General features: G+C 68.3%; 50 protein-coding genes, 1 tRNA gene and 1 pseudogene (2 of these 52 only partly in view). 19 read left to right on the forward strand and 33 right to left on the reverse strand.

The window, feature by feature from the left end; translation table 11 throughout:
* From ACZK4S_RS03205 to pgi, 5 genes are all read right to left on the reverse strand, one after another.
* A protein-coding gene (locus tag ACZK4S_RS03205; protein WP_463643334.1) for a potassium channel family protein crosses the window boundary here: on the reverse strand, window positions 1-431 show its 5' portion. It extends 259 nt beyond the left edge of the window; the window shows 431 of its 690 coding nt (coding positions 1-431); the start codon lies at window positions 429-431; the stop codon falls past the left edge of the window.
* Window positions 424-1761 (reverse strand): TrkH family potassium uptake protein, encoded by a 1338-nt coding sequence (locus ACZK4S_RS03210; protein ID WP_076061146.1) that lies wholly within the window; start codon window positions 1759-1761, stop codon window positions 424-426. The genes ACZK4S_RS03205 and ACZK4S_RS03210 overlap by 8 nt, the downstream gene beginning before the upstream one ends.
* A 45-nt stretch (window positions 1762-1806) precedes the next feature.
* A complete protein-coding gene (locus ACZK4S_RS03215; protein ID WP_463643335.1) occupies window positions 1807-2766 on the reverse strand; it encodes a CAP domain-containing protein in 960 nt (319 codons plus the stop codon).
* Window positions 2767-2862: 96 nt separating this feature from the next.
* Window positions 2863-3498 (reverse strand): SanA/YdcF family protein, encoded by a 636-nt coding sequence (locus ACZK4S_RS03220; RefSeq protein WP_463643417.1) that lies wholly within the window; start codon window positions 3496-3498, stop codon window positions 2863-2865.
* A 40-nt stretch (window positions 3499-3538) separates the two neighbouring features.
* Window positions 3539-5212 (reverse strand): glucose-6-phosphate isomerase, encoded by a 1674-nt coding sequence (gene pgi, locus ACZK4S_RS03225; RefSeq protein ID WP_463643336.1) that lies wholly within the window; start codon window positions 5210-5212, stop codon window positions 3539-3541.
* 104 nt (window positions 5213-5316) lie between these two features.
* Here pgi and ACZK4S_RS03230 point away from each other — a divergent pair, with 104 nt between their 5' ends.
* Complete coding sequence (locus ACZK4S_RS03230) at window positions 5317-6408, forward strand: LCP family protein (protein WP_463643337.1); 1092 nt, start codon at window positions 5317-5319, stop codon at window positions 6406-6408.
* A gap of 37 nt (window positions 6409-6445) precedes the next feature.
* On the opposite strand, the gene ACZK4S_RS03235 is transcribed toward ACZK4S_RS03230, so the two are convergent.
* Window positions 6446-7813 (reverse strand): MFS transporter, encoded by a 1368-nt coding sequence (locus ACZK4S_RS03235; protein WP_463643338.1) that lies wholly within the window; start codon window positions 7811-7813, stop codon window positions 6446-6448.
* Window positions 7814-7896: 83 nt separating this feature from the next.
* Here ACZK4S_RS03235 and ACZK4S_RS03240 point away from each other — a divergent pair, with 83 nt between their 5' ends.
* Both ACZK4S_RS03240 and ACZK4S_RS03245 read left to right on the forward strand, forming a co-directional pair.
* Entirely contained in the window at window positions 7897-8508 is a 612-nt protein-coding gene (locus tag ACZK4S_RS03240; RefSeq protein ID WP_076061159.1) for a beta/alpha barrel domain-containing protein, read from the forward strand.
* 101 nt (window positions 8509-8609) lie between these two features.
* Window positions 8610-9773, forward strand: coding sequence for a VldE C-terminal domain-containing protein (locus ACZK4S_RS03245; protein WP_463643339.1), 1164 nt, complete (start codon window positions 8610-8612; stop codon window positions 9771-9773).
* Window positions 9774-9790: 17 nt separating this feature from the next.
* Here ACZK4S_RS03245 and ACZK4S_RS03250 read toward each other — a convergent pair whose 3' ends face one another.
* The 8 genes from ACZK4S_RS03250 to ACZK4S_RS03285 form a co-directional block, all read right to left on the reverse strand.
* The gene (locus ACZK4S_RS03250; RefSeq protein ID WP_463643340.1) at window positions 9791-10876 is read right to left on the reverse strand and encodes a sialidase family protein; all 1086 of its coding nucleotides are present in this window, start codon (window positions 10874-10876) and stop codon (window positions 9791-9793) included.
* A 372-nt stretch (window positions 10877-11248) separates the two neighbouring features.
* Window positions 11249-11929, reverse strand: a complete 681-nt coding sequence (locus ACZK4S_RS03255) for an N-acetylmannosamine-6-phosphate 2-epimerase (protein ID WP_076061166.1) — start codon at window positions 11927-11929, stop codon at window positions 11249-11251.
* Window positions 11930-12847, reverse strand: coding sequence for an ROK family protein (locus ACZK4S_RS03260; protein WP_463643341.1), 918 nt, complete (start codon window positions 12845-12847; stop codon window positions 11930-11932).
* Window positions 12844-13761, reverse strand: a complete 918-nt coding sequence (locus ACZK4S_RS03265; RefSeq protein ID WP_463643342.1) for a dihydrodipicolinate synthase family protein — start codon at window positions 13759-13761, stop codon at window positions 12844-12846. The genes ACZK4S_RS03260 and ACZK4S_RS03265 overlap by 4 nt, the downstream gene beginning before the upstream one ends.
* A gap of 30 nt (window positions 13762-13791) precedes the next feature.
* Window positions 13792-14580: an ATP-binding cassette domain-containing protein gene (locus ACZK4S_RS03270; protein WP_076061172.1), complete on the reverse strand. Its 789-nt coding sequence runs from the start codon at window positions 14578-14580 to the stop codon at window positions 13792-13794.
* Window positions 14577-16661, reverse strand: a complete 2085-nt coding sequence (locus ACZK4S_RS03275; RefSeq protein ID WP_076061174.1) for a dipeptide/oligopeptide/nickel ABC transporter permease/ATP-binding protein — start codon at window positions 16659-16661, stop codon at window positions 14577-14579. Before ACZK4S_RS03275 ends, ACZK4S_RS03270 begins: the two co-directional genes overlap by 4 nt.
* Complete coding sequence (locus tag ACZK4S_RS03280) at window positions 16661-17623, reverse strand: ABC transporter permease (RefSeq protein WP_076061176.1); 963 nt, start codon at window positions 17621-17623, stop codon at window positions 16661-16663. The genes ACZK4S_RS03275 and ACZK4S_RS03280 overlap by 1 nt, the downstream gene beginning before the upstream one ends.
* Before the next feature lie 156 nt (window positions 17624-17779).
* On the reverse strand, window positions 17780-19438 hold the full coding sequence (locus tag ACZK4S_RS03285) for an ABC transporter substrate-binding protein (protein ID WP_076061178.1): 1659 nt from the start codon (window positions 19436-19438) through the stop codon (window positions 17780-17782).
* A gap of 121 nt (window positions 19439-19559) precedes the next feature.
* Here ACZK4S_RS03285 and ACZK4S_RS03290 point away from each other — a divergent pair, with 121 nt between their 5' ends.
* A complete protein-coding gene (locus tag ACZK4S_RS03290; protein WP_463643343.1) occupies window positions 19560-20282 on the forward strand; it encodes a FadR/GntR family transcriptional regulator in 723 nt (240 codons plus the stop codon).
* Window positions 20283-20361: 79 nt separating this feature from the next.
* Here ACZK4S_RS03290 and ACZK4S_RS03295 read toward each other — a convergent pair whose 3' ends face one another.
* From ACZK4S_RS03295 to iolC, 11 genes and pseudogenes are all read right to left on the reverse strand, one after another.
* Window positions 20362-21648 (reverse strand): alpha-L-fucosidase, encoded by a 1287-nt coding sequence (locus tag ACZK4S_RS03295; protein ID WP_463643344.1) that lies wholly within the window; start codon window positions 21646-21648, stop codon window positions 20362-20364.
* Window positions 21638-22510, reverse strand: a complete 873-nt coding sequence (locus ACZK4S_RS03300) for a carbohydrate ABC transporter permease (protein WP_463643345.1) — start codon at window positions 22508-22510, stop codon at window positions 21638-21640. Before ACZK4S_RS03300 ends, ACZK4S_RS03295 begins: the two co-directional genes overlap by 11 nt.
* A gap of 4 nt (window positions 22511-22514) precedes the next feature.
* Window positions 22515-23408, reverse strand: coding sequence for a carbohydrate ABC transporter permease (locus ACZK4S_RS03305; RefSeq protein WP_233120756.1), 894 nt, complete (start codon window positions 23406-23408; stop codon window positions 22515-22517).
* Window positions 23409-23455: 47 nt separating this feature from the next.
* On the reverse strand, window positions 23456-24709 hold the full coding sequence (locus ACZK4S_RS03310) for an ABC transporter substrate-binding protein (RefSeq protein WP_463643346.1): 1254 nt from the start codon (window positions 24707-24709) through the stop codon (window positions 23456-23458).
* Window positions 24710-24939: 230 nt separating this feature from the next.
* Window positions 24940-25722, reverse strand: a pseudogene (locus tag ACZK4S_RS03315) (Gfo/Idh/MocA family protein); the annotation flags it as partial.
* A gap of 28 nt (window positions 25723-25750) precedes the next feature.
* Entirely contained in the window at window positions 25751-27247 is a 1497-nt protein-coding gene (locus ACZK4S_RS03320) for a CoA-acylating methylmalonate-semialdehyde dehydrogenase (RefSeq protein WP_463643347.1), read from the reverse strand.
* A 56-nt stretch (window positions 27248-27303) separates the two neighbouring features.
* A complete protein-coding gene (locus ACZK4S_RS03325) occupies window positions 27304-28164 on the reverse strand; it encodes a sugar phosphate isomerase/epimerase family protein (protein ID WP_463643348.1) in 861 nt (286 codons plus the stop codon).
* Window positions 28165-28182: 18 nt separating this feature from the next.
* Window positions 28183-30075, reverse strand: coding sequence for a 3D-(3,5/4)-trihydroxycyclohexane-1,2-dione acylhydrolase (decyclizing) (gene iolD, locus ACZK4S_RS03330; RefSeq protein WP_463643349.1), 1893 nt, complete (start codon window positions 30073-30075; stop codon window positions 28183-28185).
* Window positions 30072-30959 carry a 5-deoxy-glucuronate isomerase gene (iolB, locus tag ACZK4S_RS03335; RefSeq protein ID WP_463643350.1) on the reverse strand — a complete coding sequence of 296 codons (888 nt, stop codon included), beginning with the start codon at window positions 30957-30959 and terminating at the stop codon, window positions 30072-30074. Before iolB ends, iolD begins: the two co-directional genes overlap by 4 nt.
* On the reverse strand, window positions 30956-31822 hold the full coding sequence (locus tag ACZK4S_RS03340) for a Cgl0159 family (beta/alpha)8-fold protein (protein WP_463643351.1): 867 nt from the start codon (window positions 31820-31822) through the stop codon (window positions 30956-30958). The genes iolB and ACZK4S_RS03340 overlap by 4 nt, the downstream gene beginning before the upstream one ends.
* Window positions 31819-32775, reverse strand: coding sequence for a 5-dehydro-2-deoxygluconokinase (gene iolC, locus ACZK4S_RS03345; RefSeq protein WP_463643352.1), 957 nt, complete (start codon window positions 32773-32775; stop codon window positions 31819-31821). Before iolC ends, ACZK4S_RS03340 begins: the two co-directional genes overlap by 4 nt.
* A gap of 176 nt (window positions 32776-32951) precedes the next feature.
* Between iolC and ACZK4S_RS03350 the strand changes: the two genes are divergently transcribed.
* The 4 genes from ACZK4S_RS03350 to ACZK4S_RS03365 all read left to right on the forward strand — a co-directional run bounded on the left by ACZK4S_RS03350 (window position 32952) and on the right by ACZK4S_RS03365 (window position 36817).
* Entirely contained in the window at window positions 32952-33695 is a 744-nt protein-coding gene (locus ACZK4S_RS03350) for a GntR family transcriptional regulator (RefSeq protein WP_076061206.1), read from the forward strand.
* 98 nt (window positions 33696-33793) lie between these two features.
* Window positions 33794-34867, forward strand: coding sequence for a transaldolase family protein (locus tag ACZK4S_RS03355; RefSeq protein ID WP_076061209.1), 1074 nt, complete (start codon window positions 33794-33796; stop codon window positions 34865-34867).
* Between the two features lie 23 nt (window positions 34868-34890).
* Window positions 34891-35883, forward strand: coding sequence for an inositol 2-dehydrogenase (iolG, locus tag ACZK4S_RS03360; protein ID WP_076061328.1), 993 nt, complete (start codon window positions 34891-34893; stop codon window positions 35881-35883).
* 241 nt (window positions 35884-36124) lie between these two features.
* Window positions 36125-36817, forward strand: a complete 693-nt coding sequence (locus ACZK4S_RS03365; protein WP_076061211.1) for a cytochrome b5 domain-containing protein — start codon at window positions 36125-36127, stop codon at window positions 36815-36817.
* A gap of 17 nt (window positions 36818-36834) precedes the next feature.
* On the opposite strand, the gene ACZK4S_RS03370 is transcribed toward ACZK4S_RS03365, so the two are convergent.
* Window positions 36835-36984, reverse strand: a complete 150-nt coding sequence (locus ACZK4S_RS03370) for a hypothetical protein (RefSeq protein WP_463643353.1) — start codon at window positions 36982-36984, stop codon at window positions 36835-36837.
* Window positions 36985-37180: 196 nt separating this feature from the next.
* Here ACZK4S_RS03370 and ACZK4S_RS03375 point away from each other — a divergent pair, with 196 nt between their 5' ends.
* Entirely contained in the window at window positions 37181-37663 is a 483-nt protein-coding gene (locus ACZK4S_RS03375; RefSeq protein ID WP_076061213.1) for a pyridoxamine 5'-phosphate oxidase family protein, read from the forward strand.
* A gap of 107 nt (window positions 37664-37770) precedes the next feature.
* On the opposite strand, the gene ACZK4S_RS03380 is transcribed toward ACZK4S_RS03375, so the two are convergent.
* From ACZK4S_RS03380 to ACZK4S_RS03405, 6 genes are all read right to left on the reverse strand, one after another.
* Window positions 37771-37856, reverse strand: a tRNA-Leu gene (locus tag ACZK4S_RS03380).
* Between the two features lie 85 nt (window positions 37857-37941).
* Window positions 37942-38877 carry an aldo/keto reductase gene (locus tag ACZK4S_RS03385; RefSeq protein WP_463643354.1) on the reverse strand — a complete coding sequence of 312 codons (936 nt, stop codon included), beginning with the start codon at window positions 38875-38877 and terminating at the stop codon, window positions 37942-37944.
* 75 nt (window positions 38878-38952) lie between these two features.
* Window positions 38953-40026: a glycosyltransferase gene (locus ACZK4S_RS03390; RefSeq protein ID WP_463643355.1), complete on the reverse strand. Its 1074-nt coding sequence runs from the start codon at window positions 40024-40026 to the stop codon at window positions 38953-38955.
* Window positions 40011-40652 carry a TVP38/TMEM64 family protein gene (locus tag ACZK4S_RS03395; RefSeq protein WP_076061218.1) on the reverse strand — a complete coding sequence of 214 codons (642 nt, stop codon included), beginning with the start codon at window positions 40650-40652 and terminating at the stop codon, window positions 40011-40013. Before ACZK4S_RS03395 ends, ACZK4S_RS03390 begins: the two co-directional genes overlap by 16 nt.
* Window positions 40653-40833: 181 nt before the next feature.
* Window positions 40834-41739: an HAD family hydrolase gene (locus tag ACZK4S_RS03400; protein WP_076061332.1), complete on the reverse strand. Its 906-nt coding sequence runs from the start codon at window positions 41737-41739 to the stop codon at window positions 40834-40836.
* An 11-nt stretch (window positions 41740-41750) separates the two neighbouring features.
* Window positions 41751-43514 carry a glycoside hydrolase family 3 protein gene (locus tag ACZK4S_RS03405; RefSeq protein ID WP_463643356.1) on the reverse strand — a complete coding sequence of 588 codons (1764 nt, stop codon included), beginning with the start codon at window positions 43512-43514 and terminating at the stop codon, window positions 41751-41753.
* A 239-nt stretch (window positions 43515-43753) separates the two neighbouring features.
* Here ACZK4S_RS03405 and gnd point away from each other — a divergent pair, with 239 nt between their 5' ends.
* The 4 genes from gnd to ACZK4S_RS03425 all read left to right on the forward strand — a co-directional run bounded on the left by gnd (window position 43754) and on the right by ACZK4S_RS03425 (window position 49376).
* Complete coding sequence (gnd, locus tag ACZK4S_RS03410; RefSeq protein ID WP_182764160.1) at window positions 43754-45208, forward strand: NADP-dependent phosphogluconate dehydrogenase; 1455 nt, start codon at window positions 43754-43756, stop codon at window positions 45206-45208.
* Window position 45209: 1 nt separating this feature from the next.
* Window positions 45210-46283 carry a PfkB family carbohydrate kinase gene (locus ACZK4S_RS03415; protein ID WP_182764161.1) on the forward strand — a complete coding sequence of 358 codons (1074 nt, stop codon included), beginning with the start codon at window positions 45210-45212 and terminating at the stop codon, window positions 46281-46283.
* A 64-nt stretch (window positions 46284-46347) separates the two neighbouring features.
* On the forward strand, window positions 46348-47655 hold the full coding sequence (locus tag ACZK4S_RS03420) for a lactate racemase domain-containing protein (RefSeq protein WP_463643357.1): 1308 nt from the start codon (window positions 46348-46350) through the stop codon (window positions 47653-47655).
* An 800-nt stretch (window positions 47656-48455) separates the two neighbouring features.
* The gene (locus ACZK4S_RS03425; RefSeq protein ID WP_463643358.1) at window positions 48456-49376 is read left to right on the forward strand and encodes a hypothetical protein; all 921 of its coding nucleotides are present in this window, start codon (window positions 48456-48458) and stop codon (window positions 49374-49376) included.
* Window positions 49377-49559: 183 nt separating this feature from the next.
* On the opposite strand, the gene ACZK4S_RS03430 is transcribed toward ACZK4S_RS03425, so the two are convergent.
* Window positions 49560-51098, reverse strand: coding sequence for an MFS transporter (locus ACZK4S_RS03430; protein WP_463643359.1), 1539 nt, complete (start codon window positions 51096-51098; stop codon window positions 49560-49562).
* A gap of 285 nt (window positions 51099-51383) precedes the next feature.
* Between ACZK4S_RS03430 and uidA the strand changes: the two genes are divergently transcribed.
* The 6 genes in view from uidA to uxaC are tightly spaced (at most 46 nt apart) and all read left to right on the forward strand, a layout consistent with a single transcriptional unit that may run on beyond the window.
* Window positions 51384-53189, forward strand: coding sequence for a beta-glucuronidase (gene uidA / locus ACZK4S_RS03435; RefSeq protein ID WP_076061234.1), 1806 nt, complete (start codon window positions 51384-51386; stop codon window positions 53187-53189).
* Window positions 53190-53197: 8 nt separating this feature from the next.
* Window positions 53198-54079: an ATP-dependent sacrificial sulfur transferase LarE gene (gene larE / locus ACZK4S_RS03440; protein ID WP_076061236.1), complete on the forward strand. Its 882-nt coding sequence runs from the start codon at window positions 53198-53200 to the stop codon at window positions 54077-54079.
* Window positions 54079-54759, forward strand: coding sequence for a nickel pincer cofactor biosynthesis protein LarB (gene larB / locus ACZK4S_RS03445; protein WP_076061238.1), 681 nt, complete (start codon window positions 54079-54081; stop codon window positions 54757-54759). Before larE ends, larB begins: the two co-directional genes overlap by 1 nt.
* 46 nt (window positions 54760-54805) lie before the next feature.
* Window positions 54806-56122 (forward strand): nickel pincer cofactor biosynthesis protein LarC, encoded by a 1317-nt coding sequence (gene larC / locus ACZK4S_RS03450; protein ID WP_463643360.1) that lies wholly within the window; start codon window positions 54806-54808, stop codon window positions 56120-56122.
* Complete coding sequence (locus ACZK4S_RS03455) at window positions 56115-57152, forward strand: LacI family DNA-binding transcriptional regulator (RefSeq protein WP_076061240.1); 1038 nt, start codon at window positions 56115-56117, stop codon at window positions 57150-57152. The genes larC and ACZK4S_RS03455 overlap by 8 nt, the downstream gene beginning before the upstream one ends.
* 9 nt (window positions 57153-57161) lie before the next feature.
* Window positions 57162-57671 carry the beginning of a glucuronate isomerase gene (gene uxaC, locus ACZK4S_RS03460; protein ID WP_463643361.1) on the forward strand. The gene runs 912 nt beyond the window's last position, so 510 of the gene's 1422 nt are visible here — the first part of the coding sequence; it begins with the start codon at window positions 57162-57164; its stop codon lies beyond the right edge, outside the window.

A 57671-nucleotide genomic window follows, 5' to 3' on the forward strand; every position in this document is an offset into this window, starting at 1 on the left:
TGTGCCACACGCACGCCGCTCTCCCGCTCGGGATGGACGACATGGTGCACGCCGATCTGTTCCAGGATGCGGCCGTGGGCGTCCGAGACGGCCTTGGCCCAGACGTGCGGGATGCCGAAGCCGATGAGCAGCGAGCTGGTGAGCAGGCTGGCCTCGACGGAGTCGCCGATGGCGACGACGGCATGCGTGGCCTCGTGGATCCCCAGCTGCCGCAGCACGTCCTCGCGGGTGGCGTCCGCCAGCACCGCGTGGGTGATCCTGCCGTTGAACTGCTGGACCAGGTCCTCGTCGCGGTCGATGGCCAGGACGTCGGCCCCGTCGTGCATGAGTTCGAGCGCGAGCGACTGGCCGAACCGGCCCAGCCCGATGATGACGATGCTGTCGGCCAGGGGCACGTTGCCCGGCCTCTTGAGGGGGCGCAGATTAACCAATGATCGGCCTTTCCTTGGGGAGTTCGTAGAGCCGCTTGCGGGGGCTCAGGGCGAGCGCAGAGGCGAACGTGATCGGGCCGAGGCGGCCGACGTACATGAGGAAGCACAGCACCAACTGCGAACCGGCATCCAACTGCGCGGTGATGCCGGTGGACAGCCCCACCGTGCCGAAAGCCGAGATGACCTCGAAGAGGACGTCGTCCAGGCGGAAGGGGCTCAGCAACAGGACGATCATGGTGGCGAGCACCACCAGCGCCACCGCCAACAGCGCGACGGAGATGGCCTGCCGGTGCACGGCGCGCGAGAGGCGTTTGCCGAAGATGTGGACGGCGGTGTCGCCGCGCACCTCCGTCCAGATGATGAAGAAGAGGACGGCGAACGTGGTCACCTTGATGCCGCCGCCCGTGCCGGCCGGGCCGGTGCCGATGAACATCAGCACGTCCATCCCGAACAGCGTGACGGCGTGCATGGCGCCGATGTCGATCGAGTTGAAGCCGGCGGTGCGGGTCTGCACTGACTGAAAGAAGCCGGCCAGCAGCTTGTCGTCCCACGCCAGGGGGCCGAGCGTGCCGGGGTTGGTCCACTCCAGGCCCGTGATGAAAACGGTGCCGCCCACCAGCAGCAGGGGCGTCATGATCACCACGATGCGGGTGTTCATGGTCCACGCGAGGAGGTCGGCGTGGTGGCGCCACAGCTGCTGCAGCACGGGGAAGCCGAGGCCGCCCAGGATGGTGGCGCCCGCCATCGGCAGCAGGAGCCAGGGGTCGCCCACGAAGCCCATCAGGCTGTCCGCGAACAGGGCGAAGCCCGCGTTGTTGAACGACGACACCGAGTGGAAGAGCCCGTGCCACGCCGCCTGGGGCAGGCTGTGCCCGTACCCCAGCCAGAACCGCAGCGTCAGCAGCAGGGCCGTCGCCGCCTCGATCGCGACGGTGGTCTTCATGATGCCGCCCAGCACATGGGGCACCCCGCCCGGGCCCTCCATGTGGCTCTCGACGGCGGCGGTGAGGCGTGAGCGCAACGACAGCTTACCCAGCACCGTCAGGCCGATCAGGGTGGCCAGCGTCATGACGCCGAAGCCACCGATCTGGATCAGGGCGAGGATGACCACCTGCCCGAACGGCGTCCAGTAGGACGCCGTGTCCACGATGGTGAGGCCCGTGACGCAGATGGCGGAAGTGGCGGTGAAGATGGCCTCGATCAGCGAGGCGCCACCGGCGCCCCGCTTGGAGATCGGGAGCATGAGGAGGCCGATCCCCACCCAGGCCGCCGTCGTGAAGGCGACGAAGATCGCCCGCACCGGGGACAGCCGACGTAGCGCGTTGAGCACGGCGTCACACTAGACCCCCGCGGGGCCGCGCACCACTGCGGAGTGTTACTTGAAGCGGACGATGTTGTTGAAGACGTAGTCGACCTTCGACGTGAACGTGTAGCCGCCGCCGGCCTTGGCGGTGGCGGTGACGACAGGAGCCTGGATGTAGGAGCGGCAGCCGTTGCGCCCGGTGGCGGCGGAGTCGCAGTCGGTGCGCCACTTGCGGCCGCTGATGACGTGGTCGCCCTTGGTGGCCAACGGGTTGCCCGCCCACAGGCTGCGCGCCGACGGCTGGTAGGTCAGGTTGTTGAAGGCCCAGCCGGTGCTGCGCTGGTAGTTGCCGCTCTTGTAGGAGATGACGGTGGCCCAGATGTCCGTGCGGCAGCGCTGCGTCTGGGAATACGGCTCGCAGGCCACCTTCCACAGGCGGTTGTTGTAGGCGTAGGTGCCGGTCTTGGAGTAGACGTCGTCGGCCTTCGCCGGGTTGATCGCGGTGATGTTCTGCTGCACGGCGGTGAGCCACTGCGTTCCCGAGTCATAGGCGGTGCCGGCGTCGATCAGCGGCTCCTTGTAGAAGTTCACCGCGGCGTAGATCTCTGATTCAGAGCGCACCAGGCCCACGGCGATGTGGGTGTAGGACGCCTCCAGGATGTTGGCGCGATGGCTGTCCGAGGCCATCCAGTCGTCCATCATCGTCTGGACAGGATTGGCATAGCCGACGTTCCATCCGACGTTCTCGCCCCAGGCCTCGGCCCCGTCCCAGCGGAAGTCGTCGTTGTGGGAGATCTTGCCGGCCTTCTGCATGGAGATGGCCCAGTCCTGCGCGATGGCCGCGGCCACCTTCGGCACGAACTTCAACGGTTTGAGTCCCTTGGACACCCGGATGGTGTTGTGCGCATCGACCATGGTGGCGATGTCGGTGACGTTGGCCTTCTGCGACGCCTCGTCTGCCTCCGCCCGCGGGGCGACCAGCCCTGCGAGCGCAACGGCCACGATGAACATCAGGGCGAACAGTCTCTTCACGGTGAGCACCTTCCGGGGAAGTGGGGGGCTTGCGGTTAAGACGGTAACACCGCCCCCCGCCACCGACGGACAACGGCACGCGGCCCGGCGCCAGATTCAGGACTGGGCCGCGGCCAGCAGCGACGGGTCCGGCGCGTCCGCCTGTGGGCGCCGCCCGGTGAGGAGGTCCCACTCCATCTTGAGGTTCGCCGGGAACTCGCGGACCCAGCCCTTGACCCAGTTGTAGGGGAAGCGGCCGAGCATGCTGGTGTCGCCGACACCGACGGTGTCGACGCCCACCTCGCGGCAGATCGCGATGGTGCGGCCCAGGTGGTAGTCCTGCGTGATGACGGTCATCTCCGCCACGCCGAACACGTCGCGGGCCCGCACGCACGAGTCGTAGGTGTCGAAGCCTGCCGGGTCCTCGACGATCCGGTCCGCCGGCACGCCCCGCTCCTCCAGGTACCGGCGCATGATGAGCGGCTCGTTGTTCGAGTCGGCCCCGCCGTCGCCGGTGACCAGCACGGCGCGGATCTTGCCCTCCTGGAACAGGCGCAGCGCCACGTCGAGCCGGGCGGCGAGGAACGCCGACGGCCCGGAGGGGTCAGCCTTGGCGCCGAGCACCATGCCCACGGGCCGCTCCGGCACGTCCTGCACCGTGTGCACGTGACCGGACGCGAGAAACGCCACCCTCCCCGCGCTCAACACCACCGGAAGCGCCCCCAGCAGGGCGACCACCCCGACGGCGATCAGCGCGGTGCGCCACCGTCGGGGCCGGGTGGAGGGCTGCGGTTCAGTCACGGTTCTGTAGGTACCAGCTGACGAGGGACTGCGTGGACGGGTCCTGCTGGGCCAGCGCCTCGGCGTCACCGAAGACCGCCGGGGCGATCTCCAGGGCGAGCTTCTTGCCGAGCTCGACGCCCCACTGGTCGAACGAGTCGATGCCCCACACGACGCCTTGGACGAACGTGATGTGCTCGTAGAGGCCGATGAGCTGGCCCACCACCGACGGGGTGAGCGCCGGCGCCATGATCGAGGTGGTGGGCTTGTTGCCCTCGAAGACGCGGGCGGGCACGATCTCCTCCGCAGTGCCCTCGGCGCGGACCTCCTCGGCGGTCTTGCCGAACGCCAGCGCGGCCGTCTGCGCGAAGAAGTTGGCCAGGAAGAGCCCGTGGACGTCGGTTTCGCCGTCCTTGACGGGGTGCGCCGGGTTGGCCACCGCGATGAAGTCTGCCGGGATGATGCGGGTGCCTTGGTGGATCAGCTGGTAGAACGCGTGCTGGCCGTTGGTGCCGGGCTCGCCCCAGAAAATCTCCCCGGTCTCGGTGGTGACGGGGCTGCCGTCCCAGCGCACGGACTTGCCGTTGGATTCCATGGTGAGCTGCTGCAGGTAGGCCGCGAACCGGTGCAGGTACTGGGCGTAGGGCAGCACCGCGTGGCTGTGCGCGTCGAAGAAGTTGACGTACCAGACGTTGATCAGGCCCATCAGCAGCGGCACGTTGCGCTCGGCAGGCGCGGTGCGGAAGTGCGTGTCGACGGCGTGGAAGCCGGCCAGGAAATCACGGAACCCGTCCGGCCCGATCGCGATCGCCACCGGCAGGCCGACGGCGGAGTCGACCGAGTAGCGGCCGCCCACCCAGTCCCAGAAGCCGAACGCGTTGGCGGGGTCGATGCCGAATTCGGCCACCTTGTCCAGCGCCGTCGAGACCGCGACGAAGTGCCTGGCGATCGCACCGCCCCGGGCCTCGTCGGAATCGTCGACGGCGCCGTCGGCGACGAGCGCGTTCAGCAGCCAGTCGCGGGCCATGCGTGCGTTGGTGAGGGTCTCCAGCGTGGTGAAGGTCTTCGACGCGACGATGAACAACGTCGTGGTGGGATCAAGGTCCTTGACCTGCTCGTAGCAGTCGTTGGGGTCGATGTTGGAGATGAAGCGGCACTCCAGGCCGTCCTGCTTGTAGGGCAACAGGGCCTCGTAGACCATCACGGGGCCCAGGTCTGAGCCGCCGATGCCGATGTTGACCACCGTTTCGATCCGCTTGCCGGTGACGCCCTTCCACTCGCCCGAGCGGACCTGGTCCGCGAACGCGTACATGCGCCCGAGGACCTCGTGCACGTCTGCCACGACGTCCTGCCCGTCGACGGTGAGCTCGGCATCTGCCGGCAGGCGCAGTGCCGTGTGGAGCACCGCGCGGTTCTCTGTGACGTTGATGCGCTCACCGTTGAACATCGCGTCGCGACGCTCGGGCAGATTGACCTGCTCTGCGAGGCGCACCAGCGCGCCCACGACGTCTTCGGTGATGAGGTTCTTGGAGAGGTCCACCCGGAGGTCGGCCAGGTCGAAGGTGAGTTCCTCGGCGCGATGCGGATCAGCTTCGAACCAGTGGCGCAGGTCGGGGACGAGAGCGTCCTTGAGGATGCGAAGGTCTGCCCAGGCCTCTGTGGCAGTGGCGTCTACCGGAGTGTTCATGGGCCCAGCCTAGAACGCTCCCCCGGTCGGCGTCCCGCCGGGGCGTCACACAGACGCGGAGGGTGCGGTTGGCCACCCGACGGACACCGGCCACAATGAGGGGCATGAAGCGAGCCCTCCCCGAGGATGACCAGTACGGCGACGAGACCCCGGAGCAGGGCACCGACGACGGGGCGGGCCGCGCGAAGAAGCGGCGCGGCCCGCTGTTCGTGGTGTTCATGGTGTGCATCCTCGTGCTGCTCATCCCCGCCCTAGTCGTGGCGTTCTACGTCGGCCGGGGCTGGGTGGCACTGGACAGCATCGAGCGCGACCCGGGGCTCACGCCGTCGGAGTATGTGGGCCGCCCCTCCCCCGCCGCTCCCAATCCGGAGAAGCCGGAGGCCACCGCCCCGGTCAACTTCGTGCTCATGGGCTCGGATTCCCGGGAGGGCGACACCGGCCGTTCCGATTCGCTCATGGTGGCCCACGTCTCCGGCGACCGTGAGCACGTCTACCTCATCTCATTCCCCCGCGACATGTGGGTGGAGGTGCCCGAGCGGGGCGAGGCCAAGATCAACGCCGCCTACGCGTGGGGCGGCGCGCCGCTGACGGTGCGCACGCTCGAGAGCCTGCTGGGCGTGCGGATGGACCACACCGTGGTCATCGACTTCGAGGGCTTCGTCAACCTCACCGAGGCCGTCGGCGGCGTGACCGTCTACAACCCGTGGGCCTCGGGGCAGGGCGCGAACAGGTTCGAGGAGGGCGAGATCAGCCTGGAGGGCGAGCGCGCGCTGACCTACGTCCGGGAGCGCAAGTCGCTGCCCAACGGCGACCTCGACCGCGCCTACCGGCAGCGCACCGTCGTCAAGGCCATCATCCGCAAGCTGGCGACGCCGGACACGATCACCAACCCGACGCGGTTCAACGACGTGGTGGGGCAGGTGGCGGACACCCTCACGGTGGACGACCAGATGACCAACGGGTACGTCACGAACCTGGGCACGCAGCTGCGGATCTTCGGCGCCGACGGGGTGCGGATGCTGCAGGCCCCCATCCGCGGGTTCGCGACGATCGACGGGCAGTCGGTCGACGTGGTGGACCAGGGTCGCCTGGAGATGCTGGCCAAGGCGCTGTCCACCGACACCATGGAGCACTACTTCAGCAGTTACGGCGCGGACTCCTACGCCAAGCTGCCGCAGGTGGACCCGGACGAATGAGTGGGGGCGGTCCCCTGGGGGCGCGGAGCTCGCGTGGTCAGGCCTCCTCGAGCGCCTTGTCGGTGTATTCGGGGAGGAACCACGCGGCCACCATGGCCATGGCGAACATGCCACCCAGCACCATGAACAGCGTGGGCCGGCCGGCTGCGCCCACGATCACGGGCACCAGCAGCGGTGCGGCCATGGCCGCGATCCGGCCGAACGCCGTGGCCGCGCCCGCACCGCTGGCCCGCACCGCCGTCGGATACACCTCCGGCGTGATGGCGTAGAGGGCGCCCCAGGCGCCGAGGTTGAAGAAGCTCAACGTGCAGCCTGCGGCCAGCGTGATGGCATAGGCGGCGGAGGCGCTGCCCGGCGCCAGCGACTCGGCGATGGCGGGCGCCATGCCGAAGGCGAGGGCACCGACGACGGAGCCGCCCAGGAATGTGACCAAGGTGGGGCGACGGCCCCACACCTCGATGAGGATGGCCGCGACGAGGTAGCCGGGGAGTTGGGCCAGCGTCATGTACAGCGTGAACTCGAACGAGCGCACCAGTGTCATGCCGCCCTCGAAGAGCAGCGTCGGCAGCCAGATGAAGGCGCCGTAGTAGGAGAAGTTGATCCCGAACCACACCAGCCACAGCGCGACGGTGCGCCGGCGGAAGCGATCGCCGAAGAGTTCCTTCTTCGTCACCTTCGCTGCGGCGGTGACCGGGGCGTCGGGCGCCTTGTCGCGGTCGTCGACGGTGACGCCCGCGGCGTCCTCGAACTCGCGCACCGCCCGCTCCGCCTCCGCGTGCCTGCCCTTCGCCTCCAGGAAACGGACAGATTCGGGCAGCCCGAAGCGGACGAACAGCGCGTAAGCGGCCGGCACCGCGCCCAAGGCGAGCGCCCACCGCCAACCGTTCTCGGACGGCACGACGAAGTAGCCGATGGTGGCCGCGCCCAGCCAGCCGATGGCCCAGAACGACTCGAGCGCCACCACGACGCGGCCGCGGATCTTGCGCGGCGCGAACTCGCTGACGAGGGTGGACGCCACCGGAAGTTCTGCGCCGAGGCCGACTCCGACGATGAAGCGCAGAACGATCAGCATCACCAGGCCGGTGGACAGGGCCGAGATCCCCGTCGCGATGCCGTAGATCAGCAACGTGAGGGCGAAGACCTGGCGGCGGCCGATCCTGTCTGCCAGCAGCCCGCCCAGCGAGGCGCCCACCGCCATCCCGACGAAACCGATGGAGGCCAGCATGGACAGCTGCCCGGAACCCAGCCCCCACTCCGACGCGAGCGCGGCCATGATGAAGGAGATGAGCCCGATGTCCATCGCGTCCAGGGCCCAGCCGATGCCGGAGCCGAAGAGCAGCTTGCTGTGCTTGCGGGTGTAGGGCAGTTCGTCGAGACGCTGCGCGCGGCTGAGGTTGAGGCTCATGCGCGGAAGCCTAGGCCCAAGCCGGGGCGCCGCGATAGGGCCGCCGGTTCGGGCGACGGCAGGCGTACGGCAAGATGGTCGCCATGACTCTCCGTGGAATTGTGGTGTGCCTGCCTGATGCGTCGCTTGACGACTACGTCGGCGTCATCGAGGTGCTCGTCCAGGAGGGGTTCTCGCGGTTCGCCCTCCCGGCCGGCGCGGCGGCCTTCGCGGACGTGACGACGATCTTCGGTGCACGGGCCGACTTCGGCGCGCTGAGGGTGTCGTCGAGCGCTGAGGTGCACCGCTCAGCCGAAGCGGGAGCCGCCTTCGTGTTCTCGGACGTGGCCGACAGCGATGTCGCCGACGCGGCGGACGAGCGCGGGCTCGAATGCTGGTGCTCCGCCATGACCCCGCGCGAGGTGCGGGCGGCACTGCAGCTGTCCAACGGTGCGCTGCTGTACCCCGCAGACGTGGTGGGCCATGCCATGGCAGCTCGGCTCAAGGAACTCGGCGTCGTGGACCGGGTCGTCCCCCTGGGCGGCATCGGGGCGTACGCGGCGGGCGAATGGTTCAAGGCCGGCGCCCCCGCCGTCGGGGTGGACCAGACGCTGCTCGGCGACGCGTTCGACGGCGGCTCGTTGTCGCAGCTGCGGGATCGCTGCAACTCCTTCATCGCGCTGGAGCGCCGCCTCGTGACAGACCCCGGGAACTGACGTTTCGGCATTGACTGGAGGCGATGTCCCTCAGCTTGGATTCCACTCAAACACGACCTATCCTGAGAAAATCTTAAGACATTCTCAGGAAAGACGAAGGTATGGGAACACCCAAACGGGCCGCAGCGAACGATGCCGCAGTGCAGGACGACGCAGCCGAACTCCAGACAGTGACAGACGCCCGCAGGGCGGTTGGCCTCACCCGCGGACGGGGCAGGGCGGTGCGGTTCGCCATGGCGCCGCTCGCCATGCTGACGGTCGGCGGGCTGGCCGCGGGTGTGTTCTGGTTGGGACAGCCGGCTGACAGCACGGAGACGGTGCAGTCTGCGCGCCCGGTGGCCAACCTCGGGGTGTCCCGGAGCCAGGCCAGGCCGGAGTTGTCGCCGTCGGCCTCGCCGTCGCCCTCCCGGGAGCCGCTCGACACTGCCGCCGCCGCTGCCGCGAATCCCGCGTTGCCGACGCCCACTCCCGTGGTGACGCCCAGCACCCCTGCCCCGGCCCCGGCGCCGGCCAAAGCGGTCTCCGACGAGGCGGCCTCGGGCGAAGTGGCCGGTGTCGCCGAATCGGCGCCCGCCGCGGTCGAGTCGGCAGAGCCGGTGGCGGAGGTCGTCGAGGAGCCCGCCGTCGACTACACCGCGCTGGGCGAGGCGTCCAGCACGCTGTTCGTCACCGCGGCCGTGAACGTACGCACCGGCCCCGGCACGGAGTTCGATGTGCGGTCCTCGCTGGCTGAAGCCGCCGAGGTCGCGACGACGGCCTGGGAGGTGGACGGCTGGCGGCAGGTGTCGCTCGACGGGGAGGCCGGCTGGATCAAGGGCACGTTCCTCACCGACAGCAAGCCCGGCGTCGAGGCCGTGCAGGAGGCCGCCTCGGGTTCGGGTTCCAGCTCGGCGGCCGCGGCACCCGCCGCGGTGTGCGAGCAGGCCTCCGGCCTGGAGCGCAACCTCACCGACCGCACCGCCAACGTGCTGCGGGTGGTGTGTGCCGAGTTCCCGAGGGTCACCTCCTACGGCGGCTACCGCCCCGGCGACACCGACAGCTACCACGGCAGCGGTCAGGCGATCGACGTCATGGTCAGCGGTGAGTACGGCTGGGACATCGCCCGCTGGGCCCGCGCCAACGCCGGCGAGTTGGGCATCATCGAGGTCATCTACGCACAGCAGATCTGGACGACGCAGCGCGCCGGAGACGGCTGGCGGCCGATGTCGGACCGTGGTTCCGTGTCCGCGAACCACTACGACCACGTGCACATCTCGGTGCGCTGACGGCTGACCGCCAGGGGTCAGGAGCCGTCGGGGGCGACCTCTGGCGGTGCCGCGCTGCCGCCGGGGCTCTCCACGGGGACGACGGTGACCGCTCCCCCGTCGAGCCCAACCTCGGTGCGGCTGAGGGCCATGAATTGCAGCGCGGCGTAGTCGCCTGCCTCCCAGATCACGCCGAGGCGCCCGTCGGGCAGTTCGGCCGCAACGGAATAGGCCGCGGCTCCGGCGTCGAGCAGCACGGAGTCGCCCCAGGTGGCGCCGCCGTCGGAGCTGACGCGTAGCGCGAGTCGCCGTCGCTCGCGGGGGTCGTCGAGGAGGGTGCAGACGAGGTCGTCTCCCCAACGGGCCAGCCCGCCGTTGCAGGCCGGGTCGACCAGTTGTTCGTGCGGCACCGGTGCCGAGAACGTGAGGCCACCGTCGTGGGAGATCGCCCACCGTCGGCGGGGCCGGGTGCGGGCGTGCAACAGGACGCTGCCGTCGGGCAATTCGACCACCTTGTTCTCGTCGCAGTCCGGGCCGATACGCTCGCCGAGCTGCCAGGTGTCGCCGCTGTCGTCCGAGTAGGCCATCGCGACGTAGTGCTGTTCGTCCAGGGTGCGCAGCACGAACGGCTGCACGAGCCGCCCGGTGCTGAGGGTGGCCCCGTGGCCGGAGGAGGCGAACATGCCGGTGACGTCGTCGGGCTTGAGTTCGGCGGTGAGGTCGCGGTGCGTCCAGGTGTCGCCGTCGTCGATGGACGTGGCGAGCCAGAGCCTGAGGCCCTCGCCGTCGGGCCCGGCGTCGGCGGTGAAGAACGACCGCCCCGTCGACCCGACGTACCAGCAGTAGATGGTGCCGGAGGGGTCCACGACGAAGCTGGCATCACCGAAGCCGCCCTTGGCGGTCCGGGCCCGGAGGACGCGGACGTCCGACCAGGTGTCGCCGTTGTCGTCGGAGACGCGGTGGACGAGGTCGAAGGGGCCGGGGAGGTCGCGCCAGTCCGCACGAACGTCCCAGGCGGCGATGATCCGCCCGGTGGGCGTCACCGCGAGGGCGGGGATTCGGTAGCAGGGCGCGTCGAAGGCCGAGCCTTCGAGCGGTTCGCCTGTCTTCGCGAGTGTGAACATGGATCTAGCCTTTCTGGCCGCCTCCCCAGGCTCAAGGAGTGTCCGAGGACGGGGGGTTGCAAGTGTGATCGCGGCACCGGACCGCACCCAGGTCGATGTTGCCCGGCAGGGACGATCAGAAGCGGCGTACCCCGTCCTCGGACGCTCCGGCTACCCGGCTACGAACGGTATCGGCGGCGGCACAACGACCGCGAAACCTACAGCGAAGGTCGGGGATTGAAGGGTGCGAGTTTCGAGTCCACCCCAACACACGCAGAGCCAACGTCGCCCGAACAGCGGAGGGACAACACTCGCACCCTTCTTTCCCCGCCCTTCGCGGATACCCGCGCGTCTTCACGTCCCAAGCTCAGACTGAGCAATGGGCCGGCAAGGTCAGCCAGCGTTGTCGACGGCCTCGGCGAACCAGCCGGTGATGGTGGCGGGATGCGTGATCGCGGTACCCACGACGACACTCCAGGCGCCACGCCTGATCGCCTCCCCCGCCGCCTCCGGCGAGTGGACCCGGCCTTCGACGAGCACGGGGCGATCGACTGCGGCGAGGATCTGGTCCACGGCCTCCCAGTCGACACCCTTGGTCTTCGGGCGTTCGCCGCTGTAGCCCACCAGGGTGGTGCCGATCAGATCGGCGCCCGCCTCCTGAGCGGCGACGGCGTCGCCCTCGGACCCGCAGTCGGCCATGACCAGCACGTCGGGGAACTGGGCCTTGAACTCTGCGATGGTCTCGGCCAGCGTGCGGCCGTCGGGGCGCTCACGACGGGTGCCGTCGATCGCGATGATCTCGCAGCCAGTCTCGGCGACCTCGACGCAGTCCTTCAGCGTCGGGGTGATGTACACGCCGCTGGCGCCCACCTTAACCAGGCCGATGAGCGGCACGTCGACGCGCTGCCGGATGGCGCGCAGGTCGTCGAGCCCCTTGGCGCGGATGGCCGCGGCGCCGCCGCGCACGGCGGATTCGGCGACCTGGGCCATGGTGTTGGGGTCCAGCATCGGCTCGCCCGGGTAGGCCTGGCACGAGACGATGAGTTTGCCCTTGAGTTGGGCGATGACGTCCATTTACTTCTCCTCGCTGGCGAAGACCTGGGCGGCGGCGCCGACCAGGGCGGCCGACGATCCGAGTTCGGCCTTCAGTACGGGTAGTTCTGCGAGGACGGAAACGACCTCGCCGCGGATGGTGTCGCGCAACGGCTGCCACCAGACGGGGCCCGCATCGGCGACTCCCCCGCCGATCACGACGGCGGCCGGGTCCACCACCGTGACGACACCGGCGATGGCTTTGCCCAGCGCGACGGCGGCTTCCCGCACGACGGTGAGCGCATCGTCGTCGTAGCTCGCGGCGCGGGCCATGATCTCGCGGCCCGACGCGTGGTCACCGCCCAGCGACGCGTAGCGCCGCTCGATGGACGGCCCGGCGGCGATGGCCTCGAGGTGACCGAGGCGGCCGCAGGGGCACCGCAGCGCTTCGGCCCCGGGGGTGGGGATGTGCCCCATCTCCCCCGCGACGTGGTGGGCCCCGGTGCGCAGCCGACCGTCGAGGACGAGAGCGCCCCCGACCCCGGTGCCCACGGCCACCATGAACAGCGACTCGAGGCCGCGGGCGGCGCCGAAGCGGTATTCGCCCATCGCGTGGGCGTCGACGTCGTTGATGACCTGGATGCGGCGGCCCGGCGCCCAGCCGAGGCGGGCGCGGAGGCCGGCCTTCACGTCTGTGCCCACCCAGTGACGGAACGTGTCCGTCGACGAGATGATCCGTCCGGCGCGCGAGTCCACGACGCCGGCGGTGCCGACCCCGAGACCCACGACGTCGTCCGGGGCGATCTGGCGGACGAGGGCGGCGACCGTGTCCAGCACCGCTTCACCGCCTTGCGCGGCAGGGGTCGGCGCGGTCACCACATCGCCCAGGACCCCGTCCGAGGACACCAGGGCGACGGCGGTCTTCGTGCCGCCGAGATCGACCCCCACCGCGTAGCTCATGCGAGCAGGTCCACCTCTCGCAGGATCTCTTCGATCGCCGGGACACACGAGGCGTCGAGCGGGCGCAGCGGCGCCGGGACGGCGGCGGAGCTGATCACGCCGAGGCTGGCCATCGCCTGCTTGAAAGCACCGATCCCGCCGGCGTCGCCGGACATGCCCTTCGGCACGAACACGATGTCGAAGAGACGCGTCAGGCGGTCCTGCTCCTTGCGCGCCTCGGCCCAGTCGCCCTTCTCGGCGGCGTTCCAGAGGCGCACGTAGCCGGCGGGGTCGACGTTGCCGAGCCCCGGCACCGCGCCGTCGGCGCCGAGCAGCGCCATGCCGTCGACCATGACCTCGTGGCCGGTCAGCAACTCCAGCGGCGAACCGGCCGCCTTGTTGGCCTGCACGAGGCGACGGAAGCCGACGTCGTCGCCGGAAGAGTCCTTGACTCCGCGGAGCACGCCCTCCTGGCCGAGGCGCACGAGCATGTCGACGGCGAGGTAGCTGTGCACCCGCACCGGCACGTTGTAGGCGTAGACCGGCACGTCGACATTGGCGGCGACGATGCGGAAGTGATCCTCGATCTCGGCCATGTCGTTGAGCGCGTAGAGCGGCGAGGTGACCACGATGGCGTCCGCGCCGAGGGCGGCGACGCGCTGCCCGCATTCGGCCATGCGGCGTGCGCTGAGGTCGGGGGTGCCGACGAGCACCGGCACGCGGCCGGCGGCGCGCTGAACGGTGCGCTCGACGACCGCGTCACGCTCAGAGTCGGTCAGGTAGGCGACCTGTCCGGACGACCCCAGCACGAACAGGCCGGTGCAGCCTGCGTCGATCAGGTGGTCGACGACACGGTCGAGGCTGTCGAGGTCGATGGTGCCGTCGGGGGACATGGGGGTGACGACCGGAGGGACGATGCCACGCAGTTTCTGCATGATGATGCGGTTCTCTTTCAGGTAGGGGGTTCAGAGGAGCGAGGGCACGGCACCCAGGAGGGTCCTGGTGTATGCGTGCTGGGGGTTGCTGAAGATGGCGTCTGCCGGGCCGGTTTCGACGATCTGGCCGGCCAGCATCACCGCCATGCGGTCGGAGATGAAGCGCACGGTGTTGATGTCGTGGCTGATGAACACCAGGCCGAGGCCCAGTTGTTCCTTCAGGTCCATGAGCAGGTTCAGCACCTGCGCGCGGACCGACACGTCGAGCGCCGAAGTGGGCTCGTCCGCGATGATCACGTCCGGCTCCAGCGCGAGGGCCCGCGCGATGGCGACGCGCTGGCGCTGACCGCCCGAGATCTGCCGGGGCAACACGTCCAGGGCGGATTGCGGCAGGCCCACAAGGTCGAGCAGGCGCTTGACACGGTCCTCGCGTTCCTTCACGGTCCCGACCCCGTGCACCTTGAACGGGTCCATGAGCGCGTCACGCACCAGCATGCGCGGGTTGAGGGCTGTGGCGGGGTCCTGGAAGACGACCGAAACGACGCGGCCGAGTTCCTTGCGGCCGTTGCTGTTGAGCTTCATCGTCTCGCCGCGGAAGCGCACCGCCCCGGAGGTGATGGGCTGCAGGCCCACCATCACGCGGGCCAGCGTGGACTTGCCGCAGCCGGATTCGCCGACGAGGCCGAGAGTCTCACCCTTGCTGACCGCGAGGTCGACGCCGTTGACGGCGTGGACCCGGTCCGGCCGGAAGAGCTTGCCCGTTCGGGCCTTGTGGACGACGTGGACGTCGTCGAGTTCGATGACAGGCGTGGCGTTCATCGCCGGCCCTCCTTCTCCAGCACTGCGACGAGTTCGTCAGTGCGCGCGTACATGTGGTCCTGGCCCGGGACCTCCCGCAGGGTCGGCTTCTCGTCGAGGCCGATCGTGGGGTGGGACGACCGCGGGGCGAACCGGTCTCCGTCGACGAACTCGCGCGGCGACGGCACGACACCGGGCACCTGATGGAGCCGGCCGCTGGCCTGCTCGATCGACAGCACCGCGCCGAGGAGACCACGGGTGTACTCGTGGATGGGGTTGCTGAGCAGTTCGCGGGTGCCGCCCTGTTCGACGACCTGGCCCGCGTACATGACGGTGATGCGGTGCGCGACCTGGGCCACGAGGGCGAGGTCGTGCGAGACGAAGACCATGGCGAAGCCGAGCTTCTCGCGCAGTTCGTTGAGCAGGTCGACAACCTGCGCCTGGACCGTGACGTCGAGGGCCGTGGTGGGCTCGTCGGCGATCACGAGACGCGGGTTGCGGGTCAGCGCCATGGCGATGAGCACGCGTTGGCGCTGGCCGCCCGACAGTTCATGCGGGTAGGACTTCAACGTGCGGACCGGGTCGAGGCCCACCAGTTCGAGGAGCTCCTCGGCCGAGCGCTGGCCGCCGCGCTTGGTGAGCTGTGCCAGCTGGCTGCGGATCAGCATCGACGGGTTCAGCGAACTGAGCGCGTCCTGGTAGACCATGCTCATCTCGTGGCCGCGCAGCGCGTTGCGGTCCTTGGGTGACAGGGTGAGCAGTTCCCGCCCGTCGAACCTGATCGACCCTTCGATCTTGGCGGTCTCGGGGAGCAGCCCCATGATCGCCATCGAGGTGATCGACTTGCCGCAGCCCGATTCGCCGACCAGGCCCATGGTCTCCCCTGGACGGACGGTGAACGAGACGTTGTCGACGATCTTGACGGGGCCGTGGGCGCCGGGGAACGAGATCGACAGGTTGTCCACCTCGAGCAGCGGTGCGGCGCCGGGGTTGTCGAGGATGAGGCGGTCGTCGCGGGCGAGCTCAGCCGCGCGGAGGGCATCGAGCCTGCCCGTGAGTGACTCGCGCTGCGTGAGGTTGGCATGTGCGATGCCGTCCGCGACAGAGGTGCCGGCCATGGCGTCCTCTTCGGCCTGTACGTTGACCCGGGTCTTGATCTTCGGCGACGCCAGCGCGTCGGTCAGGCCCTCGGAGAGGATGTTGAGGCTCAGCGTCGTGACCAGGATGAACAGGCCCGGGAAGAACGTGACCCACCAGTGGCCGGACAGCAGGAGCGCCTTGCCCTCGGACAGGATGTTGCCCCAGGTGGGAGCGTTGACCGAGGTGATGCCGGTGCCGATGAACGACAACGAGGCCTCGAAGACGATCGCATCGGCGACCAGCACCGTCGCGAAGACCATGATGGGCGCGAGGCAGTTGCGGGCGACGTGCTTGATCAGGATCCACCAGGTGCGCGCACCCGCCACCTTCGTGGCGGCCACGTAGTCCTCGCCGAACTGCGCCAAGACGTTGGCGCGCACGACGCGGGTCAACTGCGGCACGTAGAGGAACGCGATCGAGACGATCACCACGGGGAGGATGGGCGCCCGGGACGACAGGGCCGTGACGAGCACGGCAGCCAGCGCGATGCCCGGGAAGCTCATGATGATGTCGAGGATGCGCATCAACACCTCCGAGACGACCCTGCCGGCCGTCGCGGCGATGGAGCCGAGCACCGCCGCCACCGCGAGCGCCAGGCCTGTGGCTGCGAGGCCTACCAGCAGGGAGACACGGGTGCCGTGGATCACGCGGGAGAGGATGTCGCGACCGGCGTCGTCGGTACCGAACCAGAACATCGAGTTCGGGCCCACCGAGCTGTCCGGGATGAGCTGCTTGCCGACACCTTCGATGTTCACCTCCTTCATCGTGACCATGTCCTGGGGGACGAGGCCGGCCGCGTACGGCGCGTAGGGGGCGATCAGCGGCGCGAAGAGCGCCAGCAGGCCCATGATGGCCAGGACGGCGATAGAAATCTTGGAGCCGATCGGCAGCTTCTTGAGCCCTTGGAACCGGAGGCCCGGCTGGGCGAGCTTCTTCTTGGCTTCAGCAGACAGTGTCAGCATCAGATGCTCCTGATCCGCGGGTTGACGATCACGTAGAGCACGTCCACGATCACGTTGATGACGATGAAGGCGATCGCGACGGTGATCGTCACGCCCTGCACGATGTTGATGTCGTTGCGGGTGATGCCCTGGAAGATGAGTTGGCCCATGCCTTGGATGTTGAAGATCATCTCGATGACCACCGCGCCACCCATGGCGTAGCCGATACGGAGACCCAGCACGGTGAGCGGGGTGATCAGCGCGTTGCGCAGCACGTTGCGGCTGATGACGGTGGCCTTCGGCACGCCGGCACCGATCGCCGTACGCACGTAGTCACGGTCGAGCTCCTCGACCATGGAGGTACGCACGACGCGCGTCAGCGAGCCCATGGTGGGCACTGCGATCGCGATCGCGGGGAGGAAGATCATGTTGGCGTAGCCGGCCGGGTCCTGCGTGAACGGGATCCAGTTGACCACTGCGGGGAACCAGCCGAGGCCCCCGGGGATGTTGCTGAACGCCTGGATCATCAGCAACGCCAGCCAGAACGACGGTGTCGCCAGGCTCGCGATCGAGATCACGCGGATGAGCTGGTCCGGCCAGCGGTCTCGGTAGAGCGCGGCCACGACGCCCATGATGACCGCCAGCGTCACGCCCATGGCGAGCCCGATGAAGGTCAGCTGCAGGGTCCTCGGGAAGTTCTCCGCCACCATCTGGGAGATCGGCACTCCGGTGAAGGACGTGCCGAGGTCTCCTTGGACGAGCCCCGCGATATAGCGCAGGAACCGCACGAACATGGGGTCGTTGAGCCCATTGGCCTCGCGGTAGTTGTTCAGCGCCTGCGGCGTCGCGCTCTCTCCGAGCGCGAGTCGGGCGGGGTCCGCTGAGGAGAGGGACATCACGATGAAGACCAGTAGCGTGACGCCCAGCACCATGATCGGCAGCGCGATGATGCGCCGACCCAGCAGCCGGATCAGATTGGACACGTGTTGTCGCTCCTTGCGGGCGGTTCAAGCGCCCAGAGGGTTGCGGTGTGCATGGCTCCGCTCGGGGCCCCGCATGCAGGGCCCCGGGCGGAACCAGGGGGGACCGCGATTGTGCGGTGAGGGGCCGGGCCCCTGTGGGGCCCGGCGCAGGGGGTGTTACTTGGTGCTACCGACGCCGACGAACGACAGGCCGGTCACTGCGATGGGCTGGAAGTCCTGCAGCGTCTCCGGGTCCCACGCCGTGGGGGTCTTGCGGTGGAACAGCGGGTACAGCGGCACATCCTCGGAGATGATGTCGAAGATCTCGTGCCATGCGGCCACCTGGTCGTCGCCCGTGGAGCGGCTGGCAGTCTCGAGGAGTTCCTGGACGCGGGTGTAGGCGTCCGACCCCTTCCAGTGCATGCGGGTGTCGGTCCACACGTCACCGGCGTACCACCAACGCAGGAGAAGGTCGGCGTCGAGGCCGAAGACGGACGGGTCACCGGGGGCCATGACGATGTCGAACGAATTCGGGTCGGCGTCGATGGTGCCGTAGACGTCCGCGGACTTCTTCTCCTCGTAGGTGACGGTCAGGCCGGCAGCCTCCAGGGACTCCTTCACGATGGGGCGCACTGCCGAGAAGAAGCCGTGGTCGGAGGAGAGGAGCCGGACGCTGGTGAGACCCGTCTCGGCGAAGAGCTCCTTCGCCTTCTCCATGTTGCCGGCGTACTGGACCTTGGCTTCCTTGAAGGCGGGGTGTGCTTCGTGCACGAAGGCCTTGGCCGGGCTGGCCAGATCCGACATGCCGACCTTGGTGATGCGGTCGTAGTCCAGGGCGTAGAGCACGCCCTGACGGTTGCGGACGTCGTCCATCGGGGCGAGCCCCGAGTTGAACATCATGAACACCAGCCCGAAGCCCTGCTCTGCGGCGACGGACTTGGACTCGGCCAGCTGCGCCAGGTTGGCGGCGGGCACCGAGTCGACGGCCTGGACCGTGTCGGAGCTCAGCGCGTTGGTGCGGGTGGAGTCATCGGGGATGATCTGCCATTCCATGGTGGCGGCGCGGGCCGGGTTGGGGCCGGTGTAGGCGTCGTTGCGCTCGAACTTGACCACCTGGGAGGCAGCGCCGTTGTCGACCATCTTGTAGGCGCCGGTGCCGACGGGGTTGAGGTCGAAGGCCTTCTGGTCGGCCTCGACGAGGGCCTTCGGGACGATCTTGACGACCGCGAGGCGCTCGGGAACCAGGGAGAACGGGTACTTGGTGACGATGGTGACCGTCGTGTCGTCCTTGGCCGTGACCGACTCGATGAAGGGGATGAACGACGCGTACAGCGAAGCGTTGTCCGGGTTCAGGACGCGCTCGAAGGAGAACACGACGTCATCGGTGGTGACCGGCGTGCCGTCGTGGAACACCGCGCCGTCGCGGAGCGTGACTTCCCACGTGGTGTCGTCGACCTGGGACGGCATGTCGGCACCGAGGGCGGCGAACACCTCGCGCGTGGCGGGGTGGAGCTCCGTCAGGCCCTCCATGGTGTGCCAGTTGGCGGCGACGGTGAGCGCGGCGGTGGTGGTCATCGGGTCGTACCCGTTGGTGCCGAGCTCGTAAGAGATGGCGGCGGTGATCGCGCCGTCGGTCGCGGCCGAAGCGGAGGGGCTCGCGCTCGCGGACCCTGCCGGCTCGGACCCCGCGGGCGATGCGCTGCCACCCGGAGTGGGCTGCGTTGCCGAAGGGCTGCACGCTGCGAGCGACCCGGCGAATGCCGCGGCCGCGCCCAACGAACCAGCGAGCTTGATGATGGAACGGCGCGACGTCTGCGCGCTCAAGGGATTCGTCATTGAAAACTCTCCTAGTTATCGGACATCCGATGTCTGACCTGATGTCAGTATTGCATGATACCGGGCGATAGACTCGCCACGCTCACCTAAAGTGCTCATCCTGATTGAAAGAGTCTGAATTGTGACCAACAGCCACGAACCGCAGCGTCTCCGGCAGACGGCGCAGGCGGTGAAAGAGCATATTCTGCGCGAAAAGTTGAAGACCGGCGATCCCATGCCGACGGAGGTCCAGCTCGTCGAAGCGTTGGGCGTTTCCCGCTCGAACCTGCGCGAAGCGATCCGCAGCCTGGTGACGCTGGACATCCTCGAGGTACGGCACGGCACCGGCATGTTCGTCGGCCGGATGTCGATGCGTCCCCTGGTGGAGGCACTGGCCTTCAAAGGCGTGGTGCTGCCCGGCGAGGAGTTCGAGACGCTGCGCCAGATCGTCGAGATCCGCACCGCGCTGGATTACGCGCTGGCTCCCGGCATCGTCGAGCGCATGAGCGGCCACGACGCTCCCGAGCTGGCGCAACTGTGTGACGCCATGACGGAGAAGAAGGCGGCCGGCGAGAGCTTCGCTACTGAGGACCGGTTGTTCCACCTGAAGTTGGCCGAAGTGCTCAGCAACGAGTTGTACGCGCAGTTGGTGGGCGCCTTCTGGGACGTGCACACGCTCATCGCACCCCGGCTCGGCGTCCCGACGCCCCGCGACATGGCCGACACCGTCGACGCCCACCGCAGCATGCTCCAGGCCGCCCTGGCCGGAGACCTCGACGCCTACCGGGACGCCGTCGACCGGCACTACGCACCGCTGCTGCGCGTGCTCGACTCGTCGAAGAAGGCCGTCGCTTCAGGTTCCTGAACACCCGGCCCCGAACTCACCGCTGAGTTCCAGCCAACAGAAAGCGGCCCAGCCTCGAAGGCTGGGCCGCTTCCTGCTGTCAGGCCAGGCGCACCACTGCGGCACCCGGGCGGTCCGGGGCAAGGGTGAGCACGCCGTCGGTCAGGCTGCCCCACTGGGGCGTGAGCAGCTCGCCGGCGATCGCGACGGGGGTATCGGCGTCGATGAACGCCAAGGTTGACCCGTCCTCGGCAGTGCCGAGGCGCACCCAGACGTCGTCGCCGAGGCTGAGCGTGCGGTCGGTGGGCGCCACCTGCAGGAATCCTCCGGCGGGTCGCACCCACCTGCCGACGGAGGCGACGACCTCGGACTGCCACCCGGGCAGGCGACCGTCGGCCATCGGCCCGACGCCGAACAGGAGCCGACCGCCGCGGGTGACGACGTCGACGAGGTGGCGGATCGCTAGGGGACCGGCCAGCGCGTGCGACAGGTCCTCCTCCTGGTTGTAGGCGAACGACAGCCCCACGCCGCGGCAGTTCTCCCACATGCGGGCGTCCTCGTTGTCCAGCATGTGCTGGTACTCGCTGGTCACATAGTCCGCGTGCGGCACGTTCCAGCGGTCATTGACCACACCGTCGGGATTGGCGGCGTAGAACTCCTCGAAGACCGAGCCGATGCCGTGCGGCTCGAAGTTCTTGCCGGCATCCGGCCACTCGATGTCGTCCCACAACACGTCCGGCTGGTAACGCTGCACCAGATCACGGACGTGGTTGGCCGCGTAAGCGGCGTACTCCTCGTCCAGCGGGCGCAGCCCGTCCCAGGACCAGGTGTCCGCCTCGCCGATGGGCGCGAACGGCCGCTCGTGCCAGTCCAGGCCACCGGAGTAATAGGCGCCGAACCGGACGCCGTGCTCACGGCACGCGTCGGAGTACGCCCCGACGAGGTCCGTCTTCGGACCGCGGGCGACCGTGTTTCGGTCCGTGCCCGGGGCATCCCACAGGCAGACGCCGTCGTGGTGCTTGGTCGTCAGCACCAGGTAGTCGGCGCCGGCCGCCGCGAGCTCCCCCACCAGAGCGGAGGCGTCGAAGTTTTCAGCCTTCCACTCGTCGATGAAGTCGTCGTAGGGGCGGCCTCCGTAGACTTCCTGCTGGTGCTTCCAGGCCGCACTACCCTCGAGCCGGATGGTGTTGTAGTACCACTCCGAATACGGGTTGTGCGTGTACCACTCCGTGGCGGATTCGATGGTGCCCAGCTCGCCCGTCGGTTCCGCCCACGCCGGCACCGAGTACGGCCCCCAGTGGACGAAGAAGCCCAGCTTGGCGCGCCGGAACCACTCCGGCGTTGCCCTGTCATTCAGCGCCTCCCAGCGCTCTTGGTCATCGACCACCGAAACCTCCGATATTCATGCCTCGGGACAGCTGGCGCTGCATGAGGAAAACAATGATGAGAGAAAACGCCACGGCGACGGAGCAGGCCGCCATCAGCGGACCCCAGTCGGTGCCGCGCTCGCCCGAGAACATGGACAGACCCAACTGCAGCGGGGCCTTGGCCGGATCAGTGATGATGATCAGCGGCCACAGGAAGGCGTTCCAGTAGTCGATGAAGGCGAACGCCGCGACGATGGCGATGGGTCCGCGCAGCAGCGGCACGATCACGTGCCACAACAGTTGGATCTGGCTGGCGCCGTCGATCCGCGCGGCCTCTTCGTAATCCGGGGGCAGCGACAGCAGGAACTGGCGCAGCAGGAAGGTGCCGAACGCGCCGAACGCGAAGGGCAGGATGACCATCGAATAGGTGTTGACAGCACCGAACTCGTTGGCCCCGATGAACAGCGGGATGACGAGCACCTCGATGGGCAGCATCAGCGTGGCGATGAACACGGCGAACAACTGGTTGCGGCCCTTGAACTGCAGGCGGGCGAACGCGAACGCGCTGAGCACCGAGACGGTCACTGCGATCAGCGCGCCCATGCCGGCGATGAAGAACGTGTTGAGCAGGATTCGAGCGAACGGGATGGCCGTGAAGACGTCCCCATAGTTGCTCCACCGCACCTCGGAGCCCACCAGGTCGGCCCCGCCCAACAGCACTTCCTGGCTGGGTTTGATGGAGCTGATGAACATCCAGAGGAACGGCACGAAGAACACGAAGCCGAACATCGCGAGCAGCACCTTGCTGATGATCTTCGTGGGGCGCACGCGGCGCGCCCTGTTGCTCGCTTCGGCGACCCGGAGGGTTTCTTCCCTTGTCAAGGCGTCAGGCATCGTAGCTCACCCACTTCTTCTGCCCCAGGAACTGCAGGGCGGTAAACAGCATGATGATGACGAACAGCACCCACGCCATGGCCGACGCGAACCCGAGGCGGTCGTAGGAGAAACCGGCACGGTAGAGGTACAGGACGATGGTGTTGGTGGTGTCGCCGGGGCCGCCCTTGGTCAGCATGTAGGGCTGCGTGAACACCTTGAAGCCGCCGATGACGGTCATCACCGAGGCGAAGAACAGCGACGGGGACAGCATCGGGAACGTGACCCGCCAGAAGCGGCTCCACGCGGTGGTGCCGTCAATCCTGGCGGCCTCCATCACCGAGGGGTTGATGTTGTTGAGGCCTGCGGCCAGCACCACGATGTTGTAGCCGATGCCCTGCCACAGCGACATCATGATGAGCGACACCAGCGCCCAGTTGCCGTCACCCAGCCAGGAGGGGCCAGTGATACCGATGTTGCCCAGCAACGTGTTGACCAGTCCGTTGTCCTGCAGCATGAGCCGCCACACCAGGGCGTTGGCCACCATGGGGGTGACCACCGGGATGAAGAAGAGGATCCGGAAGAAGCCGCCCCATTCGGGCAGCGAATGCAGCCACACCGCGATGCCGGTGCAGATGATGAGGTTCGCGATGGTGTAGCCGATCGCGAAGACCGCGGTGTTGCGCAGCACCGTGAAGAACACCGGATCGGCCCCCGACAGAAGCTGCACGTAGTTCTCCACCCCCACGAACTCACGTTCGCCGTACAGGGGCCAGTTGTACAGGCTGATCACCAGGGAGGCGATCAACGGCACCACGATGAAGATGAAGAAGCCGGCCATCCCGGGGGTGAGATGGAGGAAGGCCAGCAAGCGCTGGTTGAAGCCAGGCTTGCCGGTCCGTTCCACCTTCACCCTCGGCCGAGCTTCAGTCGGAGCTGCCGAGGAAGCCATGATCAGCCAACACCCTGGGCGATCTGGGTGAGGATGTCCTCAGCGGTCTTGTTGCCCCGGTAGCCGTCGGACGAGTACTGCGCGAACTGGGTCACGACCTGGTTCCAGGTGGGGGTGGTCACCAGCGGCTGGCCGCTGGCGAGGAGCGCCTTGACGACCTCGACATCGGCCTCCGGCTTGCCCTCGGCCCAACCGTCGATGGCGGACTCGATGGACGGCACGGTGCCGCGGTTGGCCCCGACGTAGCCAACCACGTCCGGCGTGGTCATCTTGACGATGTTCTCAAAGGCGGCGGCCTTGTCCGGGCAGGAGTCAGCGACGCCGAAGCCGGATCCCTGGATCATGCCGCCGGGGGTGCCGTCGTCCGACGGGGGTGCGGCGATGCCGACCTCGAAGTCTGAACCCTCCTGGTAGGTGGAGTAGAACCAGGGGCCGTCGATGAACATGCCGACGTTGCCGGCCATGAACGCCTGGCGACCGATCTCATCGGTGTCGCCGGGGTTCGGCGCAGCCGCGACCTGCTCCTTGTTGACCAGGTCCATGGTCCACTGCACGTCCTCGATCAGCGCCGGGTCCGTGAGGTTCAGTTCGCCGTCCTTGGTGGGGCCGACACCGTTGGCGAAGCTGAGGGCGAGGGGCGGGTAACCGATGTCGGCGGACACGGCGAAGCCGTACTTGTCGTCCTTGGTGAGGGCCTTCGCGTCGGAGAGGAACTGCTCGCGCGAGTAGTCCGCCCCCGGCAGTTCAAGGCCGGCGGCCTCGAACATCTCCTTGTTGAAGAACAGCAGCATGGGCTCTGCGTCGTAGGGGATGGCCCGGATGGTGCCGTCCACCGTCAGGCCCTGCATCATGGCCTCGTTGTACTGGTTGAGGTCGAGGCCTGCATCCTTGGCGAGGTCGTCCAGCGGCGAGAGGAGGCTGCCGAGCTCCTGGGCGCGCGCGGCCTGCGTCGTGATGATGCACGGGGCGTCAGAGGCGGCCATGCGGGTCTTGACGAGGGTCCAGTATTCCTGGAACGAAGGTCCGTCCAGCGTGATGTCGAACTCGCTGTCACCGCCCTCCTGCACGCCGGCGATGAACGTCTCCCACTGTTCACGGTCGGACTCGTTCGAGACCCACGTGTACATCTGGTTGGCGCGGGGGTCCGCCTCACCATTGGCTCCATCGGTGCCGGTGCCGGAATCGCCGCCACAGGCCGCGAGGCCCAGAGCGAGAGTTGCACAGGCCGCAATTGCCGTGACTCGACGAATGTTCATTGGGTAAGCCCTTCTTCTTTGAATGGGTTTCGAGGGTTCAGCCCAGGCCAGCGGTGGTCTTGGCGATGCCCTCTGGAGCAATTGTACGAGCAATGTTAACTCAGGTCAATCAAAATTGCTAACGTTTCCATAGCGCGTTGCCGCGTGTGTTTTGCTGGCAGCACGGAACCTGAGCCATTCCGGCGCTGCAGAAGGAAGTTTATGTACACACATGCACACCGCGCCCAGCGTCAACGATTGTGCGTAACGCCTTCGACGGGCCGGACGTCGTGCCACCGGCCGTCGGCGGCCGACGCCATGGCGGCTTCGTCGACCTCGGCGGCCGCCAGCCCGTCATAGACCGACGGGGCCAGCTGCTGGCCGGCGATCACCGACCCGATGAAGTGGGACGCCTCGACGACCTTCAGGTCATCGAAGCCCATCGACGTACCCGGGGAGGGCTGGAAGTTGCCGAAGCGCGGGAAATCGAGCCCCGCCATGACGTGCGTGTAGCCGGCGAACTCCTGACCCCGTCCCACGGCCACCAGCAGGTCGTTGAGGTGTTCGAAGTTCCAGCGCACCGAACCGTCGGAACCGTAAACCTCGACGATGTACTCGGCGCGCGGGCCGGTGGCCACACGGCTGGCCTCGAGCGTGGCCAGGGCCCCGCCCTCCAGGCGAGCGATCATCGCGATCCAGTCCTCGTTCTCCACGGGGCCCTTCTTGTCGCTGACCTCCCAGCCGCTGTGCCCGACGCCCGCCTTGAGCGGGATGGGGCGCTCGGTGATGAACTGCCCGGTGGCCGCGGTCACCGATTCGATGCGTCCCACCAGGTACTGCACGAGGTCGACGCCGTGGCTCATCAGGTCGCCGATGACACCGCTGCCGCCGTATTCGCGGCTGTCGCGCCAGGTGAGCGGCCCGTCCGGCGACGAGGCGTAGTCGGCGATCAACCAGCAGCGCACGTTGGTGATCCGGCCGAGACGGCCGCCGCGGATCAGTTCGCGGGCGCGCTCGAACGCCGGGGCGTGGCGGTTTTTTCGTTGTCCAGGCGGTGGGAACTCACTCTTCACGCTTGAAGGACATGGTCGCTTCGAAGGTGCGCTCGGAGGGCCAGCGGCTGGTGACGGCCTTCAGGCGCGTGTAGAAGGACACGCCCTCGGGGCCGTGGATGTGGTGGTCGCCGAGCAGCGAATCCTTCCAGCCACCGAATGAGTAGTAGGCGACGGGGGTCGGGATCGGCACGTTGATGCCCACCATGCCGGCCTGCACGTCGAGTTCGAAGCGGCGGGCGACACCACCGTCGTTGGTGAAGATCGCGGCGCCGTTACCGAACGGGGAGCCGTTCACGATCTCAATGGCCTCGTGGTAGCTGTCCGCCACCACGATGGTGAGCACAGGGCCGAAGATCTCCTGGTGGTACGCCGGGGCATCCAGCGGGACGTTCTTCAGGACGGTGGGACCAACCCAGAAGCCATTCTCGTAGCCGTCGACGGTGAGGTCGCGGCCGTCGAGCACCACCTCGGCGCCACGCTCCTCGGCGTCGGTGATGAGGCCCTTGATGCGCTCCTGCGCCTTGCGGGTGATGACGGGGCCCATCTGGACGCCCTCGTCGAGCCCGAAGCCCACCTTGATCTTGGCGGCGTTGGCCTTGACCAGATCGGCGAGCTTGTCCTCCACACCGCCGACGGCGACGACGACCGGCAGCGCCATGCACCGCTCACCGGCGGCACCGAAGGCCGCGGCGGAGATGTGCTGGGCGGCGAACTCGAGGTCCGCGTCGGGCATGACGATGGCGTGGTTGTTCGCCCCGCCGAGCGCCTGGACGCGCTTGCCTGCCAGGGTGGCCTTCTCCTGGATGATGTGGGCCACCGGGGTGGAGCCCACGAAGGAGATGGCGTCGATGCCCTTGTGCTCGAGCAGCCCTGTGACGGTCTCTACGTCGCCGGCGACGACGTTGAAGACCCCGTCGGGGAGGCCGGCCTCCTTGTAGAGCCGGGCCACGACCAGCGACGCGGTGGGCGTCGGGGTGGCGGGCTTCAGGATGAAGGCGTTGCCGGTGGCGATGGCGATGGGGTGCATCCACATCGGGACCATGACCGGGAAGTTGAAGGGGCACACGCCCGCGACGACCCCGACGGGCTGGCGGATGCTGTGGATGTCCACGCCGGAGGAGATGTCGTAGGAGTGGTCGCCCTTGAGGGCGGTGTTGATGCCGCAGGCGAAGTCGAGGGTTTCGCGGCCGCGCTGGATCTCGCCGATCGCGTCGCCGTAGTCCTTGCCGTGCTCGGCCACGATGGCCTTGGCCAGCTCGTCCTGGTTCGCAAGCACGAGCTCGCGCATCGTGAACATGATGGCGGTGCGCTTGGCCAGCGAGGTCGCGGCCCAGCCCTTCTGCGCTTCGCGGGCAACCTCGACGGCATGGTCGATGTCGGCGAGCGACGCGGCGAGCAGCTCACCGGTCACCTCACCGGTAGCTGGGTTCTCCACGGGGATGCGGTGTGTGGGCGAGCCCTCGTACGGGGCTCCACCGATCCAGTGGGTGATGGTCTCAGTCATGGCTCAACCTTCCATTCTTTGGCCACGTCGCCTATTTGTTCTAACAATAGCACGGATCAGGCCAGAGCCGAAAGAGCGTCGAGCGAGGCCTTCGCGTTGGCCACGGGGCCACCGTCTGCCGGGGGCTCCTCGTCGAGCATGATGTCCTGCTCGAGCACGTAGTAGCCGTCGAAGCCGGCCTCGTCGAGGAGGGCGACGATGGCGGAGAAGTCGATGTCGCCTTGGCCGATGGGGGTGAACATGCCGCCCTTGATGCCCTCGCTCCAGCTGAGCTCGCCAGTGAGGAGTCGGTCCGTGAGGTCCTTGCGGATATCTTTTGCATGAACAATGTCGACGCGGTCGGCGTAACGGCGCACCAGATCGACGACGTCGGCGCCACCGGCGCTCAGGTGACCGGTGTCCAGGCACAGGCCCACCGTCGAGTTGTCCAGCACGCGCTCCACCTCGTCGAGGTTCTGCACCATCGTGCCCCAATGGGGGTGGATGCAGGCGGTCACGCCGCGGGCGGCGCACACCTCGGCGATGCGGGAGAGGTTGCCGAACAGCGTCTGCCAGCCGGTCTCGTCCAGGACAGGACGGTCGTCGTATCCCTCGCTGCCGGAATCCGCGGCCAGGATGAGGAACTCGCCCCCGGCCGCCTCGAACGCGTCGAGCTCCTGGTTGACCTGCGGGATGGGATCGAATTCGGGGTCGTGCATGACGGCGAGGAAGAAGGAGCCCACCGGCTTGAGGCCGAACTCGCGCACCGCGGCAGCGCGCTCCTCGGCGTCGATCGGCAGCCAGCCCTGGGGACCGAACTCCGTGGCGGTGAGGCCGATTTCCTTCATCTCGGTGAGCACCCGCTGGGGGCTCATCTGGTAGCCCCACCCGGGGACCTCGCATACGCCCCAGCTGATGGGGGCACCGGCGATCTTCATGGTTCTCCTATTTCTCGGTCAGAGGTAGTGGCGCTGGGGGGCGCGGTTGGTTTCGTAGCGGGCGCGTGCCTCCTGCGTCGAGGAGATGCGCGACACCTCGGCGATCGGCACGTCCCACCAGCTGCTGCTGGGCGGGTTGGGGCCGATGAGGGCCGTCTCGATGTAGATCATCACGGCGCGGTCCATGGCTTCGGCCTCACGGTAGGCGGCGCGGAATTCCTCCATGGTCTTCACGCGCAGCACGGTGAGGCCCCAGCTCTCGGCGTTGGTGGCGATGTCGACGGGGAGCAGGTCACCGTCCTGGTTGTGCGGCACCGAGCCCTTGCGGTACCGGGTGCCGAAGCGCTGCGAGCCGTGCGATTCGGACAGCGCGCCGATGGACGCGAAGCCGTGGTTCTGCAACAGGACCAGGATGACCTTGAGGCCCTCCTGCACGATGGTGGCCAGTTCCATCGGCAGCATCTGGTACGTGCCGTCGCCGACGATGGCCACCACTTCGCTGTCCGGCAGCGCGAGCTTGACGCCCATCGCGGCGGGGATCTCGTAGCCCATGGTGCTGAACGCATACTCCACGTGGTACTGCACGGGGGTCTTGGCGCGCCACAGCGACTGGAGGTCGCCGGGCATGGAGCCGGCCGCGTTGATCACGACGTCGTTCTCGCCCATCATCTCGTTGAGCGCGCCGAAGACCTCGATCTGAGCGGGCTGCGGCTGATGGCCGACGTTGACGCATTCGTCCGTGGTGGTGGCCCACTCGTCACGCAGGCGGGCGACCTCGGCGGAGTACGCCTCGTCGACCCGGTAGCCTACGAGCGCCTCGCTCAGGGCCACCAGGGCCTCGCGCGCATCGGCCACCACCATCTCGGCGGCGTGCTTGGCCGCATCGAAGGCGCCGACGTTGATGTTGACGAACCGGAGGTGCGGGTTGCGGAACGCGGTGTGCGACGCGGTGGTGAAGTCGGAGTAGCGGGTACCGATGCCGATCACCACGTCCGCCCCGCGCGCCAGTTCGTTGGCCGACTCGGCGCCGGTGGAGCCCACGCCGCCCACGGAGCACTCGTGGTCGGCGTCGATCGCACCCTTGCCCGCCTGGGTGTCCGACACCGGGATGCCGGTCGCCGAGGCGAAGGCACGCAGCACGTCGCTGGCCCCGGAGTAGATGGTGCCACCCCCGGAGACCATGAGCGGGCGCTCGGCGCCGCGGATGATCTCGGCGGCGCGCTCGATGGCGACCCTTTCCGGCGCAGGACGGCGGATCCGCCAGACCCGCTTGGCGAAGAACTCCACCGGGAAGTCGTAGGCTTCGGCCTGCACGTCCTGGGGCAGGGCGACGGTGACGGCGCCCGTGTCGGCCGGATCGGTCAGCACACGCATGGCCTGCATCAGCGACGGGATGAGTTGTTCGGGGCGTGTGACGCGGTCGAAGAACCGCGACACGGGCCGGAAGGCGTCGGTGGCCGCCGTCAGCGGCGACACCGGGTCCTCGACCTGCTGCAGCACCGGATCCGGCGCGCGGGTGGCGAACTGGTCCGACGGGAACAGCAGCACGGGCAGCCGGTTGGTGGTGGCGACGGCGGCGCCGGTCACCATGTTCAGCGCGCCAGGGCCGATGGACGAGGTGCACATCCATGTCTGCGTGCGGTTGGTGGACTTGGCGAACGCGGCCGCGGCGTTGACCATGCCCTGCTCGTTGCGGGGCATGATGTAGGGCATCTCACCGCCGTCGGGTTCCGGGTCCAGGTCGTTCTGGAGCAACGCCTGGCCCATGCCGGCGACATTGCCGTGGCCGAAGATGCCGAAGGCCCCGGCGATCAGGCGGCGCTCGACACCGTCGGATTCCGAGAACTGGTTGACGAGGAATCGGACAACAGCCTGCCCGACGGTAAGGCGAACGGTGGTGGTCATGCTCACTCCTGGGGATTGAGGGGGGTCATGGGGAGACGGGGGTCGACCTCGGACTCTTCCCAGGCCTGACGGATCCACGTGTAATGGGGGTCGTCGGTCATCAGCCAGGTGGAGTCCTCCGAGGGACCGGCCATGACGTTGAGGTAGTACAGGTCATAGCCGGGGGCGGCGACCGACGGGCCGTGGTAGCCGAACGGCATCACCACGACGTCGCGGGAGTTGACCTCGGTGCACACGTCGATGGGCTTGCCGGGCGACGGGTAGATGCGCTGGAGCGCCATCCCCTTCGAACCGTCGCGGCCGGGGCGCACCTCGTAGTAGTAGATCTCCTCGAGGACGCGTTCGTCCTGAGTGTGTTCGTCGTGCTTGTGGGGCGGGTAGCTGGACCAGTTGCCGCCGGGCGTCAGCACCTCGCACGCCAGCAGGTGGGACGTCTCCAGCGGGTTGCCCAACGCGTAGTTGTTGACCTGCCGCGAGCAGTTGCCGGTGCCGCGCAGCGTCGTGATGACCTGCGACGACGGGCAGTACACGACGGGGAGGTCCTTGGTGGCCTTCGACCCGGGCAGCGCGAACCGGCCGCCCTGCTCGCTGTGGATGACGGCGGTCTTGCCGCGCGGAAGGTACAGGTAGTCGGTGATCTCGGTCCAGACCTCGCCGCGTCCCTCCAGGCGGTGTGTCTCACCGTCGACCTTCACGGTGCAGGATCCGCTGAGCGGCAGCACCAGGATCTCCTCGCCGCCGGTGTCGACGCTCTGCGCGGCCCCGGCCGGCAGCCCGAGCACGCGGATCGAACACCACTCCCAGCCGGCGCGCTCCGCGGTCACGTCCGTCTCGAAGTTGCCATGGGCGGTTTCCCCCGCAGAGATGACGTACTTGGCGTTGTCGTTCACAGAACCTCCACGAGTCGGTCGACCGCGCCGGCCACATCACCGTCGCGGGGGAAGAGCAGGGCGCGCCCGATGACGAGCCCCTTCACGCTGGGATTGCGCAGTGAGCTGGCCCAGGCGCGGACGGTTTCGTCCATCTGCTCCGGGACCGGGCCGCCCAGCAGCAGGACCGGCAGCGTGGTGGACTCCAGCACGCGGTCCATGTCCGCCACGCACGGCAGCTTCAGCCAGGTGCGCGCCGAGGTGTGGCCCAACGCGGAGGCCACGCTGATGGCGCGGATGACTTCGTCGGGCGACAGGTCGTTGGTGAGTTGACCCTCCACGCGGCGGCTGATGAAGGGTTCCAGCATCGCGATGCGCCCCGCCGCGGCCAGGTCGTCGACGGCGCGCGCGGCCTGTTCCAGCATGGCAGGGGTGGCCGGGTCCTGCAGGTCGATGCGCAGGAGGAGTTTGCCCCCGTCGAGGCCCGCCTGCTCGATGCTGGGCGCGGTGTAGCCGGTGATGCGGTCGTCCACCTCGAACGCGGAGCCGGCCAGGCCGGAGCGGTTCATGGAGCCGAACACCAGCTTGCCCTCGAGGGCGCCGAGGAGGGCGAGTTCCTCGATGAGGTCCGGGGTGCCGAGGAACCCGCCGACGCCGGGCCGGGCAATCGCCACGGCGCACCGTTCGAGGAGCACGCGGCGCGACGCCATGGCCAACTCGTCGCTACCGGCCTTGAGGGCGCCGCGGCCCGGGTGATCTGCCGCGATGACCAGCAGCTTCTCCCCCGGTGCCGGCATGACGCCGGGCGCGCGGGCAGCGAGGGCCGCAGCCACTGCGTCGGGGCGCGTGAAGCGCAGGTCAGTGAGGTCGTCGAAGGTGATCACGCCTGCCCCCGTGCGTCGGTTGCCGGGTGGCGGGCCAGCATTTCCTCGACCTCAGCCTGGTCCGGCATGGCGGGGGCGGTCTCGAGCTTGGACGCCACGATGGCGCCGGCCGCGGAGGCGAACCGGATGAGCTGCGGCAGTTCCCAGCCGTTGAGGAGGCCGTGGCACACCGCGCCACCGAACGCGTCGCCGGCGCCGAGGCCGTTGACGACCTCGATCCGGTTGGCCGGCACGAAGGTGCTCTGGGTGCGGGACTTGGCGAAGGTGCCGACGGGGCCCTGCTTGACGATGGCGATGTCGACGCCCCGGTCGAGCAGCGCGTCGGCGGCTCGCTCCGGGTCCGTCTCACCCACCGCGATGCGACACTCCTCGAGATTGCCGATCGCGACGTCGGCATGTTCCAGCATGGAGCTGATGTGCCCCGAGGCGGTGACCTCGTCGTCCCAGAAACGGGCGCGGTAATCCAGGTCGAACACCAGCATTCCGCTGCGCTCCGTGCGGGCCAGGGTTCGGTGGGTCTGACGTGAAGGCTCAACCGACAGGCCACTGGCGGTCATCCAGAGGATGCGGTAGTCGGCGAGGTCGGCCGGCAGATCTTCCGGGCGCAGCTCGAGATCCGGTGCGGTCGGCGCGCGATAGAAGTAGAGCGGGAAGTTGTCCGGCGGAAAGATCTCGCAGAATGTCACGGGGGTGTTGAACGCGGGATTGGTCACCACGTGCGAGGCGTCCACACCGCGCCGCCCCAGTTCGGCGATGATGAAACGGCCGAACGGGTCGTCGCCCACGCCGGTGAGCGCCGTGACGTTGCGGCCGTAGCGCGCGGCCGCGACCGCGACGTTGGTGGCGGAACCGCCGAGGAACTTCCGGAAAACGCCCACATCCTCGAGGTGGACCCCGACCTCGAGCGGATACACGTCGACGCTGCAGCGCCCCACCACGAGAATCTCGGGCACGTGTTCGCCATCCACAGTGATGACCTCCTTCGTCGGCCCTCAGTCTGCCCGACTGGAACACCGTGGTCAACTCTTTGTGCAAACATTCGAGAGGCGCGCTTCCGGAGTATGATCAGTCGCAATACCGCTCTGGCGGTTCATACCGCTGCCAAAGTCGGCCAGGTCAAGGAGTATGCGTGGACGAGACCTACACCCCGGACATCACAATCGACCGCAACTCGGACCGTCCCCTGTATGAGCAGATCGCCCAACCCATCGAGGCGGCGATCGTCTCCGGTGAACTCGCGGCAGGCGCGCGCATCGAGGACGAGGTCTCGATGGCCCAGCGCCTCGACGTCGCCCGCCCGACGGCGCGCCGCGCTCTCCAGGAACTGGTCGCCAAGGGCCTGCTGACCCGCCGACGCGGCGTCGGCACCCGCGTCGCCCCGCCCCACGTGCACCGCCCCATGAAGCTCTCCTCCCTCAACGAGGACCTCGTGGAGGCCGGCTTCTCCCCCTCCACCAAGGTGCTCCACTACCAGGTGCGCGAGGCGACCGCCGACGAGGCCGAGAAGCTCGGCATGAAGGCCGGCGAGGGACTGCTCGAAGTCAGCCGCCTGCGCTACGCCGACGACCACCCCCTGGCCATCCTCACCAACCTCATCCCGCTCGACATCGCCCCCACCTGGCAGGAGCTGGGCGAGCACGGCCTCTACCAGTGTCTGCTGAAGCGCGACGTGCTGATCGCGGCGGCGCAGCAGTCGGTCGGCGCCCGCGGCGCCACGGCTGAAGAGGCGGAGCTCCTCGGCGAGGACAAGGGCGCGCCGCTGCTGACGATGCACCGGGTGGGCCGCACGGCCGAGGGCCGTGCCGTCGAACTGGGCAACCACGTCTACCGCCCCTCGCTGTACTCGTTCCAGTTCACGTTGTTCACGTCCTGAGGTGAATGTTCTGACAATAGCTTGACTATGCATAGACAATGCGATTAACTGAGGTCACATACGGCGACGCCGCCGCTCTCCGTGAAAGCAGGAGCCAGATGACTGACTACACCCCCGGGCCGCTGCTGGCCGCAGCGCAGACCACCCCCACGTCTCTGTGGAACGATTCCTCGGATCTCGATGAGCTGAAGCAGTCCATCGCGTTCGGCGGGGTCGGGGCCACATGCAACCCGGTGATCGCCTACACCACCATCAAGCAGCACCTCGATGAGTGGCGTCCGCGCATCGAGGCCATCGCGGCCGAGCACCCCACCTGGGGCGAGTCGCAGATCGGTTGGCAGGCGGTCAAGGACATGTCCGTCGAAGCAGCCGCGCTGCTCGAGCCGATCTTCAGGGAGCACAACGGCCGCAACGGCCGCCTGTCGGTACAGACCGACCCGCGCCTCCACCGCGACGCCCAGGCGCTCGCGGACCAGGCCGTGGAGTTCCATGAGCTGGCCGACAACATCGTCGTGAAGATCCCGGCCACCAAGACCGGCCTGGAGGCCATCGAAGAGGCCAGCTACCGCGGCGTGTCCATCAACGTGACCGTCTCCTTCTCCGTACCCCAGGCGGTGCAGGCGGGCGAAGCCATCGAGCGCGGCCTGAAGCGCCGCGAGGCGGAGGGCCATGACATCTCCGAGATGGGCCCCGTCGTCACCATCATGGTGGGACGCCTCGACGACTGGCTCAAGGAAGCCGCCGAGCGCGAGGGACTCTCCGTGGACCCGGAGGCCCTCGAGTGGGCCGGCGTCGCGTGCATGAAGCGTGCCTACAAGATCTTCCAGGAGCGCGGCTACCGCTCGCGCGTCCTGTCCGCCGCGTTCCGCAACGTCAACCACTGGGCTGAGTTCGTGGGCGGCGACGTGGTGGTCTCCCCGCCGTTCACGTGGCAGAAGACCATCAACGAGTCCGGATATGACACCGTCCCCCGCATGGACGAGCCCGTCAAGCAGGAGCACCTCCACGAGCTGCTGAAGATCGAGGACTTCCGCCGCGCCTACGAGGTCGACGGGATGACGCCCGAGGAGTTCGAAGGCTTCGGCCCCACCCGCAAGACCCTCCGCCAGTTCCTCGCGGCAGACGCCGATCTCGACGCTCTCGTCCGCGACATCATCGTTCCAGCCCCCTGAGGAGTGGGTACATGACAGACAAGTTGCTCCGCGTAGCCATCATCGGCGCCGGCCGCATCGGCCGGGTGCACGCCCAGGCGATCGCGTCGCACCCCCGCGCCGAGCTCGTGCTCGTGTCGGATCCGTTCGGCACCGCGGCAGAGGATCTCGCCGCCGCGCATGGCGCACGGGCTGTGAAGGACGCCGCCGAGGTGTTCGCGGATCCTGAGGTGGACGCCGTGATCATCGGCTCGCCCACCCCGCTGCACGCCGAGCAGGTCCTTGCTGCGGCGCGGGCCGGCAAGGCCGTGCTCTGCGAGAAGCCGGTTGCTTCGTCGGTCGCGCAGGCGCGCGAACTGGAGGCCGATCTGGCCACCTTCCAGCACCCGCCGGTGATGGTGGGCTTCCAGCGTCGCTACGACCCGTCGATCAAGAAGGCGCACGATCTCGTCGCCGCCGGAGAGATCGGTCGCGTCGAGCAGATGACCATCCAATCGCGTGATCCCGCCGCTCCCCCGGCGAGCTACATCGCGCAGTCGGGCGGCATCTTCAAGGACTGCACCATCCACGACTTCGACCAGGCCCGGTTCTTCATGGGCGACATCGCCGAGGTCACCGCGTTCGGACAGAACAACATCCCCGAACTGGCGGACACCGGCGACTTCGACGGCGCGGTCGTCGTGCTGCGCAGCGTCGACGGCGCCGTGGCGTCGATCACCAACAACCGTCACTGCGCCGCCGGCTACGACCAGCGGATGGAGGTGCACGGTGCGGACGGTTCGCTGTTCGTCGACAACCTGCGCCCCACGTCGTTGACCGTGAACAAGAAGGACTTCAGCGCGGCTCAGGACCCATACCTGGACTACTTCCTGGAGCGCTACGCCGACGCGTACCGCGACGAGCTGGCGTCCTTCATCGACGCGATCAACGAGGGCGTCGAGGTGTCGCCGACCATCAGTGACGGCATCGAGGCCCTGGTGCTGGCCGAGGCGGCCGAAGAATCGGCCCGCAGCGGTCGCCCTGTGCGCGTCGAGTAGGAAGATGCGACACCGCCGGGCTTTGGATTGCTCCAAGGCCCGGCGGTTGTGCATGCCCCGAAGTCGGTGGGCATGAGGTCGATGGACTAACCAGACCCCCGAGCTGCGAGCTGGGTTCCAATGCTGGGTTTGATGCCGAGGACGGCATCAAAGTCAACGGCAGCGCAAGCCCCTCACCTCACAGCGAACGCACAGGTGCTACACCTTTGCTCCATCCTTCGCGACATCTAGTCTCATCCCCATGCTGGAAGACATCCTCGGGCTGCCGGCCCACCCGCTGTTCGTGCACCTGCCCGTCGTGTTGCTGCCATTGTCCGCCGTCTCGATCGTCGCGCTGACCCTCCGGCCGGCCTGGCGGCCGAGGTTCGCCCTGCCGGTGCTGGGGCTCCTCGCCCTCGGCGCCCTGGGGGCGGTCGCCGCCTGGGGAACCGGCGACGACCTGGCCGCGAAGGTTGGCCTCCCCATAGCCCACTCGGAACTGGGCATGTGGACCGCGCTGGCCTCCGTCGTGCTGCTGCTGGTGGGCGGCGCCTGGCTCTGGCGCGTTCGCAAGGCCGACGTGGCGTCGGAGCGGGGCGTGGTCGGCTGGGTGGTCTCCGCCCTGGCGCTCGTGGTGCTGGTGCTGGTGACCCTCACCGGCCACTCGGGCGCGACGGCCGCCTGGTCCGGCGTGGCGGCGACGGCGGCCGCACCTAGGCAGAGCGCCTACACGATGGCGGACGTGGCGGCCCACAGCACCCCCGCCGACTGCTGGATCGCTGTCGACGGCAATGCCTTCGACGTCACCAGTTGGATCCCGCAGCACCCGGGCGGCCCCGAGCGGATCGAGCCGCTCTGCGGCACGGACGCGACGGCCCAGTTCACCGGCCAGCACGGTCAGACCGAAGTCGCGCAGGCGACGCTGAAGACCTTCCTGCTCGGCCCACTGGCCTGATCCGGAAAATTCCCTCGTCAGTACGGGTGGTAATAGAAGAAGATCCACCCGGCGATCACCAGGATGAGAACCATCGTCGAGACGATGATCCGCGCCGTCCTGCGCTGGACCACGCCCGTGACAATGCCCCAGATGGAACCCAGGCACAACAGAATTGCGACCACCATGTCGGCCTCCCCAGGACCCCGGGCCGCGCGTCAGCCCGTGGGCTGATTCTGTCATCCCGCGTCCCCCCATGCGCCGTTCCTGCGCAACGACCCAGAATCGCCCCTGCTACTACGCCGCTGCGTAACCCACGCCATCTCCTCAAGGACGACTGCGCCATCCCTTGTGTCAGGTTTGTTCAACGTTTACAGTCGCCCCATGGATAAGCACACGACTCCGGCGGAGCACGCCGCCAATCTCGACGACCTCATCAAGGGCCAGCGCTTCGTGATGTTCACCACGCGCGACGCCGACGGCGCGCTCACGAGCCGCCCCATGACCATCGCGGAGCGCGAGGAGTCGGTCTTTCGCTTCATCACACAGGGCGACAACGACGTCTCGACCCAGTCCGACGGGCAGCAGGTGAACCTTTCGCTCATGGATGGCAGCGCCTACGTGTCGATGTCGGGCACTGGTCGGGTCGAACGCGACACGGCCAAGAAGCGCGAACTGTGGAACCGCATCCAGGAGGCGTACGCCGGGGATGCCGAAGACCCGGCCAACGTCATCCTCGAGGTGAACGTCAACACCGCCGAGTACTGGGACGGCGGCAGCCAGGTGGCGACGCTGATCGGGTTGGCCAAGGCCGCTGTCACGGGCGAGCGACCAGACCAGGGTGAACACGGCACGGTCCAGCTCTGACCCTGACCACATCGCGCTGCGTCGCTACAGGCTGCGTCGCTACAGGCTGCGTCGCTACAGACAGGAAATCCCCAGCCGGGGTAGCTGGCTGGGGATTTCTCACCTGGTGGTGCGCGCGAGAGGAGTTGAACCTCCACGCCCTTGCGGGCACCGGCACCTGAAGCCGGCGCGTCTGCCATTCCGCCACGCGCGCATCCGGGTCTCTCGACCCGACGTCAAACCTTAGCACCCCCTCGCCGCGGCGCACAAAACGGCGACATCCAGGGGGCACCGCGGCATCACGGGACGAGGTACCCGGCGGCCCTGAACAGCTCGTACCACTCGGGGCGGGTGAGCTCCACGTCGGCTCCGGCTGCCGCCTTCGTGACGCGCTCGGGGGTGGTCGTACCCAACACCGTCTGGATGTTGGCAGGATGACGGGCGATCCAGGCGGTCGCTATCCCCTCCGGCGCGACCCCGTACTTGGCGGCGAGCCGGTCGATCACAGCGTTCAACTCCGGGAAGTCAGGGTGGCCCAGGAAGACGCCGTTGAAGAACGCGGCCTGGAACGGCGACCACGCCTGGACGGTGATGTCGTGCAGGCGGCAGTAGTCGAGGATGCCCAGGTCCAGGCTCGCCGACTGCTTCACATCCACCATGTTCGCCGCCACCCCCTGCGCGACGATGGGCGCGTGCGTGATCGACAGCTGCAGCTGGTTCGCGACGAGGGGTTGGCGCACGTATCGCTTCAACAACTCGATCTGGTTCGGGGTGTGGTTGGAGACGCCCACGTGCCGGACCTTGCCGGCCGTCACCGCCTCGTCGAGCGCCCGGGCGACCTCCTCGGGTTGCACCAGTGCGTCGGGGCGGTGGAGGAGGAACACGTCGAGGTAGTCGGTGTCCAGCGCCCTGAGCGAGTTGTCGATCTGGCGCACGAGGTGTTCGTAGGAGAAGTCGAAGAAGGGGCCATCCTTGTTGATCCCGGCCTTCGTCTGCAGGATGATCTCCCCGCGCTCCGCCGCGCTGAGGCGCAGCGCCTCCGCGAAGCGCTTCTCGCACCCGTGGTACGGCGCTGAGCCGTAGATGTCGGCGTGGTCGAAAAAGTTGATCCCCGCCTCACGCGAGGCGGTGTACAACGCGCGGATCTCGTCGTCGGTCTTGTCCTGGATGCGCATCACGCCGGTGACGACAGCGGGAACCTCAAGGTCCGTCGTGCCGAGCCGATGAGTCTTCATGGGGCCCTCCTAGCCGCCCGTCACCACTGACGGGCTCTCAGCCCCAGCCTATTACCGACTCACCGAGCACTCAGGTCAGGCACCGATGGCGCGACGGTGGCTCGGGCGTCGCTCGAGCAGGTCCCGGTGCACCGCAGCCAGGTCCGTGGACACCTCGAGCAGGTCATGCTGGGCCGCCAGCAACCGCCCGGCCTCGGTCAGGTCCGGCGCCTCGCCGGAGAGGACGGCCCGCGCCGTCGTCTCGAACTCACGGGTGGTGGACGCGCGGTGCACGGCGACCTCGTGGAGCCAGCCGTCGTACACCGGGATGTCGCGCACCAGCACCGGGACGCCGCTGGACAGCGCTTCCAGCACTACGATGCCCTGCGTCTCCTCGTGCGACATGAAGCAGAAGAGGTCCGCCCCTGCGTAGGCGTCGCGCACCTCGTCCGGCGGGATGTGGCCCAGCAGGTGGAGGTTCGACGGCGGGTGGGCCAACGCGGCCCGCACATCCGGCGTCATCGCGGCATTGGGTGCGGTGCCCGCCCAGTAGAAGTCCGCCTCCGGCATGGAGCGGGCGAGATCGATGTACTCGAGGATGCCCTTGCGCACCATCAGGTGCCCGACGCTCAGCACCACGTGGCGATCCGACGCGATGCGGTGCCGCGCGCGGAACCGCGTGCGGGCCTCCGCGCCACCGGAGAAGAAGCGCGTGTCGACGCCGTTGGTGAGCACGCGGATGGGCGCGGTGATCCGGTAATTCTCGATGATGCCGCGCGAATAGGGCGTGGGGGTGACCACGACGTCGCCGCGGCGGTACACGACGCCCAGCCACTTCTCGAACAGCGGCGCGAAGGTTCGCGCGCCCACCCAGGACTGTTCGAAGTCCTCCCTGGTGGAATGCGCGAACACGACGACGGGGATCCCCAACGCCCTGGCGAGAACGCCGACGAGCACGGAATCCGGGAAGATGGTGTTGAGCTGCACGATGTCGGGCCGCTTCCACAGCTTCACCAGTTGCGAACCCAGATTGAGCAGCATCTTCGCCTGATGCCGCATGGCGGATCCGACGCCGCTGCGTTCCATGAGCCGGCCGGCTCCCGAGTAGAGACAGACCCGCAGACCTGCGTCGGGGTGCGTCTCCGCTGCTGGCACTAGAGACCCAGCCATGGGAACACCACCTTCAGAATGGTCATAACGCCTGTTGTGTAGAGCACCACTCCCCACGGCTTGCACAGGAAGATGATGAGCAGGTAGGTGCGCCACCGCATGTTGGTGAGCCCAGCCATGTAACACAGTACGTCGTCAGGGGCCAGTGGAAGGGCAATCGCGATAGCGAAATACTTCATGAACTTTGGATGGTCCAGCCATTTGCCGTACCGCTCCAGTGTGCGCTGCGAGAAACGGGCGACGACCATGTCGCGGCCGACGTGGCGCGAGACGAAGAACACCAGGGTGGAGCCCAGCACGGTGGTGAGGTACGCCCAGAGGGTGCCCTCGATCTGGCCGAAGATGATGGGCGCCGAGATGATGGCGCCGGAACCCGGGATCACCGGCACGACGGACTCGAGCGACCCGATCAGGATGAAGGCCACGGGGGCGAGGAGCCCGAAGCCGTCGACGAACTCACGCAGGGACGCCACCGACGTCAGGACCCCGCTGGAGAACCCCAGGACGATGAGGGTGATGACGCCGGCGAGGCCGATGAGGGTCAACACGTGGATCAGCCTCTTCAGCCGTTTGGCGCGCACCGGATCCGCCGGCGTTGTGACGTCCTCGTGTTCCAGCGGCTCCATAACCTCCCCTTGCATCGGGACAGTTCTCCCCTGCCCAGTGTGCACGTCGGAGGTCTCAACAGTGGTCATGGACCTCATCCTTCACCAGAAATCAGTTGGGCCGCATCAGGCCAACGTCTGGTTCCAACCCCTACTTCAGTTGGATTTCCCCGGGGCTTCCCTCGGGGTCCGGGGGACTCGGTCAGATGGTGCGCCAGGGCGGGGTGGCGGGGAGGAGCGACTCGTATTCGGCCACCAGGGCGTCCTGGTACTCGCCGCGATAGGTTCCGTCCAGGAAGCGCGGGAGGGCCTCCTCGCGGAAACGCTGCCAACTCGCCGCCTCACTGCCGGGCATGATCGGGTAGAACAGCACCGCCTCGGAGAAGGCGCTGTCCCGGTCGCCCGGGGCGTCACCGATCAGCATGATGTGGTCGTCATCGTACTTACCCTTGGCGGCCCAGTGCACGTGCTGTGCCTTGGAGCCCATCTCCTGGCCTGCGATCACCTTCATGTACCCGGCCAGGTCATGCTCGTGCCATTCGCGCTCCAGCGCCTCCATGGGCGTGGCGGAGACCGTCATGCAGTCCACCCGGCCGGCCATGGCGTCGAACGCCTCGCGCACACCGGGGAACGGCGCGCAGCCGTGCACCATCCACTCTATGAGCTCATTGACACCCTTGCCCCACTCCATGCACTCCTCGATCTCCACCGACGGGTGGGCCGCGGCGAAGTCCGCGATGCCGCGGTCAGAGCGGGGGTAGCCGGAGTCGAGGAACTTCTGCAGTTCCCGCCCCTCGGGGATCCGCACGCCGCGCTCCAGCACCTCGGGGCGCTGCCTGAGCAACTCGAAGAGACGGGCAAGCGCCACCCAGCGGTTCTGGCCGCGGGTGGTGGAGTACAGGTTCACGAAGAGGGCGGTCTCCCGCACCAGCGTGGAGGCGGCCTGCAGGTTGAAGTACTTGATGTAGGCCGGGGTGAAGCACTCCTGGTGCTTGATGTCCATGGCGTCCATGGCGCAGCCGTCGGAGTCGATGCCCACGAAGAATTCCCTGGTGGGCTTGAAGTCGACGAGGACCTGGGCCCGCTCCGGCATCTTGGTTTCGGTCATGAACATCTCCGTCAGATTCGGGTGTCGGCGAACGGGAACATCTCGGTGGCGGGGGTGCCCTTGAACTCGGAGCGGCCCTCCAGCTTGTCGAGCATGATGTCGAGGTTGAAGTCCTTGTCGTCGAAGCCGGCCACGTAGGTCTTCACCTGCGGCATGTCGGCCAGCAGGTTCGGCGACGCCGTCGACACGAGGATGGTGGGCAGCTCGTGGACATACCAGGGCATGTCGAGCGTGCCCTTCGTGCCGGGCCAGTAGGGGCGCTCGATCGGCTGGCCGAGGCCGAAGACGTGGGCCACGGACAGGACCATGTCGTAGTTGTCGGTCAGGTCCGAGATCGGCGACTTGCCGGCGTAGGCGTTGGCGAGGATCTGCTTGACCTCGTCGGGCTCCCTGCCCTTCACCTTCTCCAATTGGGATTCGTAGCGGTCGGCCTGGTAGCCGCGGGCACGCAGCTTCTCGACGAACCGGTCGGCCGGGTGGCCGCCACCGTCGCCGGCGAGCATCGCGAAGGGGCTGGGCGCTGCACCGATCGGCACGACGAGGACACGGGGATACTTCTGCGGCGACATCGGCAGGTTGCCCGGCTGCTTGTTCTTGACCAGCGTGATGGCGGCGTCGGCCACCTCTTCGGCGACCTTCAGCGATTCGGGCAGGCCGATGCGGGCCATGGCCTCCTCCTTGGCGGGGAGTATCTCCTCGCGCTTGCGGTTGTGCAGGCCGAGCATGGCCTTCAGGCCGAGGATGCGCGTGAGGGCGTCGTGCAGGCGCTCGTCCGACAGCTTGCCGGACTTCCAGCCCTCCATCATCCAGCCGAAGTCCTCGTCGGGGTCATTGAAGAAGAGGAAGAGGTCACAGCCGGCCTCGATGGCCGTGGGGAGGATGTCGGAGCGCTTCATGGCGCCGGTCAGGCCCACCATGTGGGACGCGTCGGTGACGACGACACCGTTGAAGCCCAGCTTGCCCCGGAGGAGGTCGGTGTTGATCTCCTTCGACAGGGTGGCGGGCAGGATGTCCTCGTCGGTCATGTCGGGGTTGAAGTGCTTCTGGTACGACGGGAGCGCGATGTGGCCGGTCATGATCGACGGCAGGCCGGCGTCGAAGAGGCCCTGGTACAGCTTGCCGAAGGTGGCGTCCCACTCGTCGGTGGACAGCCAGTTGGGGGCGTGCGAGAGGTGCTGGTCACGCTCGTCGATGCCGTCGCCGGGCCAGTGCTTCGCGGCGGGGGCGATGCCGGATTCCTGGATGCCCTTCATGTAGGCGAGGCTCATCTCGAGGACCTTGTCGACGTCCCCGCCGAACGAGCGCAGCGACACGACGGGGTTGCGCCAGTTGCGGTAGACGTCGACGATGGGCGCGAACGACCAGTTGCAGCCGATGGCGGCGGCCTCGATGCCGGACACGCGGCCCATCTCGTAGGCCCACCTGGCGTCGTGGGTGTTGCCGATCTTGGCTTCGTAGCCGATGTAGGTGCCGTCGGTGCAGGCACCGTTGCCGCCGGCCTCGGTGTTGGCGGCGATCAGCATGGGCAGCTTGGACTTGGTCTGCAGGATGTAGTTCTGCTCCCACACCTCCTCGGCCTTGCCGGGGTTATAGCGCACCGCGCCGATGTGGTAGTTGTCCAGCACCCCGGTGAGGTACTCCTCGGAGCGCTCGGCGCCCATGTTGACGAACAGCTGACCGATCTTCTCCTCGTCGGTCATCTCCGAAATGGTCTTCTCGACCCAGGCGACCGCCTCGTCGTCCAGATTGAAGGGTTGCGCTGTGAGATCCACCATGAGTCTGTCCTCGCTCCGTTGCTGTGGGTTACGGTGTCAACTCCACCAGAGTCGTCTTTCGAGACGGCCAAGTTTCCATTTGTTGCCACCGACGGCGCGGTCAGCGCCGCTCCCTTCCCAGGCCCCCGAGGCCTCCCGCCATCCCCACGGAGCCGGGCGGTGGCAACTTACTGCAACACCTCCGGCGCCACCACCACCTCGCGACATGCTGGAGCCACACAACGTAGAAGGAGAACCCGATGGCACTCGCCACCCCCACCCCGTCCAGCGCTGACATCGGCGTCACCGGCATGGGCGTCATGGGATCCAACCTGGCGCGCAACCTTGCCCGCCACGGCCACAGGGTGGCCATCCACAACCGCACCGCAGCCAAGACCGAGGCCGTGATGGCCCAACACGGCGACGAGGGAACGTTCGTCCCCGGCGAGTCGATGGACGACTTCGTGGCCTCCCTCACGTCGCCCCGCGTCGCGATCATCATGGTTCAGGCCGGCCCCGCCACCGACGCCGTCATCGAGGAGCTCGCCTCCCGGATGGACGAGGGCGACATCATTGTCGACTGCGGCAACGCCCTGTTCTCGGACACCCGCCGCCGCGAGGCTGCGCTCCGCGAGCGCGGGCTGCACTTCGTCGGCTGCGGCGTCTCCGGCGGCGAGGAGGGAGCGCTGCTCGGCCCGTCGATCATGCCCGGCGGCTCGGAGGAGTCCTACCGTCGCCTCGGCCCCATGCTGGAATCCATCTCCGCACATGTCGACGGCGAACCCTGCTGCACCCATGTCGGCGCGGACGGCGCCGGCCACTTCGTCAAGATGGTCCACAACGGCATCGAGTACGCCGACATGCAGGTCATCGGCGAGGCCTACGACCTCCTCCGCCGCGCGCTCAGCCTCAGCCCCGCGGAGATCGCCGACATCTTCGAGGAGTGGAACAAGGGCGACCTCGATTCCTACCTGATGGAGGTCTCCGTCGAGGTGCTGCGCCAGGTCGACGCCCGCACCGACACGCCGCTGGTTGACGTCATCGTCGACGCGGCGGGTCAGAAGGGCACCGGCGCCTGGACCACCCAGACCGCACTGACGCTGGGCGTACCCGTCACCGGCATCGGTGAGGCGACCTTCGCCCGCGGATTGTCGTCGTCGCCCGTCCAGCGCGAGGGCGCACACGGCTTCGCGTCCGAGGCCGCCGGCTGGTACATCGAGGACAGCGACGCCTTCATCGAGGACGTCCGCCAGGCGTTGTACGCGTCGAAGCTGGTGGCCTACAGCCAGGGCTTCAACCTGATCCAGGCCGCCGCCGCCGAATATGACTGGGACATCAGCCTCGGCGACATGGCCCGCATCTGGCGCGCCGGCTGCATCATCCGGGCCCGCTTCCTCGGCGAGGTCACCCGCGCCTACGAGGGCAACCCGGATCTCCCGCTGCTCATCGGCGACAAGTACTTCTACGACAAGGTGGTGGCCGCGCTCCCGTCGTGGCGCCGCGTGGTGAGCCTCTCGGCCCTCCACGGCGTGCCGGCCCCGGTCTTCTCGTCGTCGCTGTCCTACTACGACGGGGTGCGCAGCCCCCGCCTGCCCGCCGCGCTCATCCAGGGTCAGCGCGACTACTTCGGCGCCCACACCTACAAGCGCGTCGACGACGAGGGCAGCTTCCACACCCTGTGGGCAACCGACGAGCGTCAGGAAGTGGTGAGCTGACATGCAGCTACGGGAAGATGCGAAGTGGGCACTTGTGGTGCCAACCTCCATGGGTGTGCGGATCACGCCGGAGAACCGGCAGCCGGTGCACTCCTCGAGCCGCTACCTGATGCAGGCCACCTCGGCCGAGACCAACGTCGCCTCCGTGGCGTCCCATCTTGGCCTGCCGGTCAAGGTGCTCACCAGGTTCGTCGACGGCTCCCCCATCTCGGCGTTCATCAAGGCGGATCTGCGCGCCCGCGGCATGGCCTACGAAGGCCCTGAGGTGCCGCAGGGCGACGCCTGGGGCAACCGCCACCAGTTCAACATCGCCGACGCCGGGTTCGGCGGCCGCGCGCCGCGCGTCTGGAACGACCGCGCCGGCGAGGTGGGACTGGACCTGAAGGTCGCCGACTACGACCTGGACAAGCTGTTCCGCGACGAGGGCGTGAAGATCCTGCACCTGTCCGGCCTGGTGGCGGCGCTGTCTCCCCAGACCTCGACGTTCTGCGTGGAGCTGGCCAAGAAGGCCCGCGAGCACGGCACGGCGATCAGCTTCGACCTCAACTTCCGGGCGTCGTTCTGGAAGGGTCGCGAGGACGAACTGCACAGGGCCTTCCACGAGATCGCCCAGCTCTGCGACATCCTCTACGGCAATGAGGAGGACTTCCAGCTGTGCCTGGGCATTCCCGGCCCGGAGGCCGGCGGCGAGGACATCGCCGACGAGATCGGCAGCTTCAAGGCCATGATCGCCCGCATCTCCGAGCGGTACCCCCGCGCCTCGTTCATCGGCACGTCGCTGCGCGAGGTCATCTCCGCCAACCACCACCGCTGGGGCATGGTGCTCTGGGGCGAGGGTGAGTTCCACGTCGCCCACCTCCGCGACATCGACGTTCTCGACCGCATCGGCGGCGGCGACGGCTCTATCGGCGGCGTCCTCCACGGCCTGCTGCGCGGTTGGCCCGCGGAGAAGTGCATGCAGTTCGGCTGGGCGACGGGGGCCCTCGCTGCCACGTCCCTCAACGACTACGGCTCCCCCATGGATGAGGCGCAGGTTTGGTCCATCTGGGAGGGCAACGCGCGGGTCCAGCGATGAATGAAGCCGCTGAGCCGTCCCGCGCCCCAGGTGCGGGACGACCGGCCGGACGTAGGGTGGTCCCATGACGAAGCTGTATCCCGGAGTGCCCGACGCTGCAACCGTCGGAGGCCCAGACCAGGTCCTCACCGAGGAGCAGATCCGCACGTTCGTCCTCGATGAGCTGCGTCGCTACGACTTCGACGGCAAGCGCGTCACCCTCGTCGTGCCGGACGGCACGCGCCACGCCCCCGTCGACATGGTGGCCAAGGTCATCCACGAGGCCCTCGGCCAGCGCCCGAAGGACGTCCGCGTGGTCATCGCGCTGGGCACCCACGACTACATGGGCGACGAGGCCATCGGCCGGCTCATGGGCTCGGCGCCGGGACGGTTCGAGGAGACCTACCCCGGTTGGGAGATCCACAACCACGACTGGCGCAACCACGACACCTTCGCCCACCTCGGCACCATCCCGGCCGCGCGCATCGGCGAGCTGACCGACGGCCGCCTGACGGACCGCGACATGACGGTGCTCGTCAACAAGATGGTCGTCGACACCGACATCTCGCTGGTGCTCGGCCCTGTCCTTCCCCACGAGGTGGTGGGCATCTCCGGTGGCAACAAGTACTTCTTCCCCGGACTCTCCGGCCACGACGTCATCGACATGTCCCACTGGGTGGGCGCGTTGATCACCAGCTACGAGATGATCGGCTCCGTCGGCATCACCCCCGTGCGGCAGATGATCGACGCGGCGGCCGCGCTCGTCCCGTCGACGAAGCTGCTGCTCGGCATGATCGTCAAGCCCGGCTCCGACGACCTGCAGTTCATGGCCTTCGGCGACACCCGCTCCTCCTGGGAGGCCTGCGCCGAGGTGTCCAGCCAGGTGCACGTGAAGTACGTGCCGAAGGCGTACAAGCGCGTGGTCTCCGTGATCCCGCAGATGTACGAGGACATGTGGACGGGCGCGAAGGGCTTCTACAAGATGGAGCCCGTCGTCGCCGACGGCGGCGAGTTGATCATCTACGCACCGCACATCAAGGACGTGTCCGTGATGCACCCGGGCATCGAGGAGATCGGCTACCACAACCGGCAGTACTTCGTCGGGCAGTGGGAGCGGTTCAAGGACCACCCGTGGGGCGAACTGGCGCACTCGACGCACCTGCGCGGCCTGGGCGACTACGACCCGGCCACCGGGGTCGAGACCAACCGCGTGACCGTGACGTTGGCCACGGGCATCCCGCGCGAGGTGGTGGAGAAGATCTCGCTGACCTACCTGGACCCGGCCGACGTGGACCTGGAGGCGATGTCGGCAGACCCGGACACGCTCGTGGTGCCGAACGCCGGCGAACTGCTGCACCGGACTGAGGACCAGAGGGGCAGGCTCCCCGCCTGAGGTGGGAGATCTGGCCCGCGAAGACGCGGTGCCAGATCCCGCACTACGACCCGGACACGTCGCGTAGTGCGAGACCTCGCACCGAAGTCGGTGCCAGAACCGACACTCCGACGGCGGGCCGAGCCGTCTTGCGACTTTTGCCCCCGTCCGTACATCACCGTCAACCCCCAGGCGCCCTACCGGCCGCCACCACCGCGTCGTCCGCGCATTGCTGCCATCCACCGCGGCCACGGACGACCCGCAGCCGGTCAACGGGTGACACCCGACCAGCTGGGGCCGTCGTCGCTCACCCGCTGGAAGCCGAGGCCGAGGATGGTGACGCTGAGCAAGGCAGCCAACACGGCAGGTCGGCGCCAACCACGCCCGCCCGGCCAGCTTGGCCGTCCTTGGCGAACGAGCACGGTGCCAGATCTCGCAGTACTGCGCAGGCGCGCCGCGTAGTGCGAAATCTCGCACCGACGTCGGTGCTGGAACCGACACTCCGACGGCGGGTCGAGCCGTCTTGCGACTTCTGCCACCGTCCCATCAGCACCGCGAACCCCCAGGCGCCCTACCGGCCGCCGCCACCGCGTCGTCCGCGCATTGCTGCCGTCCACCGCGGCCACGGACGACCCGCAGCCGGTCAACGGGTGCCACCAGACCAGCCCAGGCCGCCACCACGCGTTGGACGCCCCACTGGACGGCCAATCAACGCTCGAGGTGTTGTCCGACGCCCACCAGGTGTTGTCCGTTTCCAGTCGGGTGTTGTCCGTTGGCCCCGGCCCCTTCCCCGCCCTCGGCTCCCGTTCCAGGCTGGACCCGTGTATGCGCGCAAGAACATCCCAGACTCGCTCCTCAAGCAGATCCGCGAGCAGGCCCAGGTGGTCAGCACCCGGCAACTACTCGACGGCGGGCTGAGCCGACCCATCATCGCCCGCATGGCGCAGGAGTGGACCCCGGTTGCGCCCGGTCTCCACCTCCTTGGCCCACCGTCGTTCGCGGCCGCAGCGTGGGCGGGGCTGCTGCGCGGAGGCAGCGAGGCCGTGGTGGGCGGGCTCGCCTCGGGCCACCTGCACGACGCGGTGCGCGACGCCCCGTCGAAGGTCACCGTCTGGGCGCCCAAGGCCCGGGCCGACTTTGATCTCGACCGATGGCAGATCCGGTTCCGCCGCGCCACCCGGCACGGTGTGCTGAGCCTCCGTCGGACCACCGTCGAGGTGACGCTGCTGGACATCGCGGACGAGACGACGGAGAACGACGCCGTCTCGGCAGTCGCGCGGGCACTGGCGAAAGGGCTGACGACCCCCGAGCGGGTCCTCAAGCAACTGGAGGCGACACCCGGGGTCAGGCACCGGGCTGTCCTGCGCGAACTGTGCGGCCAGGCGGGCCGCGGAATCGAGAGTGCGCTCGAGTGGCGGTTCCATACCGAGGTGCTCCTACGCCACGGGCTGCCCATCCCGGAGCGGCAGGTGCAACGCATGGCGGGCCGAGCGGACGCCTACTACCGCGAGTACAACCTCATCATCGAGCTCGACGGGATGCGCGACCATGCGGACGGCTCGCAAGACATGCTGAGAGACAACGACAACGCCGTCCACCACGACGGCCGGACGCTGCGCTTCGACTGGAACGGCGTCATGTACGAAAGTTGCCGCGCGGCCGGACAGGTCGCCTCGCTGCTCTGGAAAGGCGGCTGGCCAGACCTCCCCTCCCGCTGCGCCCGCTGCGTGCCGGCCCGGTGACCGACGGTCACATAACCGACACGTCACCTCGACCCCCCGTCGTAGTGACAGATGTGGCACCCGGGACGGTTCCAGAATCGTCACTACGCGGGCTCCGGAAGCGTTGTGTCGAGTTCGACACCTGGACAGCAACGAAACGGCCCCCGCACCAGGAGTGCGGGGGCCGTGCCGTGGGAACAGAGGTCACTCGCGCGGATCGTTGGCGATGTTGTCGCGGCGGGCGCCGGTCTCGCCGTGGGTCACACCGCTGGCGGCCGGGATGACGTCGGCGGCGGCCGGGTCGACCGACTGAGCCGAATCGGGCTCCACAGCGGCGGCGCGGGCCTGCAGCGTCTGGAAGTTGTCCATGACCTGCCTGCGGCCGAGCGGGTACCAGAAGAGCATGATGGCGGAGGTGATCAGGTACAGGATGCCCGGCACCAGCAGGAACAGCAGGTAGATGCCGTTCTTGGTCTCCAACGACTGCTGGACCCCTGCCTGCGCGGCCTCTGAGCTGTAGCCGATGGAGCCCACCGCCCAGCCGACGACGTAGCCGGCGGCGGCCTGGCCGAGCTTGCGGCTCCAGCTGTAGATGGCGTACACGGTGCCGTCGTCGCGTTCGCCGGTCTTGATCTCCTGGTAGTCGAGGACGTCGGTGATGACCGCCCAGACGAGGGTGTTGTACATCGCCACGCCGATGGACAGGACGAAGAACAGCGCGATGAACAGCCAAGGGTTCGAGATCTTCATGATCCACATGACGATCGAGAGCAGCCCGGAGACGGCGAGCATGGTGCCGATCATCTCCTTCTTGCCGAATTTCATGGCCAGGCGGGTGGCGACCAGCGCGATGATGAAGACAGGGGCGATGGCGACGATCTGCGCGGTCGACATCATGCCGCCGTTGTTGAAGTAGTCCTTCCACAGGTACGCGGTGGTGGTGGAGGCGATCTGGTTGCCGATGAGGAAGACGATGGCGCCGACGACCAGGGCGATCAGGGGGCGGTTCTTCGTCAGGGTGCCGAGCATCTGACCGAACGAGGCCTGCTGGTCCTTGGGCTTGAGGATGGACTGGACGCGCTCCTCGACGTTGAAGTAGCACAGCGCGTAGCAGGCGACTGCGGCGATGGCACAGGCGACGGCGGCCAGCGCCATCCGGGTGGGGTCGAGCTGGTCGACGCCGTTGGCGTTCTGCACGAACACAACCTGGGGCAGCACGGCCGAGATCAGCAGGAAGGCGAGTTGGGCGCCCACGGAGCGGAACACCGACAGCGACGCGCGGTGCTCGGGATTGTTGGAGATGACCGCAGCCATGGAGCCGTAGGGGATGTTGATCATCGTGTAGAAGACCGAACCCCACACGATGTAGGTGACGCACATGTAGATCACGCGCACCGCGTAGCTCGCATCGACGGCGAACGGCATGAACATCATCGCGCCGGCCAGGGCGACAGGGATGGCGATGCGGAGGATCCACGGCTTGAAGCGGCCGCTCGACGAGGGCTTGAGCACGTCGACGAGGCGCCCCATGCCCACATCGGTGAAGGCGTCGAGGAGGCGGGCCAGCAGGAACAGCAGACCAACATGGGCCGGGTTGATGCCCATCACGTCGGTGTAGAACACCATGAAGAACATCATTTGGAGCATGAAGGTGAAGTCGTTGCCGAAGTCACCGAAGAGGTAGCCGATCTTGTCGCGCCACCCGAAGGGGCGAACCGTCCGGTTCTGAGTGCTGATGGACATTTGTTTCCGTCTCCTTCGACGAGGCAGCACCCGTGCTGCCGAGGCCAGTGCAGTTCGGTACCGCACCGATCTGCTCCCATAGGTTGTTGAAGTAAATGTCTCATCGGAGTCGTCGACCCCCGCAAAGTTGCCGCCTGTTGCACTCCTGTTAGCTTGACAGTTCAACCACCACTGAGGGCGTCGAGCCATTCCCGCGCACTGCAACTTATGGCAATCTGGGGGAAGGCAAAGTTGCCGCGGGTTGAATTGAGGCACTGACCCGGACCCTCAAGCAAAGGAGCTCACATGTTGGGCGCCCGTACCTCCCTTTCCCGCACCATCACGTCGCTCGACGGTGTGTGGGACTTCTCGGTCGACACGCAGAACAGCGGCATCGAGCAGCGCTGGTTCGCCGGGCCCCTGGAGCAGCCGCGCCCCATGCCGGTGCCGGCGTCGTACAACGACATCACCACCGAATCCGCGGTCCGCGACCACGTCGGCTGGGTCTGGTACCAGCGCACCGTCACGGTGCCCCGCCTCGCGGACGGCGAGCGGTTGTTCCTCCGCTTCGGCTCGGCCTCGCACGAGGCCCGCGTCTGGGTCAACGATGACGAGGTGGCCTCCCACGTGGGCGGCTACCTGCCGTTCGAGGCCGACGTCACGGATCTCGCCGGGCGACAGTTCCGGCTCACCGTCGCCGTCGACAACCGCCTCAGCTGGCAGAGCATCCCGCCGGGCTTCGTGTCCGTGGACGAGCTGGGCAACGCCACCCAGTACTACTTCCACGACTTCTACAACTACGCCGGCCTGCACCGCAGCGTGTTGCTCTACACGCGCCCCCAACCGGCGGTGACCGACGTGACCATCACCACGGGGATCGACGGCAGGGCCGGCGTCGTGGACTACGCCGTCGAGGTCGCGGATGCAACTCAGGGACCGGCGGAAGCGGCGGCCACCCAGGTGTCGGTGCGCGTCCTGGACGCCGCTGGCGTGGAGGTCGGCAGCGCAGCGGGGGCCGCCGGCCGGGTCCGCGTCGAGGACGCCGAGCTCTGGGAACCCGGCCGCGGCTACCTCTACACGCTGGAGGTCACCGCCGGCGAGGACGTCTACCCCCAGCCGTTCGGCATCCGCACCGTCGAGGTGAAGGACTCGCAGTTCCTCATCAACGGCCGGCCCTTCTACTTCCGCGGCTACGGCCGGCACGAGGACAACCTGGTGCGCGGCAAGGGCCACGACGACGCGCTCATGGTGCACGACTTCGAACTCATGGCCTGGCAGGGCGCCAACTCCTTCCGCACCTCGCACTACCCGTACGCCGAGGAGGTCATGGACCACGCCGACCGGATGGGCTTCGTCGTCATCGACGAGACCGCCGCCGTCGGCATGAACCAGGGCCTCTCGGGCGGCATCTTCGGCGACGGCAAGCCACGCTCCACGTTCTCCCCCGAGACCATCAACGACGAGACCCGGCGCGTCCACGAGGCGCACATCCGCGAGCTCATCGCGCGCGACAAGAACCACCCCAGCGTCGTGCTGTGGTCGATCGCCAACGAGCCCGAAACCTGGTCGGACGCGAGCCGCGCCTACTTCGAGCCGCTCGTAGCCGCCACGCGCGACGCGGACCCCAGCCGCCCCGTCGGCTACGTCAACGTGCAGCTGTCCACGCCGGACAAGGAGAAGGTGGCAGACCTCTACGACGTCGTCATGCTCAACCGGTACTACGGCTGGTACTGGGACAACGGCAACCTCGAACTCGCGGAGAAGCACCTCCGTGAAGAACTCGACGGGTGGCTCACCCTCGCCCCCGGCAAGCCCATCCTGTTCACCGAATACGGCCCGGACACCCTCAACGGGTTGCGCGACTTCCACCGCCGCCCCTGGTCCGAGGAGTACCAGGTGGACATGCTCGCCATGTTCCACCGGGTGTTCGACGACTACCCCGAGGTGGTCGGCGAGCAGATGTGGAACTTCGCCGACTTCCAGACCACCCCCGGCATCATGCGCGTGGGTGGCAACAAGAAGGGCATGTTCACCCGCGACCGGCTGCCCAAGTCGGCCGCCTACGACGTGCGCAAGCGCTGGCACCAGCTGCGCTCCGAGCAGGGCAACTGAGCGCCGCCATGCAGCCCATCGACCTCCACGCGCCGTTGCCGCGCAGTCTCCAACGGGTCGCCGACGGTGTGGCCGCCTCGCTGGCCGAGCCCGGCGCGAACCGCATTCGCGTCGGCGTCGCCTACTCGGGAGGAGTCGACTCCACCGTGCTGGCGGCCCTCACCGCCCGCGCCGTCGGCGAGGCGAACACGGTGCTGCTGCTGGGCGTGTCGCCGTCGTTGGCCAAGCGGGAGCGACGGCTCGCCCACCGCCAGGCGGAGCAGCTCGGGCTGCCCCTGGTGGAGGTCGCCACCAACGAGCTCGCCAACGCCGACTACGCAGCCAACCCGGTGGACCGCTGCTACCACTGCAAGGACGAGTTGTTCACGGTGCTCGACACCCGCGTGGCCGCCGAACTGCAGCTGACGGCCATCGCCTACGGCGAGAACGCCGACGACGCCTCCAGGCCGGACCGTCCCGGCAGCCGGGCTGCCGCCGAGCACCGCGTCCTCCATCCCCTCGCCGACGCCGGCGCCAGCAAGGCCGACGTCCGCGCGGTCGCCGTCGAACTCGGTCTGGCCAGCGCCCTGAAACCCGCGGCGCCCTGCCTCGCCAGCCGGATCCCGCACGGGGAACCGGTCAGCGCCGAGAAGCTGACGGCCATCGACCTGGCGGAGGACGCCGTGCTCGCCGCCGGATTCTCCGACTGCCGGGTGCGTCACCACGGCAGCATCGCCCGCATCGAGGTGCCCGCGGACGAGTTCCACCTCATCGCCGACACCGCCGTGCGCCAGGAACTCCTGAGCCGCGTCAAGGCGGCGGGTTTCCAGCACGCCACGCTCGACCTGGGCGGCATCCAGTCCGGGAACTTCACCCTCACCCTGCTCAACCGCCGCCCGGAGGCCCTGTGATGGACATCGCCACCCTCGACTTCGACCGCTACCGCCGCCGCGGCTACCCGGAGGCCGTGTTCTGCATGGGCAAGACACTGGCCCAGGTGCACGCCATCGCCCGCGCGTGGCGGCAGAAGTCGGAGCAGACCGACCAGGAACTGGGCACCGTCCTGTTCACCCGCGCCACACCTGAGCAGCTCACCGCCATCCGCGACGAACTGCCCGGCGTCTTCATCGACGACACCGCCTCCCTCGCCGCCTGGCCGGGCGAACCCCCGGCGCCCAGCGGCGGCCGCGTCGTCGTCGTCTGCGCCGGCACCTCGGACCTGCCCGTCGCCCGTGAGGCGGCGCTGACCGCCCGCTACCTCGGGCGCGAGGTCACCGAAGTGGTCGACGTCGGCGTGGCGGGCCTGACCAGAGTCATCGCCCGTCTCGACGAACTGCGCGAGGCCGACGTCATCGTGCTCGCCGCGGGGATGGACGCCGCCCTGGTGCCCGTCGTGGCCGGTCTGGTGGCCTGCCCCGTCGTCGCGGTGCCGACCTCGGTGGGCTACGGGGCCGCGTTCGAGGGGGTCGCGGCGCTGTTGAGCATGTTGAACTCCTGCGCCCCCGGCGTGGGCGTCGTCAACATCGACAACGGCTACGGGGCGGGCCACTTGGCTGCCCAGATCGCGGCGCCCGGGAGGCATCATGCATGACATCCCCACTGGTGGGAGCCACTCCCACCACCATCACCATCCCCACGTGACCACCGCAGACGGCGACTCCGTCCCCTCCGGCACGAGGGTGCGGCCGACGCAGGTGGCCCCGTCACCGGAGCGCACCCGTCGCCTGTGGATCGACGCGTCCCAGGGCGCTGCCGGCGACATGTTGCTCGCCGCCCTCATCGACGCCGGGGCCGACGCCGGCTCGGTCGCCGCGGTCCTCGATCTCGTCGCCCCAGGGAAGCTGCACCTGCAGACCCGACGGGTGCGCCGCGGCCCGTTCGACGCGTTGAAGGTCGACGTCATCGCCGACGAGCCCGACCCGCCGGCCCGCCACCTGAGCGACATCGAGCGCCTGCTCTCCGCCGACGGCATCCCGGCCGTCACCCGCAGCCTCGCCCTCGCCGCGTTCCGCCCCCTGGCCGAGGCCGAGGCCGCCGTGCACGGCACCACCGTCGAGGAGGTCCACTTCCACGAGGTGGGCGCGCTCGACTCCATCGGCGACATCGTGGGCGTCGCCGAGGCCGTCCGCACCCTCGGCGTGAAGGACGCCTCCAGCTCCGTCGTCGCGGTGGGCACCGGCACGGTCCGCACGCAGCACGGGCTGCTCACCGTGCCGCCGCCGGCCGTCGTGGCACTCGCCCGGGGCTGGCAGGTCGAGGCCGGCGGCCCGCCAGAGGCCGGCGAACTGACCACCCCCACCGGTATGGCGCTGATCCGCGCCCTCTGCAGCCAGGTGGAGGCCCTGCCCACCATGACCCTCGACGGCGTGGGCACCGGCGCCGGCACCCGCGTCCGCAAGGACCGCCCCGGTGTGGTGCGCGTGCTGCTCGGCACCGCCCCACGCACCGCGCCACGGGACGAGACCCCGTTCGAGGTGCAGGAGATCGCCGCCAACGTCGACGACCTGGACCCGCGGCTCTGGCCCGCGGTCCTCGACCGCGTGCTCGACGCCGGCGCCGTCGACGCCTGGCTCACTCCCATCATCATGAAGAAGGGCCGCCCGGCCCACACCGTGACCGCGTTGGCGTCGAAGGCCGACACCGGCGCCGTCGTCGAGGCCCTTGTCACGCACACGTCGACCATCGGGGTGCGCATCGCCCACCCGTCGCACCGCCGGGTGCTGCAGCGGACGTGGCGACCGGTCGACATCGACGGCCACCAGGTGCGGATCAAGCTCTCCGGCGACGGGGAGGGCAGCCCCATCCAGCAGGCCACCGCCGAGTTCGTCGACGTGCAGGCGCTGGCTGAGGCCCTCGGGGTCGCCGAGCGGGTGGCGCTCGGGCGGGCCCACGCAGTCGCCTGGGCGCAGGGTCTGCACCCCGGAGCCCCCTGGCCGGAGGACGACCATGAGTGAGCCGAAGAAGCGCCGCAAGCAGGTCACGATCTACGACGTGGCGCTGGAGGCCGGGGTGTCGCCGTCGACGGTGTCGCGAGCGTTCTCCAGGCCCGGCCGCGTCAACGCCGAGACCAGCGAACAGATCCACGCCGCAGCCACGAAGCTGGGCTACCGCACCAAACCGGTGCAGCACCCGGAGCAGGGCGTCGCTAAGAAGGCCCTCGGCCTGGTGGTGGCGGACGTCACCAACCCCGTCTACGCCCACATCATGCGCGGCTTCCAGCAGGAGGCGGCGCAGGCCGGCTACACGGTGCTGCTGATGGACTCCCAGGAGGACGGGCACACCGAATACCAGGCCATCCAGGCGGTGCTGCCGCTGCTCGACGGCCTGGTGTTGTCGGCCTCCCGCCTCACGGATTCGGCGATCACCCAGATCGTGAAGCGGATCCCGGTGGTGGCCACCAACCGGATCATCGCCGGCCTGCCGTCGGTGGTACCGGATTCCGGCCGCGGGATCCGGCGCGCGGTGGAGCACCTGGCCGGGCTGGGGCACACCCGCATCACGTACCTGGCGGGCCCTGAGGCATCGTGGGCCAACGGCGTGCGCTGGCGCGCAGCGACGGAGGCCTGCCACGAACTCAGCCTCCAGTTGCGCCGCGTGGGCCCGTGCACGCCGTCGATCCAGGGCGGCGTGGACGCGGCCAAGGTGTGGCGCGAGCACCCCACCACCGCCGTCATCGCCTTCAACGACATCATGGCCATCGGCTTCATGAAGGCCGCACAGAGCTACGGGCTGAGCCTGCCGCAAGACGTCTCGGTGGTCGGCATCGACAACTCCATCTCCTCGGTGCTCACCACCCCCACCCTGACGACGGTGTCGCCGCAGCCCAGCCTGATCGGCGCCCGCGCCGCCCGCGCGCTGCTCAGCCAACTCAAGCACCGCAACGCGCCCACCATCGACACCATCGTGGTGCCGATGGATCTCATCGCGCGCGACTCCACCGGCATCGCGCCGCCCCATCCCCCTGTATTCACCGCCGAAAGGTAAGTAGAACCCATGTCCCCCACCCCCCTCGCCCCGCACGCCGACCGGCTCCTCCCGGCGGACCCGGGCACCCGCGACATCGCGCGCGAGTTGTACCGCAGCGTCGCCGATGCCCCGATCGTCTCCCCCCACGGGCACGTGCCCGCCGAATGGCTGGCCGACGACGAGCCGTTCTCGGATCCCACGTCGCTGCTGCTGACGCCAGACCACTACACCAACCGGATGCTGCATGCCGCCGGCGGCGTGGACCTCGCGGACCTGGGCGTCCCCGTCGGCACCGGGCTGAGCGAGGAGCAGTCGCGTGGCGCTTTCCGGAAGCTGTGCGAGAACTGGAAGGTGCTGCGCGGCACCCCGGTGCAGTTCTGGTTCGAGTCCGAGTTCCACGACGTGTTCGACGTCAAGGTGCGGCCCTCCGCAGAGACCGCGGATCAGATCTACGACCAGATCGCCGGCTGCCTCACGCGCGACGAGTACCGTCCGCGCGCGCTGTACAAGCGGTTCAACATCGAGGCCATGGCCACC

It is taken from the genome of Tessaracoccus zhenghani, from assembly GCF_055326325.1.

Coding starts and splice junctions, on each gene's coding strand:
- ACZK4S_RS03320 (WP_463643347.1), bottom strand. CDS start 27,247: ATGACTGAGACCATCACCCACTGGATCGGTGGAGCCCCGTACGAGGGC.
- ACZK4S_RS03385 (WP_463643354.1), bottom strand. CDS start 38,877: ATGAAGACTCATCGGCTCGGCACGACGGACCTTGAGGTTCCCGCTGTC.
- ACZK4S_RS03375 (WP_076061213.1), top strand. CDS start 37,181: ATGGATAAGCACACGACTCCGGCGGAGCACGCCGCCAATCTCGACGAC.
- ACZK4S_RS03240 (WP_076061159.1), top strand. CDS start 7,897: ATGACTCTCCGTGGAATTGTGGTGTGCCTGCCTGATGCGTCGCTTGAC.
- ACZK4S_RS03310 (WP_463643346.1), bottom strand. CDS start 24,709: ATGAACATTCGTCGAGTCACGGCAATTGCGGCCTGTGCAACTCTCGCT.
- ACZK4S_RS03270 (WP_076061172.1), bottom strand. CDS start 14,580: ATGAACGCCACGCCTGTCATCGAACTCGACGACGTCCACGTCGTCCAC.
- ACZK4S_RS03235 (WP_463643338.1), bottom strand. CDS start 7,813: ATGAGCCTCAACCTCAGCCGCGCGCAGCGTCTCGACGAACTGCCCTAC.
- ACZK4S_RS03230 (WP_463643337.1), top strand. CDS start 5,317: ATGAAGCGAGCCCTCCCCGAGGATGACCAGTACGGCGACGAGACCCCG.
- ACZK4S_RS03400 (WP_076061332.1), bottom strand. CDS start 41,739: ATGACCGAAACCAAGATGCCGGAGCGGGCCCAGGTCCTCGTCGACTTC.
- ACZK4S_RS03275 (WP_076061174.1), bottom strand. CDS start 16,661: ATGCTGACACTGTCTGCTGAAGCCAAGAAGAAGCTCGCCCAGCCGGGC.
- ACZK4S_RS03390 (WP_463643355.1), bottom strand. CDS start 40,026: ATGGCTGGGTCTCTAGTGCCAGCAGCGGAGACGCACCCCGACGCAGGT.
- ACZK4S_RS03365 (WP_076061211.1), top strand. CDS start 36,125: ATGCTGGAAGACATCCTCGGGCTGCCGGCCCACCCGCTGTTCGTGCAC.
- ACZK4S_RS03260 (WP_463643341.1), bottom strand. CDS start 12,847: ATGAGCTACGCGGTGGGGGTCGATCTCGGCGGCACGAAGACCGCCGTC.
- gnd (WP_182764160.1), top strand. CDS start 43,754: ATGGCACTCGCCACCCCCACCCCGTCCAGCGCTGACATCGGCGTCACC.
- ACZK4S_RS03415 (WP_182764161.1), top strand. CDS start 45,210: ATGCAGCTACGGGAAGATGCGAAGTGGGCACTTGTGGTGCCAACCTCC.
- larE (WP_076061236.1), top strand. CDS start 53,198: ATGCAGCCCATCGACCTCCACGCGCCGTTGCCGCGCAGTCTCCAACGG.
- ACZK4S_RS03255 (WP_076061166.1), bottom strand. CDS start 11,929: ATGGACGTCATCGCCCAACTCAAGGGCAAACTCATCGTCTCGTGCCAG.
- ACZK4S_RS03455 (WP_076061240.1), top strand. CDS start 56,115: ATGAGTGAGCCGAAGAAGCGCCGCAAGCAGGTCACGATCTACGACGTG.
- ACZK4S_RS03355 (WP_076061209.1), top strand. CDS start 33,794: ATGACTGACTACACCCCCGGGCCGCTGCTGGCCGCAGCGCAGACCACC.
- ACZK4S_RS03245 (WP_463643339.1), top strand. CDS start 8,610: ATGGGAACACCCAAACGGGCCGCAGCGAACGATGCCGCAGTGCAGGAC.
- ACZK4S_RS03285 (WP_076061178.1), bottom strand. CDS start 19,438: ATGACGAATCCCTTGAGCGCGCAGACGTCGCGCCGTTCCATCATCAAG.
- pgi (WP_463643336.1), bottom strand. CDS start 5,212: ATGAACACTCCGGTAGACGCCACTGCCACAGAGGCCTGGGCAGACCTT.
- ACZK4S_RS03405 (WP_463643356.1), bottom strand. CDS start 43,514: ATGGTGGATCTCACAGCGCAACCCTTCAATCTGGACGACGAGGCGGTC.
- ACZK4S_RS03370 (WP_463643353.1), bottom strand. CDS start 36,984: ATGGTGGTCGCAATTCTGTTGTGCCTGGGTTCCATCTGGGGCATTGTC.
- ACZK4S_RS03420 (WP_463643357.1), top strand. CDS start 46,348: ATGACGAAGCTGTATCCCGGAGTGCCCGACGCTGCAACCGTCGGAGGC.
- ACZK4S_RS03430 (WP_463643359.1), bottom strand. CDS start 51,098: ATGTCCATCAGCACTCAGAACCGGACGGTTCGCCCCTTCGGGTGGCGC.
- ACZK4S_RS03395 (WP_076061218.1), bottom strand. CDS start 40,652: ATGGAGCCGCTGGAACACGAGGACGTCACAACGCCGGCGGATCCGGTG.
- ACZK4S_RS03325 (WP_463643348.1), bottom strand. CDS start 28,164: ATGAAGATCGCCGGTGCCCCCATCAGCTGGGGCGTATGCGAGGTCCCC.
- larB (WP_076061238.1), top strand. CDS start 54,079: ATGGACATCGCCACCCTCGACTTCGACCGCTACCGCCGCCGCGGCTAC.
- ACZK4S_RS03250 (WP_463643340.1), bottom strand. CDS start 10,876: ATGTTCACACTCGCGAAGACAGGCGAACCGCTCGAAGGCTCGGCCTTC.
- ACZK4S_RS03265 (WP_463643342.1), bottom strand. CDS start 13,761: ATGCAGAAACTGCGTGGCATCGTCCCTCCGGTCGTCACCCCCATGTCC.
- uidA (WP_076061234.1), top strand. CDS start 51,384: ATGTTGGGCGCCCGTACCTCCCTTTCCCGCACCATCACGTCGCTCGAC.